52 protein-coding genes (2 of these 52 running past the window's edge) are annotated in these 57,671 nt (G+C 38.1%); 31 read left to right on the plus strand and 21 right to left on the minus strand.

Annotated features, from left to right (window positions below):
- Window positions 1–176 carry the 5' portion of a hypothetical protein gene (locus FY048_RS01085; protein ID WP_446090289.1) on the minus strand. The gene continues 25 nt to the left of window position 1, outside the view, so 176 of the gene's 201 nt are visible here — the first part of the coding sequence; its start codon is at window positions 174–176; its stop codon lies off the left edge, out of view.
- 90 nt (window positions 177–266) lie between these two features.
- On the opposite strand from FY048_RS01085, the gene FY048_RS01090 reads away from it, so the two are divergent.
- Both FY048_RS01090 and FY048_RS01095 read left to right on the plus strand, forming a co-directional pair.
- The gene (locus tag FY048_RS01090) at window positions 267–914 is read left to right on the plus strand and encodes a hypothetical protein (protein WP_446089819.1); all 648 of its coding nucleotides are present in this window, start codon (window positions 267–269) and stop codon (window positions 912–914) included.
- Window positions 915–1,508: 594 nt separating this feature from the next.
- Window positions 1,509–2,093, plus strand: coding sequence for a TetR/AcrR family transcriptional regulator (locus FY048_RS01095; protein ID WP_446090275.1), 585 nt, complete (start codon window positions 1,509–1,511; stop codon window positions 2,091–2,093).
- A 29-nt stretch (window positions 2,094–2,122) separates the two neighbouring features.
- On the opposite strand, the gene FY048_RS01100 is transcribed toward FY048_RS01095, so the two are convergent.
- On the minus strand, window positions 2,123–2,248 hold the full coding sequence (locus FY048_RS01100; protein ID WP_446089820.1) for a hypothetical protein: 126 nt from the start codon (window positions 2,246–2,248) through the stop codon (window positions 2,123–2,125).
- Window positions 2,245–3,423 carry a YbfB/YjiJ family MFS transporter gene (locus FY048_RS01105; RefSeq protein ID WP_446089821.1) on the minus strand — a complete coding sequence of 393 codons (1,179 nt, stop codon included), beginning with the start codon at window positions 3,421–3,423 and terminating at the stop codon, window positions 2,245–2,247. The genes FY048_RS01100 and FY048_RS01105 overlap by 4 nt, the downstream gene beginning before the upstream one ends.
- Window positions 3,424–3,519: 96 nt before the next feature.
- Between FY048_RS01105 and FY048_RS01110 the strand changes: the two genes are divergently transcribed.
- From FY048_RS01110 to FY048_RS01125, 4 genes are all read left to right on the plus strand, one after another.
- Window positions 3,520–4,401, plus strand: coding sequence for a LysR family transcriptional regulator (locus tag FY048_RS01110; protein WP_446089822.1), 882 nt, complete (start codon window positions 3,520–3,522; stop codon window positions 4,399–4,401).
- 208 nt (window positions 4,402–4,609) lie between these two features.
- Window positions 4,610–6,001, plus strand: coding sequence for an L-cystine transporter (locus tag FY048_RS01115; protein ID WP_446089823.1), 1,392 nt, complete (start codon window positions 4,610–4,612; stop codon window positions 5,999–6,001).
- 148 nt (window positions 6,002–6,149) lie between these two features.
- Entirely contained in the window at window positions 6,150–6,965 is an 816-nt protein-coding gene (locus FY048_RS01120; protein ID WP_446089824.1) for a PhzF family phenazine biosynthesis protein, read from the plus strand.
- Window positions 6,966–7,087: 122 nt separating this feature from the next.
- Window positions 7,088–9,850, plus strand: coding sequence for a M16 family metallopeptidase (locus FY048_RS01125; protein ID WP_446089825.1), 2,763 nt, complete (start codon window positions 7,088–7,090; stop codon window positions 9,848–9,850).
- A 61-nt stretch (window positions 9,851–9,911) separates the two neighbouring features.
- On the opposite strand, the gene FY048_RS01130 is transcribed toward FY048_RS01125, so the two are convergent.
- The gene (locus FY048_RS01130; RefSeq protein WP_336167333.1) at window positions 9,912–10,295 is read right to left on the minus strand and encodes a DUF3144 domain-containing protein; all 384 of its coding nucleotides are present in this window, start codon (window positions 10,293–10,295) and stop codon (window positions 9,912–9,914) included.
- 103 nt (window positions 10,296–10,398) lie between these two features.
- Here FY048_RS01130 and FY048_RS01135 point away from each other — a divergent pair, with 103 nt between their 5' ends.
- Window positions 10,399–11,031 carry a hypothetical protein gene (locus FY048_RS01135; protein ID WP_016137423.1) on the plus strand — a complete coding sequence of 211 codons (633 nt, stop codon included), beginning with the start codon at window positions 10,399–10,401 and terminating at the stop codon, window positions 11,029–11,031.
- 34 nt (window positions 11,032–11,065) lie between these two features.
- Here FY048_RS01135 and FY048_RS01140 read toward each other — a convergent pair whose 3' ends face one another.
- Window positions 11,066–12,529: a CYTH and CHAD domain-containing protein gene (locus tag FY048_RS01140; RefSeq protein ID WP_446089826.1), complete on the minus strand. Its 1,464-nt coding sequence runs from the start codon at window positions 12,527–12,529 to the stop codon at window positions 11,066–11,068.
- A gap of 165 nt (window positions 12,530–12,694) precedes the next feature.
- On the opposite strand from FY048_RS01140, the gene FY048_RS01145 reads away from it, so the two are divergent.
- The 6 genes from FY048_RS01145 (at window position 12,695) to rapA (ending at window position 19,664) form a co-directional block, all read left to right on the plus strand.
- Window positions 12,695–13,078, plus strand: a complete 384-nt coding sequence (locus tag FY048_RS01145; RefSeq protein WP_111854442.1) for a DUF962 domain-containing protein — start codon at window positions 12,695–12,697, stop codon at window positions 13,076–13,078.
- A gap of 115 nt (window positions 13,079–13,193) precedes the next feature.
- Window positions 13,194–13,805 (plus strand): thiamine phosphate synthase, encoded by a 612-nt coding sequence (gene thiE / locus FY048_RS01150; RefSeq protein WP_446089827.1) that lies wholly within the window; start codon window positions 13,194–13,196, stop codon window positions 13,803–13,805.
- A 42-nt stretch (window positions 13,806–13,847) separates the two neighbouring features.
- Complete coding sequence (hemL, locus tag FY048_RS01155; protein WP_446089828.1) at window positions 13,848–15,146, plus strand: glutamate-1-semialdehyde 2,1-aminomutase; 1,299 nt, start codon at window positions 13,848–13,850, stop codon at window positions 15,144–15,146.
- A gap of 60 nt (window positions 15,147–15,206) precedes the next feature.
- Entirely contained in the window at window positions 15,207–15,911 is a 705-nt protein-coding gene (locus FY048_RS01160; protein WP_446089829.1) for an acyl carrier protein, read from the plus strand.
- Window positions 15,912–16,043: 132 nt separating this feature from the next.
- On the plus strand, window positions 16,044–16,682 hold the full coding sequence (locus FY048_RS01165; protein ID WP_446089830.1) for an RluA family pseudouridine synthase: 639 nt from the start codon (window positions 16,044–16,046) through the stop codon (window positions 16,680–16,682).
- Window positions 16,683–16,826: 144 nt separating this feature from the next.
- Window positions 16,827–19,664 carry an RNA polymerase-associated protein RapA gene (gene rapA, locus FY048_RS01170; RefSeq protein ID WP_446089831.1) on the plus strand — a complete coding sequence of 946 codons (2,838 nt, stop codon included), beginning with the start codon at window positions 16,827–16,829 and terminating at the stop codon, window positions 19,662–19,664.
- 57 nt (window positions 19,665–19,721) lie between these two features.
- Here the strand turns inward: rapA and FY048_RS01175 are convergent, their stop codons facing one another.
- The gene (locus tag FY048_RS01175; RefSeq protein ID WP_446089832.1) at window positions 19,722–20,738 is read right to left on the minus strand and encodes an AI-2E family transporter; all 1,017 of its coding nucleotides are present in this window, start codon (window positions 20,736–20,738) and stop codon (window positions 19,722–19,724) included.
- A 166-nt stretch (window positions 20,739–20,904) separates the two neighbouring features.
- Window positions 20,905–21,600 carry an HTH-type transcriptional repressor FabR gene (gene fabR / locus FY048_RS01180; RefSeq protein ID WP_016137431.1) on the minus strand — a complete coding sequence of 232 codons (696 nt, stop codon included), beginning with the start codon at window positions 21,598–21,600 and terminating at the stop codon, window positions 20,905–20,907.
- Between the two features lie 140 nt (window positions 21,601–21,740).
- On the opposite strand from fabR, the gene FY048_RS01185 reads away from it, so the two are divergent.
- Both FY048_RS01185 and FY048_RS01190 read left to right on the plus strand, forming a co-directional pair.
- Window positions 21,741–22,808, plus strand: coding sequence for a ferredoxin reductase (locus FY048_RS01185; RefSeq protein ID WP_446089833.1), 1,068 nt, complete (start codon window positions 21,741–21,743; stop codon window positions 22,806–22,808).
- 12 nt (window positions 22,809–22,820) lie between these two features.
- Window positions 22,821–23,915, plus strand: coding sequence for a fatty acid desaturase family protein (locus tag FY048_RS01190; RefSeq protein WP_446089834.1), 1,095 nt, complete (start codon window positions 22,821–22,823; stop codon window positions 23,913–23,915).
- A gap of 64 nt (window positions 23,916–23,979) precedes the next feature.
- Here FY048_RS01190 and FY048_RS01195 read toward each other — a convergent pair whose 3' ends face one another.
- Window positions 23,980–24,555, minus strand: a complete 576-nt coding sequence (locus FY048_RS01195) for an NAD(P)H-dependent oxidoreductase (protein ID WP_446089835.1) — start codon at window positions 24,553–24,555, stop codon at window positions 23,980–23,982.
- 118 nt (window positions 24,556–24,673) lie between these two features.
- On the opposite strand from FY048_RS01195, the gene FY048_RS01200 reads away from it, so the two are divergent.
- Window positions 24,674–25,573: a LysR family transcriptional regulator gene (locus FY048_RS01200; RefSeq protein ID WP_446089836.1), complete on the plus strand. Its 900-nt coding sequence runs from the start codon at window positions 24,674–24,676 to the stop codon at window positions 25,571–25,573.
- A 43-nt stretch (window positions 25,574–25,616) separates the two neighbouring features.
- Here FY048_RS01200 and FY048_RS01205 read toward each other — a convergent pair whose 3' ends face one another.
- A complete protein-coding gene (locus tag FY048_RS01205) occupies window positions 25,617–26,318 on the minus strand; it encodes an SIMPL domain-containing protein (protein WP_446089837.1) in 702 nt (233 codons plus the stop codon).
- A 466-nt stretch (window positions 26,319–26,784) separates the two neighbouring features.
- Here FY048_RS01205 and FY048_RS01210 point away from each other — a divergent pair, with 466 nt between their 5' ends.
- The 3 genes from FY048_RS01210 to FY048_RS01220 all read left to right on the plus strand — a co-directional run bounded on the left by FY048_RS01210 (window position 26,785) and on the right by FY048_RS01220 (window position 31,412).
- Window positions 26,785–28,158 carry a diaminobutyrate--2-oxoglutarate transaminase gene (locus FY048_RS01210; RefSeq protein WP_446089838.1) on the plus strand — a complete coding sequence of 458 codons (1,374 nt, stop codon included), beginning with the start codon at window positions 26,785–26,787 and terminating at the stop codon, window positions 28,156–28,158.
- 2 nt (window positions 28,159–28,160) lie between these two features.
- Entirely contained in the window at window positions 28,161–29,693 is a 1,533-nt protein-coding gene (locus FY048_RS01215; protein ID WP_045125811.1) for a pyridoxal phosphate-dependent decarboxylase family protein, read from the plus strand.
- Window positions 29,694–29,981: 288 nt separating this feature from the next.
- Entirely contained in the window at window positions 29,982–31,412 is a 1,431-nt protein-coding gene (locus FY048_RS01220; RefSeq protein ID WP_446089839.1) for an aldehyde dehydrogenase family protein, read from the plus strand.
- A 70-nt stretch (window positions 31,413–31,482) separates the two neighbouring features.
- On the opposite strand, the gene FY048_RS01225 is transcribed toward FY048_RS01220, so the two are convergent.
- Complete coding sequence (locus FY048_RS01225) at window positions 31,483–31,968, minus strand: Lrp/AsnC family transcriptional regulator (RefSeq protein WP_017387914.1); 486 nt, start codon at window positions 31,966–31,968, stop codon at window positions 31,483–31,485.
- 134 nt (window positions 31,969–32,102) lie between these two features.
- On the opposite strand from FY048_RS01225, the gene FY048_RS01230 reads away from it, so the two are divergent.
- The 9 genes from FY048_RS01230 to blp2 all read left to right on the plus strand — a co-directional run bounded on the left by FY048_RS01230 (window position 32,103) and on the right by blp2 (window position 44,952).
- Window positions 32,103–33,824, plus strand: coding sequence for an alpha-keto acid decarboxylase family protein (locus tag FY048_RS01230; RefSeq protein WP_446089840.1), 1,722 nt, complete (start codon window positions 32,103–32,105; stop codon window positions 33,822–33,824).
- A 141-nt stretch (window positions 33,825–33,965) separates the two neighbouring features.
- A complete protein-coding gene (locus tag FY048_RS01235; RefSeq protein WP_004643586.1) occupies window positions 33,966–35,345 on the plus strand; it encodes an amino acid permease in 1,380 nt (459 codons plus the stop codon).
- A gap of 476 nt (window positions 35,346–35,821) precedes the next feature.
- Window positions 35,822–36,853: a substrate-binding domain-containing protein gene (locus FY048_RS01240; RefSeq protein ID WP_004790863.1), complete on the plus strand. Its 1,032-nt coding sequence runs from the start codon at window positions 35,822–35,824 to the stop codon at window positions 36,851–36,853.
- Window positions 36,854–36,953: 100 nt separating this feature from the next.
- The gene (pstC, locus tag FY048_RS01245; RefSeq protein WP_003650448.1) at window positions 36,954–38,333 is read left to right on the plus strand and encodes a phosphate ABC transporter permease subunit PstC; all 1,380 of its coding nucleotides are present in this window, start codon (window positions 36,954–36,956) and stop codon (window positions 38,331–38,333) included.
- Window positions 38,330–39,727 (plus strand): phosphate ABC transporter permease PstA, encoded by a 1,398-nt coding sequence (gene pstA, locus FY048_RS01250; RefSeq protein ID WP_198079634.1) that lies wholly within the window; start codon window positions 38,330–38,332, stop codon window positions 39,725–39,727. The genes pstC and pstA overlap by 4 nt, the downstream gene beginning before the upstream one ends.
- Window positions 39,728–39,740: 13 nt before the next feature.
- The gene (gene pstB, locus FY048_RS01255) at window positions 39,741–40,643 is read left to right on the plus strand and encodes a phosphate ABC transporter ATP-binding protein PstB (protein ID WP_003650451.1); all 903 of its coding nucleotides are present in this window, start codon (window positions 39,741–39,743) and stop codon (window positions 40,641–40,643) included.
- Window positions 40,644–40,792: 149 nt separating this feature from the next.
- The gene (gene sohB / locus FY048_RS01260) at window positions 40,793–41,755 is read left to right on the plus strand and encodes a protease SohB (RefSeq protein ID WP_348949064.1); all 963 of its coding nucleotides are present in this window, start codon (window positions 40,793–40,795) and stop codon (window positions 41,753–41,755) included.
- Between the two features lie 140 nt (window positions 41,756–41,895).
- Window positions 41,896–42,513: a cytochrome b/b6 domain-containing protein gene (locus tag FY048_RS01265; protein ID WP_446089841.1), complete on the plus strand. Its 618-nt coding sequence runs from the start codon at window positions 41,896–41,898 to the stop codon at window positions 42,511–42,513.
- A gap of 246 nt (window positions 42,514–42,759) precedes the next feature.
- Window positions 42,760–44,952 carry an Ig-like repeat protein Blp2 gene (gene blp2, locus FY048_RS01270; protein WP_446089842.1) on the plus strand — a complete coding sequence of 731 codons (2,193 nt, stop codon included), beginning with the start codon at window positions 42,760–42,762 and terminating at the stop codon, window positions 44,950–44,952.
- Window positions 44,953–44,991: 39 nt separating this feature from the next.
- On the opposite strand, the gene FY048_RS01275 is transcribed toward blp2, so the two are convergent.
- The 10 genes from FY048_RS01275 to FY048_RS01320 form a co-directional block, all read right to left on the minus strand.
- The gene (locus FY048_RS01275) at window positions 44,992–45,630 is read right to left on the minus strand and encodes a DUF2238 domain-containing protein (protein ID WP_446089843.1); all 639 of its coding nucleotides are present in this window, start codon (window positions 45,628–45,630) and stop codon (window positions 44,992–44,994) included.
- Between the two features lie 82 nt (window positions 45,631–45,712).
- A complete protein-coding gene (purB, locus tag FY048_RS01280) occupies window positions 45,713–47,101 on the minus strand; it encodes an adenylosuccinate lyase (RefSeq protein WP_042898047.1) in 1,389 nt (462 codons plus the stop codon).
- 55 nt (window positions 47,102–47,156) lie between these two features.
- A complete protein-coding gene (gene hflD / locus FY048_RS01285; protein ID WP_004643577.1) occupies window positions 47,157–47,888 on the minus strand; it encodes a high frequency lysogenization protein HflD in 732 nt (243 codons plus the stop codon).
- A 13-nt stretch (window positions 47,889–47,901) separates the two neighbouring features.
- Entirely contained in the window at window positions 47,902–49,035 is a 1,134-nt protein-coding gene (mnmA, locus tag FY048_RS01290) for a tRNA 2-thiouridine(34) synthase MnmA (RefSeq protein ID WP_005307300.1), read from the minus strand.
- A gap of 4 nt (window positions 49,036–49,039) precedes the next feature.
- Window positions 49,040–49,528 carry an NUDIX hydrolase gene (locus FY048_RS01295; RefSeq protein ID WP_151821808.1) on the minus strand — a complete coding sequence of 163 codons (489 nt, stop codon included), beginning with the start codon at window positions 49,526–49,528 and terminating at the stop codon, window positions 49,040–49,042.
- Window positions 49,529–49,607: 79 nt separating this feature from the next.
- Window positions 49,608–50,366, minus strand: a complete 759-nt coding sequence (locus FY048_RS01300; RefSeq protein ID WP_446089844.1) for a DUF4262 domain-containing protein — start codon at window positions 50,364–50,366, stop codon at window positions 49,608–49,610.
- A gap of 71 nt (window positions 50,367–50,437) precedes the next feature.
- On the minus strand, window positions 50,438–50,980 hold the full coding sequence (locus FY048_RS01305; protein ID WP_446089845.1) for a gamma carbonic anhydrase family protein: 543 nt from the start codon (window positions 50,978–50,980) through the stop codon (window positions 50,438–50,440).
- A gap of 90 nt (window positions 50,981–51,070) precedes the next feature.
- A complete protein-coding gene (gene dacC, locus FY048_RS01310; RefSeq protein WP_446089846.1) occupies window positions 51,071–52,219 on the minus strand; it encodes a D-alanyl-D-alanine carboxypeptidase PBP5/6 in 1,149 nt (382 codons plus the stop codon).
- Window positions 52,220–52,345: 126 nt separating this feature from the next.
- Window positions 52,346–52,768 carry an MCR_0457 family protein gene (locus tag FY048_RS01315; protein ID WP_446089847.1) on the minus strand — a complete coding sequence of 141 codons (423 nt, stop codon included), beginning with the start codon at window positions 52,766–52,768 and terminating at the stop codon, window positions 52,346–52,348.
- Between the two features lie 148 nt (window positions 52,769–52,916).
- Window positions 52,917–53,288 (minus strand): MCR_0457 family protein, encoded by a 372-nt coding sequence (locus FY048_RS01320; RefSeq protein WP_016137456.1) that lies wholly within the window; start codon window positions 53,286–53,288, stop codon window positions 52,917–52,919.
- A 101-nt stretch (window positions 53,289–53,389) separates the two neighbouring features.
- On the opposite strand from FY048_RS01320, the gene surE reads away from it, so the two are divergent.
- The 3 genes from surE (at window position 53,390) to FY048_RS01335 (ending at window position 56,130) form a co-directional block, all read left to right on the plus strand.
- Window positions 53,390–54,160 carry a 5'/3'-nucleotidase SurE gene (surE, locus tag FY048_RS01325; protein WP_446089848.1) on the plus strand — a complete coding sequence of 257 codons (771 nt, stop codon included), beginning with the start codon at window positions 53,390–53,392 and terminating at the stop codon, window positions 54,158–54,160.
- Between the two features lie 111 nt (window positions 54,161–54,271).
- Window positions 54,272–55,099, plus strand: coding sequence for a peptidoglycan DD-metalloendopeptidase family protein (locus FY048_RS01330; RefSeq protein ID WP_016137458.1), 828 nt, complete (start codon window positions 54,272–54,274; stop codon window positions 55,097–55,099).
- Window positions 55,100–55,200: 101 nt separating this feature from the next.
- The gene (locus FY048_RS01335) at window positions 55,201–56,130 is read left to right on the plus strand and encodes a LysR family transcriptional regulator (protein WP_446089849.1); all 930 of its coding nucleotides are present in this window, start codon (window positions 55,201–55,203) and stop codon (window positions 56,128–56,130) included.
- Window positions 56,131–56,182: 52 nt separating this feature from the next.
- Here the strand turns inward: FY048_RS01335 and FY048_RS01340 are convergent, their stop codons facing one another.
- Window positions 56,183–57,671 carry the 3' portion of a Lon protease family protein gene (locus tag FY048_RS01340; RefSeq protein ID WP_446089850.1) on the minus strand. The gene runs 1,130 nt beyond the window's last position, so 1,489 of the gene's 2,619 nt are visible here — the last part of the coding sequence; the start codon falls outside the window, past its right edge — the gene reads right to left on this strand; its stop codon occupies window positions 56,183–56,185.

Genomic DNA, 57,671 nt, shown 5'->3' on the forward strand with positions numbered 1-57,671 from the left:
TCTTTTGCTGCTTTCATAAGACATTCAACACAAATAGGTTGGGGAAGGGCAATCTGAGGCATTTGTACTTGAACACCTGGCTTAAAAAGGTGCTGACCTGCTTTAACTTCAAACTTGGAAGGAGTTATAACGGTAATACCGTTTTTATTGATAATAATCTGGGAACCACCAGCCATGATTTACCTATTTATTTTACTAAAAAGATTTAAAATTAACTTATAATGAAAATAATTATATTATCTAATTGTATTTTATTTTACTAAATTATGACTTTTATTGTTGCAATTCAATTAAACGATAGCATTATCGTAGCTTCTGATAATAAGAAAATTACACTTAACCACGAAGGTTATTTAAATATATCTACAGAAAATATTTCAAAAATATTTCCTTGGAAAAATGGAATAATCACAGGTACTGGTGAGTATTATGTCATTGGCCGCACTGTCAGTATTTTCAATAATTTAGATGGTCTATTACCTCAATACCTACCTGATTGTTTAGATATTTCGAGAAGATTAAGAGAGTGTGAGATTGGTAAAGATTATTTCCAAGTTGCTAACACTAAACTTATGTATTCAACATATACCGAGACAGGTGCACAGCTTTATCGTGTTGAAGCTTTTAATCCTGATGATAAATATCAAGTCACGGCGGCTGAACCCATGGATGTAACAATATGGTTATTTAATCCATCTATAGAAACGATTGCTGTTAATTTACAAGAATTATATGAAGATTTAAAAGATAGATCATTTTTTAAAAATAATAATGAATGGATTAATTATTATATCGAACAACTTACACCAATTTTTAAAAAGCAAAGTCAGCAGGATTGGTTAATGAGTCAAAGCTTTGATATATTTTTTCAAACGAAAAATGGTTTTATTTATGACCAAATACCAAACATATAGATTGTTAAGTATTTATTTACTGTCAAATTTTTTTTACATTTAAAATGTATAGTTTATTGACAGTCGTTTAACCAAATATTATTCTTGCAATCCTGACACACATTGTCAGGCAGTCTTGACGGTCTGCTTATTAAGTCCCGCATCAGAGCTTTCTTCATCTGAGGAATTGTTTTGTGTGGTGTGCCACCCGTTCCCTCCCGTAGCGGTAGGACGGGAGAGGGACACCTTCGGGTGTGCTAGTTTGACTTAATACTAGTCCGTCAACCTTCTTCCGTTCTGCCACCATAATTTATATCTTGGCGGAATCCAGTTGTGAGTATTGGAGGTTGTCATGTTCTTAAATTTTTCTTTCTTGGTCGTCTTGACTAAAATACCTATTCCTCTGCACATTTATTATTTTCTTTAAAGTTTTAATCTTTTATAGGTTTTAATTTTTTAGAAGAATACGTTTAAAAATTATATTTAGTATTTATATTCGAGATATGTTTGATAATATAATTTTGAAGGTGTTTTGTGCGCCTTTATTTTACACGCTGTATATATTTTAAAAATTATATCTTGAACTTTAAAATAACAATGATTGGAATAATAATGATGCTTGATTTAAAAGTGGGTGGGAAGGCTAGAAAACTGCTTGAGACCTCTAGTTGTTTGTTTAGTCAATATGGTTTTTCTAATGTTGGTGTAGACACTATAGTTAGAGAATCAAAAATAGCTAAAATGACTTTATATCAATATTTTGAATCTAAAGAAAAATTGGTTGAAATATGTTTGGTGTTACATAAAAATCAATTAATGGAGAGAATAGAGTTTATTATAAATCAGACAGGTAATTTAAGTATTTTTGATAAACTTAAGGAAATTTTTTATTTACATGTCGATTTTGAAGGTCTATATCTTTTAATTTTTAAAGCAATTGTGGAGATTAAATCAGCCTATCCAGTTGCTTATGAGGTTGTGAAGAAATATAGGACTTGGCTTGTAAATACGATTTATCAACTCATGTCTGAACATAAAAAAACGGTGACTCATCAAGATGCTCATTTGTTTTTATTTATTATTGATGGTGCGATGACTCAGTTGTTAAGTCCTAATCATATTGATGATAGAGAGAGTTTGTTTGATTATTATTTGTTGACAGTCTTTGCACTCTATAATAAAAGCTTAAACATTAAATAAACTAAAAAGCCCTCGGTTGAGGGCTTTTTTTATTGCAAAAATTCAGGGTGCTTAGAGGTCTTCGTGATGCCGACTTTCTTTTGATAACTCTGATCTAGGGCCTGAATAAAAAGAACAAAGGCAATTAAAAATAGCGGGAAGAACAGAGATTTCATGATTCGGTTTCTCCGAGAGTTGAGATATAAGTAGGACGTACAGGAAGTAAAAGGCAAACTGCAAAGAGTAGAACGATTCCACCCAGAAGAAAGAGATGTGCATAAGACCAATGCAAATGATGCAAAGTACTAATGACGACACCACCTAAAAGCTGAGTGCTAGCAAACCCAATCGTGGCCAGACTCCATAGCTTTTGATAACGTTGCTCATAAATTTGTAAGAGGCTATAAGAGCTAATAAACACCGTTGCGGGAGTAAGTAATCCTGTAAGAAGGGAAGATAAAGCGAGTAAAGAAGTGGTCTGGGAAAAGAAAGGTAAAACAACAGCTAGACAGTAAATGGCATATAACCATTTAATGGTGTGTAAATATCCTATTATTCTGCTTAAGCAATAAGCGACAAATGCACCAATGCAGCTTCCTGCACCATAGAGAACCCAAAATAAATTCCTTTGCTCTAATGAAAAATGCAAAGTTCCAGATAAATAATCCATCCAGAATAGAGAGTGAGGAATATAAGCAAAGGCACTGCACATATAGGCAATAATAATGACAAGACCTAAACGTGATTTTTGTGAGGCTTGCAGGTTGGTAGAATGCGGCTTAATCACCTGAGCTGTATTACGACTTAATAATTGATAAAGCAGTACGCTTCCTAATATGGAGATACCCGTAAAAATATCCCAAACATAATGCACAGGTATATTTTTAAGTACAGGGATAATAATGGTGGCAGATAACACACCCACGCCAATCCCGCTAAATCCTAAGAAATTAACTTTCAATCTTTGCGTGGTGGGAATGTATTTCATGGCAAAGCTTGGGGCTAAAATCATAAGTAAGCCGCCAGCAATACCAGAAATGGTGCGCCAGAAAATGAACCACACCAGAGGCATATCCATGAATGAACAGCATAGTAGGCTGAGGCTACCCGCTATAGTCGAAAGTACGATCATGGATGGAATGTACTTTTCTTTAATACTCAATAACGCCAATAAGGCACCGATGAGATAACCCAGCAAATTTGCGCTGCCTAAGTAACTGGCAAAATCATGGGTCCAGTGGTACTGCTCGATCATGATGGGCATGAGCGCGGTATAGGAAAATCTAAAAACACCAATTCCCAAACAAGTTGCCAAAAAGACAAGTAAGCTCATTCGATAAAACGTAGACATGAGAAGACGCTCAATTTTTTTATTATTAAAAGCGAGTTTTATAATCTTTAAAAATGATTTAATATGATATTAGTTATCTTGTTTTGAGATAGTGGTATGTTGCTTAAGTCTCTAGAGTTTTTTTTAGCGGTTGCAGAGAGTGGAAGTTTTTCATTGGCTGCACAAAAAATGTATACGGTTCAATCGAATATCACGAGCCATATAAAAAAACTTGAAGAAGAGTTAGGGGTGATTTTATTCAATCGTAATAACCCTGTGACTTTAACGAATGCTGGACAACAGCTACATAGTTATGCTGTTCAAATGACTGCATTACATCAGAAAGCCAAGAATGCCTTTCAAGAGGGTGGAATTGATCCTGCTGAAAAAATTCGGCTTGGCAGCATGGAAACAACTGCGGCAATACGTTTGCCACAGTTACTTAATCAATGTATGCAGCAATATCCAAATTTGCCGATTGAGCTCCAAACTCATCCAACGGGATATTTGATTAATGCAGTGCAGCAAGGTGAGCTTGATTGCGCCTTTGTTGCCTCGAAATATGTGATTCCTGGGTTATATAGTTTTCCGGTATGGCAAGAACAATTGGTTTTGGTCTGTTCGAAACAGCAAACCGAGTTTCCTGACATTGCTACGCTTGCAAAGACCAGATTTATTGCATTTCGACAAGGTTGTTCCTATCGACATGCCATAGAACTTTTCTTGAATGACTTTAGTATTCCGCCTTCGCAAATTATGGAAATGGGAAGCCTTGACGGAATCGTGAGTTGTGTAGAGTTGGGTGTTGGTTTTGCTTTATTACCTAAGTCTTATCTGGCAAAAGTTGCAGATAAAGTGTCAGTCAATTGTTTTGACTTAAATACGGAATCAGCTTTTTTTACTACATATTTAGTTGCTCAGTTACCTGAAACATGGGGCAGTAATTTAAAGCAATTTATTTGTTTTATTGAGCAACAATTTGAATTAAAGGTTGCTTAAGTAGAGGCTGATTTTTATACATAAATATCTCACTTAATTTATAAATTAAAAGTGATATATATGTATTTAAAAGTCATTTTATATTCTCACGCAAGTTTGTAATCATCTTGATGCTATAAAATTGTTGAAAAGGGTAGTTTATATAGGCCGGCTATGGTCAAATATGCCCCCTTAAAAGATGACACAAGCAATAATTTGGAGTTTGGGAATGAATATACCCTTAATCATCAATATTGTGGTTTTTGTCGGGTTAATATTTTTACTCGCCCAAACACGTAAAACAGACTGGAGCTTGTCGAAAAAAGTTCTGGCTGGCTTAGTTCTAGGTGTAGTGTTTGGTTTAGGACTACATTTGATTTATGGCGGTGGCCATCCGATTCTTGCTGAATCTATTAGCTGGTTTAATATCGTTGGAAACGGCTATGTAAAACTTTTACAAATGGTCGTTATGCCTTTGGTATTTGTGTCTATTTTGGGAGCGGTTGCAAAATTACACCAAGCCTCATCTTTAGGCAAAATCAGTTTTTATACAATCGGTACTTTACTCTTTACAACGCTAATCGCTGCACTGGTAGGGGTATTTGTTACTAACCTATTTGGCTTAACTGCCAAAGGTTTAGTGCAAGGTGCTGCTGAAACTGCACGGTTAACTGCCATTAATACAGATTATGTAGGCAAAGTTACCGATTTAAGTGTACCGCAATTTATTCTTTCCTTTATTCCAAGTAATCCATTTGCTGAATTAACTGGTGCCAACCCAACTTCAATTATTAGTGTGGTTATTTTTGCGGTCTTTTTAGGGATAGCAGCGCTCAACCTCATGAAAGATGATGTAGAAAAAGGTCAGCGTATTTTAACTGCAATCCAGACTTTACAGTCTTGGGTCATGAAGTTAGTTCGTTTAGTGATGACGCTTACACCTTATGGTGTTTTTGCGCTTATGACTAAAGTGGTGGCAAGTTCGAATGTCGCAGATATCTTAAACCTAGGCGGTTTCTTGGTGGCATCTTATGTAGGTTTAGCCATCATGTTTGTCGTGCATGCCATTATTTTGACTCTGACAGGTGTTTCACCAGTTAAGTTTTTCAAAAAAGTTGCTCCTGTTCTGACTTTCGCATTTACCAGCCGTTCAAGCGCTGCCAGTATTCCACTGAGCATTGAAGCACAAACTCGCCGTTTGGGAATTCCTGAATCTATTGCCAGTTTCTCTGCTTCTTTCGGTGCGACCATTGGTCAAAATGGTTGTGCGGGTTTATATCCAGCAATGTTGGCCGTGATGGTTGCGCCAACTATGGGAATTAACACGCTAGACCCAATGTGGATTGCATCGTTAGTGGGTATTGTGACTTTAAGTTCAATTGGGGTTGCAGGAGTAGGTGGTGGTGCGACTTTCGCTGCGCTGATTGTTCTTCCAGCTATGGGCTTACCTGTGACTTTGGTTGCACTTCTTATTTCAATCGAACCACTCATTGATATGGGGCGTACTGCGTTAAACGTAAATGGTTCAATGACTGCGGGTGTAGTTACCAGCCAATTTATGGGTCAGACCGATAAAGAAATATTAAACAGTGAAGATGAAGTTGAACTAACTCATCACTAATAAGCTGTAAGAGACGACCCAATCTAATTAGGTTGGGTCGTTTTTTTATGGGTAAATGATGGCTGTGATGCTAATTTAAAAAAAACTGTATCTGTTTTTCTTTTAAATAATTTTCGAAAATAAACCTATTACAAAAGAGAGCACTATCATGAAAATGTATCAAGTCGATGCTTTTACAAAAGAGTTATTTCGTGGCAATCCTGCGGCTGTGATTGTTGAAAAAGAATGGCTAGATGTAGATTTAATGCAAAAGATAGCATTTGAAAATAACCTGTCTGAAACTGCTTTTGTAAAAATTATAGACTCTGAAAACTATGAAATTCGTTGGTTTACGCCAGCGGTTGAAGCAGATTTTTGTGGTCATGCCACCCTTGCTAGTGCTTTTGTATTATTTAAAGATTTTACTGACAAAAAGATTATTAATTTTCATGTACGAAATTTAGGGCTTTTTATCGTTCATCAAGATGATGATGGCAAAATCAGAATGAATTTTCCAATTCGTAAAGCTCAACAAGTTGAAGATTATCCGGCTGTTTTACGTCAAGCATTAACCAAACCATTTAAAGCGGTTTATCAAAACGTTCAAGCCTACATTGTCGAATATGAGTCAGTTCAAGATGTATTAGACGAACAACCTGACATGAATTTGCTCAAAACCCTAGGTAAACGGACTGCAATTACAACTACGGGAATGGAGGTTGCAATAACCTCAAAAGCAGACCAGCAATACGATTGTGTATCGCGTTATTTTGCAGCTGTCGCGGGCATTGATGAAGATCCTGTTACAGGTTCAATTCATACCGCAATAGCGCCGTTATGGGCAGAAAAGCTGGGCAAAAATAATATTTTGGCTTATCAGGCTTCTAGTCGTGGAGGTGTCTTATATTGCAATATTCTCTCTGAAGAGCGTATTGAAATTTCAGGATATGGGAAGCTTTATATGCAAGCTGAAATTTTTCTTTAAAATATAAGGCCGTTTAAATAAACGGCTTTTTTTTCAAATCTTTACTATTAATGTCAGCTTAAATTTCCTACTATAGTGCCACAACTATTGATTTTTTATTATTCAAATTAATTGGTATTTATATGTTTATGCAGTTTAAACAACTGACTCTCTCCCTATGTATTCTTGGTTTAAGTGCTGCGTCTTTTGCACAAACCACACTAGTAAAAAGCAAGCAAAATATTGAGGAATATAAATTAGATAATGGTTTTCGGATTGTACTTGCACCGAATGACAAAGAAAATAAAATCTTTATTAATACCATCTATTTAACAGGGTCATTAAATGACCCTCAAGGTAAAAGCGGTTTAGCTCATTTGCTTGAACACTTGGCTTTTAAGGGGACAAAAAATGTTAAAGGGGAAGAATTCCAGCGTCGTCTAGATCAATATACATTGATGACGAACGCCAGCACCGATTATTACTCGACCAAATATACCAATATCGTTCGTCCCGAAAAGACTGCACTCAATGAAGTGTTATATCTTGAATCGGAACGTATGGATAAGTTAGTTCTACAAGAAAAATTTGTTCCTTCTGAAATTGAAATCGTAAAACGCGAACGTGAAGTCCGTATGGATCAGCCTTTTGCTGTACTGATGGATCAAATGTGGAAGTCAGCTTATGGCAATCAATATTTAGGTCGTTTACCGATTGGCGATTTACCTGAGCTTAAATCGATTAAAATGCCTGAACTAGACCGATTTTATCGTAGTTGGTATGCACCCAATAATGCAGTCATGGTGATTTCAGGTAAGTTTGATAAAACAGATGTTTTAAAAACAGTTGATCAATATTTTAGTCCAATCGCGGCGCGTAATGTTCCGAAGCCTGTACAGATTCCTGTACTAGACTCCACAAAAATAAAAAATCGTCAGTTCGTGGTGAAAAAGGGAAGTGATCTCGCTAAATTCCATATCTATATGAATGGTAAAAATACCAAAATTCAGCCGACACTCGCTTTAGCGCCTTTGTTATATACCATGCAGCCAAGTGGTCACCTATACCAGAACATGGTTGAAACAGGCATTACTACAAATGTTGATGCGAGCACGTGGTTAGACCAAGATTTTAATGTGGTGTTTCTGGGTGCCATTTATGCACCAAGTAATGACCCTAAAAAAGTTGAAAGCTCTTTGCTAGCGGGTATTGAAAAGGGTAAACCTTTTACTGAAGTTGAATTAAATCGTGTTAAGAGTTTAATGAAAACCCAAGGTGATTTAATCACTAAAGATGCCGTAGCACTTGGTTCACGTTTGAGTGATTACACGGTCGCTGGTGGGCAATGGGATCAATATTTTAAAGATTTAGATTCAGTAGAAAACGTTAAGTTAGACCAAGTGAATCAAACTTTAAAACAATTCCTTGTGGCTGAGCATCGTATTGACGGTGATATTTTACCAACACCTGAAGATCAGAAAAAAGCTCAACAGCTAAATGCAAAAGAAGCAGCTAAAACTCTAGATCAGGTAGAAGCAAAGGCAGAGCCTTTAAAAGATCCAAAGGTGTATCAACAAGAAGTCTCGGAGTTTTTAAAAATTTCTAAGCAATATGTTGAAAGTAATGAGAAAAAGATTATCCGTGGAAAGCTGAAAAATGGAATGAAGTACGCTTTATTCCCAGTTGAAACACGTGATGATCGTACTTATGCCACGATTACGATGGACTTTGGAACAGAAAAATCTTTATTTAATAAAGGGACGGTCGTTGATTTAACCTCATACTTATTGCTTCGTGGTTCTGATAAATACAGTTTGCAAGATATTGCTGATAAATCGATTGATGCGGGCGGTGCGGCTTATGCAAGTGCTGACGGCAATGGCATGACCATTAACATTCAGTCTAAATCAGAAAAATTTGATGAGTTTTTCGAGTTTGTTCTTGATGTGATGAAAAATCCGAAATTTGAGCAATCTCAATTTGATTTAATTAAATCGCAAAGTTTATCAAGCCTTGATCGTCCTTATACCGAGCCAGATGTCGTAGCTGGTTTAACACTTTCACGTTTGCTTGAAGAATATCAACCTGGTGATTTACGTTATCACTTTGAACCTGAACTGGCAAAACAGCAATTGAAAAACGCAACTCAAGAGCAAGTGAAAGAGTTGTATGAGCATTTCTTTGCAATGAACCATGCTCAAATTGCCATTACGGGTAAAATTGATGCGAAAAAAATGCAGAAATTACTTAATCAGGAATTTGGTCGTTGGAATGGTAAACAACCTTATCAAAAAATCTTGATTAATCATGTTGATTTCCCAGCACAGCAAGTTCATGTTTTGTCTGAGCAGCGCGAATTTGGTAGCTACCAGAGTGTGCTTTCTATTCCAGTCGGGAAAAACCATCCAGATGCATCTGCATTAATTTTACTTAACTATATTTTAGGTGAGTCTCAAATTTCATCACGTTTGGCTCAAGAGCTTCGTGAGAAAAATGCGCTAGTCTATGGTTTTGGAAGTGGGCTGCAACTTGACCGTGATACGAATGTAGGGGCCTTAAGCATTAGTGCAAATTATACTTCGGGTCGCTCAGCACAAGTGTCTGCATCAATACATAAAGTGTTGAATGACTTGTTGAAAAATGGTGTGACTGAGCAAGAGCTTGCAGCAGCTAAAGCAGATATCATGAAGAAACGCGTTACGGCATTAGAAGATGAACGTAATATTCATGGAATGTTAAATCTACAGCTTGAAACAGATAAAACATTACAAGACCGTGTTCGACATGATCAGAACTTGACTAAACTGACTGTTGCAGACGTAAATGCAGTAATTAAAAAGTATATTAAACCTGAACATTTAGTTGAAGTGATGGCTGATCAATATGGTCAGGCAGCAAAAAAATAAAGTTTTATCGCAAATAAAAAGCCACTAAATTGTGGCTTTTTATTTGGATGTTTAAATCATCTTAATGATCATGTTTATGCGCATGAAAATCTTCATTTTTACGGAAACGTAAATAATTTTCGAACTGTTCACAGTACTCATCAAAATTATCTTCAAGCATCATTTGAAATTGTTGCACAAGATAAGACATAACTTGATCTTTAGCAGCGCGCATTTCCTCGCCATCTTTAAAATTATTTGCTGCTACCCATGTGTTAAAACGGGCACTAGCAAACAACATTGCTGCACTTACTTGACCACGCAGCTCGGCTGGATCTGGTTTTTCACCTTTTGGCGGGCGACAAAAATCATTGGCTTGTTTAATGAATTCATCCGCACGCTCAAAGAAAACGGCATTTAAAGCTTCTTCTTCAGTAACATCTGTTGCATTGATCTTTTGAGACATGACTTATTCCCGCAAAAATAGAGCTGCTTATTATAGGCAAACCCTTGCGGAAACAAAACCTTTCACTTAGTCTGTAAATAGCCTAAGTAAAGGGGAATCTAATATGCAAGATGCAATTGCTATTCAAACTTTAAAAACAGATATTGCTTTATTACGCCAGCATGTTTTCCCACCTCAATATTTAGAGCATGTCGAAGGGTTGCCGATTTATTATGGCTTGCAAGAAGAAGTCGAAAATTATTATCATCAATGGCAAGGTCTAATTGAAAGAGCACAAGAACTTTTTCAGCCATTTATGGAAGATGAATTACCAGATGCCATTCATTTGCCAAGTCATTTAAATTTACCGTTATTCTTTTTTCATGTAGACCGAATTCGGATTAATAAAACACGCGCAAAAGAATCTAAAACTTTCCGTGGTGTGGCGAGTCTTATTGAAAAATGCGGGCAGTTCGAAACTGATCAGATTTTTACGATGCAAGAATGGTTGCAGAGTGACGATACCGCGGCTTTAGTTGCTCACCGTGAGTTCATCGACTTAAGGACTTATGTATTCCAGCACGGGCAAAGTGAATATACCCGTTCACGGTTTTATACCAATGGTATTGTGTTAGGGGTTGAACCGCATTTTAAATTGGTCGATGCCCGTGATAAGCCAAGAAAGCAACGTAGTGATAGCTATAACGACCCGTTAGCAGATAACGGCGTGTGGAAAGTATTTGGTAAGTACAGATAAAAGTCGCTGCACGTTTACAGCGACTTTTTATAAATTACCAGAAAGTTTCAGCATCACTAAAAGTTTGTAAAGCTTTTGCTGAGCGCTTTTGTAGGTGAGGTTGTTTGGCTTTTACCCAGCCTAATGCAAACCAGAAAGATGAGTCATTTTCGACAACCTTATTGAAAATACCTTCCGCAATAAATAAGTCATTATATTGACCTAAGGTGTTTTGTACAGGTTGTAGCTGTTTTAAATATTGCTGTACTTTTTTGTCAGGATAAAGGCTTGAAATAAACTCAACACAATAACGTAACTGCTTAGCTATCTTTCGTATTTTGTGCTGTTCAGTAACTTCAAGCTCAGTGAAATGTTCAGCATTGCTAATCACTTTATGATGTAGCTTATCTAAACTCTTTTTAATATGTTTTTTTAACCCAGCTGTTTTGTTCTTTGAATCTTCTTCTGAATACGCAAATGCTAATAAATCGAGTAATAGCTTAATCGTATCCGCAGAGGTAAAGAGTGTAGAGAGTTCTTTTGAAGGCTGCGCTGAAACGGGTAGTAAAAGTTCTGGTGACCCATGTTGTTGAATGATTGGTAACACTTCTGTACGAATAGCATCTTCATCACGAGTGTCTCCAAGCTTACGGAAAAGCTCGGCAATTTGTTCTTCCCAAACAGGATTTAGCTCGCTAGACCAACTAGAGAAATGTTTTAGTGCACTACGTAAACGACGTAAACTTACACGTGCCTGATGAATATGCTCAGCTTCGGCAACTCCATCGGCAATTGCAGCCATATTTGGTAAAAATTGTCCTAAACAGTTTTCGATAATTTTTTTGAGGGCTTGTTCGGCAGTAGTATCTTTATTTAACGTGAGAGCTTTGGCATGAACAGCGGGTGAGACTGCTTGTCCTAGTGCTAATAAATTACCACGCTCGGCTTTGCTTCTTACATCGAGCCATAATTCATAACGATCAATCCATTGATGTGCAAACTGAATTAGTGTTTTAACTGCACCTTGTTTAAGCTCAAATTCGACTTCACAAATTACACTTTGTGCATCCGCTGTTTTTACGACACCATCATCTAAGCAAACTTCAATAGCCGTATTATCTGCTTCAAACACGTGATAGGTACGCTGTACATCAGTCTCAAACTGCAAACTTAATTTTTCAGCTTGTGTTCCTAAAGCAGCATTAATTAAATCAGTTACAACTTTATTATCTTGATATAACTCTAGGTTTAAGTCAGGTTCTTGGTCACACGCACCTAAATGAATTTCTTCTTCCACACGGTGTAGATGGCTTTGACCTGCGGCTTTAAATGTTTGTACCCATTGATCATCTTCTTTACGTAAACGTAAGGCCATGCCATTTTTTGCGAGTAATCGATCTGGGGTGTCGTAATACTTTGCCTGTAAGTGAATATTTTTTGCTTTATGTTTTTTTAAGTATTGCTGAACAGTTTTTTTCTTCGATTCAGGTAACTGAAACTTTAGTTCGACTTCGACCATAATATATCTCCCTGAATCAGGTATTTAAACTATCTTGAATAAGTATAATAGCTTAGTACTAAAAGTAATGGTTTTGATAGAGAAAGTTACAATCAAACATATGACGCTTGGCTTTTATTTGGGTGTACAATCAGGTGACGTTTTGATCAAATAAAAATCAGGAAGATGATCGTGAATGCACCAGTAAACTTTAGCCATGAAGCTCAGCCAGAGTTTGAATTGCCAATTAAAAACTATCAGGAATTTTATCGTTTTTATTTAACTGAACACCGCAACATCATGAGCAGACGCTTACATGTGGTGGGTAGCAGTATTGGCATATACTTTTTTTCAAAAGCAATTCGTAAGAAACAAGCCAAATATGTGCTCTATGGTTTGGTAGCGGGTTACGCAAATGCATGGGTTGGACATTTTGTGTTTGAAAAAAATAAGCCTGCTAGTTTTAAACAACCTTTCTATAGCTTTATTTCTGATTGGCGAATGTTGTCTGATGTTGCACGTGGTCGTTTAAGTTTGACTGATCGCAAGCATGACAAAATACCAAGTTAATTTTACTTTCTAATCTAAATATACCGATTGGTACTGGTAAGCCTAGATCAATCGGTACTTATGATGTCCTATAAATCCGTTATACTAGCCAAGTTTTTTAAAGCAAGAGTAGAGTATGCGCGGTTTATACCTCATTACCAATGATGACCCAATCCAATTATTATTAGAAAAACTAGATGCCGCGCTCGCAACTCGTCAGGTCGCAATTTTACAATACCGCCGTAAGAAAGTAGAAAAAGCCGACCAACCCGCAGAAGTTGAACAGATCAAACTTTTATGTGAAAAATATCAGGTTCCTTTTGTCATTAATGACGACTTAAAACTGGCTGCTCAGTTTAGTTTAGGTGTGCATTTAGGGCAAAGTGATGGTGAAATTACCGATGCAAAATCACAGTTACCACAAAATGTGATTATCGGTCGTACTTGCCTGAACTCATTAGAGCTTGCACAAAAAGCAATTGCAGATGGCGCGACTTATATTGCATTTGGTGCAGTCTATGCGACCTCTACAAAACCGGAAGCAGGTAATGTGGGTATCGAAGTGATTAAGCAAGCAGCAGCCAAATATGATGTACCAATTTGTGCGATTGGTGGTTTAACTGTTGAAAACTCAAAACCTGTGATTGAGGCTGGGGCTGACCTCTGTGCAGTCATTAGTGATATATTAGGCCGATCAACTGCTGAAATTCCTGCCCGTGTACAGGCCTGGGCACAATTATTTTCTTAAGCTTTCAAAATTATTTTTTAGATATTTAAGACGAGCATTTCCATGAGTTTATCTCCAAAGCAAGAACAGTTATTTAAACAAGCCAGCAAACACATTCCAGGTGGTGTGAACTCTCCGGTACGTGCCTTTAATGGCGTTGGAGGAACACCTGTTTTCATCGAGAAAGCAAAAGGTGCTTATTTATGGGACGTAGATGGTAAGCGTTATGTTGACTATGTTGGTTCTTGGGGACCAATGATTTTGGGTCATGCTCATCCAGAAATTATTAAAGCAGTACAAACAGCCGCAGAAGATGGTTTAAGTTTTGGTGCGCCAACCGTACACGAAACAACATTGGCAGATATTATCTGTGAAATCATGCCATCAATTGAAATGGTACGTATGACGAACTCTGGTACAGAAGCAACCATGACTGCTATTCGTTTAGCGCGTGGTTACACTGGCCGTGACAAAATTGTGAAGTTTGAAGGTTGCTACCATGGTCACTCAGACTCACTTTTAGTAAAAGCAGGTTCAGGCTTACTTACTTTAGGTGAGGGTGAACCGACTTCAAAAGGTGTTCCTGTTGATTTCGCTAAACATACATTAACGCTGCCTTATAACGATATTGCAGCATTAAAAGAATGTTTTGCTAAATTTGGTCATGAAATTGCTGGTGTCATTATTGAGCCTGTCGCAGGTAACATGAACATGGTGAAACCAATTGACGGTTTCCTACAAGCCATTCGTGATGTATGTGATGAATATAAATCTGTATTTATTATTGATGAAGTGATGACGGGTTTCCGTGTTGCTTTAGGCGGCGCTCAATCGGTTTATAACGTTAAGCCAGACTTAACGACTTTAGGTAAAATTATTGGTGCAGGCTTACCCGTTGGTGCATTTGGCGGTAAACGTGAAATCATGGAATGTATCGCTCCTTTAGGTGGTGTATACCAAGCAGGTACATTATCTGGAAATCCACTCGCTATGCGTGCGGGTATCGAGATGTTCAAACATTTACGTCAACCAGACTTTTACAGCAATTTATCTGCTCAACTTGAAAAGTTACTTGCGGGTTTACAAGCCGCAGCTGATGAAGCGGGTATTTCATTTAAAACTCAGCAAGCTGGCGCAATGTTTGGTCTTTACTTTACCGATCAAGAAGACATTACAAGCTTTGACTCTATGTTGGCGTGTGATATTGAAGCTTTCAAAAAGTTCTTCCATGGCATGTTAAAGCGTGGGGTAAACTTGGCACCTTCAGCATTTGAAGCAGGCTTTATTTCATCTGCTCACTCTGATGAAGATATCGAATATACGATTCAGGCTGCCAAAGAAACTTTTGCTGAAATGAAATAAGCAAAAAAGCCCGTGTTAAACGGGCTTTTTAATTTGAGCTATTTTTATTTGTAGAGAACAATGTTTTATCCTTTACCTCGAAAAATCCAATTAGCAGCAAATACTTCAAATTGGTCAATTGAGTCTACACAAAGTATTTTGCTCATGGTTGGGCTAAATGAACTTGAAAATGCACCAGACTGGGCGCACCAGCCATTAGCCGATCATTTAGAATTGCTAAGTAAAAGAGCACAGGCACTCGAAATTCCAGTTATTTTTATTGATGCATCTCAGCTTCAACAAACCATGTTACAGCTAGGTCAACGGCTGTCGTCAAATGCTAAAGCCCAAGTAATGATGGCAGGCAATTTGTCACCTCTTTTTAAACAGGTCATGCAGCTTGTTTTATCTATTACCGATTATGTAGCTATTGTAAATGATGCGATCTTGGCGGCTAATCTAGAGCAGCACATCCAATGGGTTGAAAAGATCAGTTTTGACCATATAAAACACTTAAATACGCAGAGCTTAATGCGCTTATGGTCTTTAAGTGCGCCGTCTGAATATATCTTGTCAGATAAAGGAATTTTATTGGCAATTGCTGAACAGGTAGGGCGACACCCCATGGAGATTCACCCTGAAATTGATTTAAGAAACTATGGATTAGATCAGTCTGCCGTAAATTATCTGGTTGACCTGTGGCGTGCGAACGGTGCCACCCTAAGTGCTGAAGAGCTGATCCAAATACCGACATTGCAGCATATTATGCAGTTATTGAAGCCTTGACCGACTATAGAGCCGAAGTGCTCCATAATATTTGCAAATTATGCTGTTAATTTACCCGAACGGCATTGTAATTCGGACGTAAGCTTTTTATTATTGCCCGCTTGTTTTTCATCTTACCTTGGGAATAGAACTTTGAGTGATTTTCTAAGTGAACATCTGATCTATCGTGATGATGATTTTATGGTGATTCATAAACCTTCGGACATCTTGAGTGTTCCTGGTAAAGGTGATTTACATGATAGCGTTTTGACAAGGTTGGTTGCGATTGAACCTAAAACTTTGCTCATTCATCGTCTAGATCGAGACACTTCAGGTATTTTGGTATTTGGTTTATCTAAACGTGGTCAAAGTGCGATTGCGCGTCAATTTCAAGATCGACAGACTTCAAAAATATATGAAGCACTTGTCGCAGGTCATTTAGAGGATGAGGGGACTGTAGATATTCCTGTTATCTATGATCCAAGCCGACCACCTTTACATATTGTTGACGCTTCTCACAACAAACCTGCTTTAACACATTGGCAGGCAATAGAACATTTTCAGATTCAGGGGCAACCTGTAACTCGTGTGAAATTAACACCAATTACAGGTCGATCCCATCAACTCCGTGTACACATGCAATATCTTGGGCATCCAATTGTAGGTGACACGCTGTATGCAACACCAGAGCAGCAACTTGTGCCGCGTTTGTGTTTGCATGCCAAACAGTTAAGTTTTAATCATCCTGTCACAGCAGAAACATTAACTTTTGACTGTCCTGTACCGTTTTAATGTAAAAAATTTAATGCGTGATTTTTTGTAGCAAAGTCATTTAATTGGTTTTTGCTTCAAAATTTTGCTTTAAAGACTACATAAAAAGATGCAAAAATAAGCTAATTTGCATCGTACAATATGTAGTGCGAACTTGAGAGAAAGGTGGAAAAATTGCAGCAGTATGCTATTGGTCAACGTTGGCTATCAGACACAGAAACTGAACTCGGTTTAGGTGTGCTTATTGATGTAGATGAAAGATCTGTCAGCATTTTATTCCCCAAAAGTGATGAGACACGTGTGTATGCACGTAATAATGCTCCACTATCTCGTATCATCTTTAACACAAATGATGAAGTTCAAGATCAAGAAGGCAAGAAGTGGATTGTTGAGTCTGTTGAAGACCGACATGGCGTTTTGCGTTACAACGTTGTTCGTACCTCAGAAAATGGTGAACAAGATCGTAAAGCGCTGAATGAAACACGTATTGGTGCGCAAATTCAGTTGTCGAAACCTTTAGATCGTTTGCTTGCAAGTCAGGTTGACTATAAAGAGTGGTATGACCTGCGTATTGAAGCGATGCTTATGCAAGCACAAATGCAGAATAGCCCTTTACGTGGCATGGTTGGGGCACGTGTTGGTTTAATTCCACATCAGCTTTATATCGCACATGAAGTTGGTAAACGTTTTGCACCTCGTGTTTTACTTGCCGATGAAGTGGGCTTGGGTAAAACAATTGAAGCTGGCTTAATTATCCACCAACAGCTTAAAACTGGTCGCTCAGAACGAATTCTTATTTTAGTCCCTGATTCTCTACAGTATCAGTGGATGATTGAAATGCGCCGTCGTTTTAACTTGCAATTCTCTCTGTTTGATTTAACACGTACCGCATCTATTAAAGAACATGATCCAGAACTTAACCCGTTCTTGACTGAGCAATGCATTATTGCCAGCGTTGATTTGATGGTTGACCATGATGATTTACGTGAGCAAGCAATAGAAGCTGGCTTCGATTTGCTCGTGGTCGATGAAGCACATCATTTGATGTGGAGCGAAGAAGAAGGCGGTAATGACCGTTACGATTTAATTGAAGAGCTAGCTGAAAATACGGCTGGGGTGTTATTGCTTACTGCAACACCTGAACAGCTTGGTGTGGAAAGTCATTTCGCACGTTTACGTTTACTTGATCCGCAGCGTTTTAGCAGTTTAGAGCGCTTCTTAGATGAAGAAACTCAGTATCAGCAGACTGCAAAAATTGCTGAAGTACTCATGTCTGATCAGCCTTTAGCTCCTGAGCATTTATCTGCTTTAGAAGGTTTGTTAGGTCACAGTATTGAAGACCAGCCGGACCAACGCTTTAGAGCCATTCATGAATTATTAGACCGTCATGGTACGGGTCGTATTTTATTTCGTAATACGCGTGAAGCAATTCAAGGCTTCCCAGGGCGTGATTGTCAGCCAGCACCATTACCAGCACCAGAAGATTGGTCAAAAGATGGAAAAATGCGTGAGCAAATGTGGCCTGAAGAAGCACACCTTGATGGTTCATGGATGCAAAATGACCCACGCGTGCTATGGGTAATGGAAATTCTGCGCAGAGATCTTAAGCATAAAAAAGTGCTTTTAATTGCGCGTAGTGGACCCGTTGTTGAAGCTTTAGAAAATGTATTGCGTTTGCATGCAGGCATTCGTACTGCAATGTTCCATGAAGGCATGAGCTTACTTGAACGTGACCAAGCGGCTGCCTATTTTGCTGAAGAAAGCTATGGTGCACAAATTCTACTGTGTTCGGAAATTGGTTCTGAAGGCCGTAATTTTCAATTCGCCAGTGATCTAATTTTATTTGATCTACCAGCTAATCCAGATGTTTTAGAGCAACGTATTGGGCGTCTAGACCGTATTGGTCAAGAAAACCGTATTCAGATTCATGTGCCATATCTTGTGGGAACAGCTCAAGAGCGTATGTTCCGTTGGTACAATGAAGCACTTAATATTTTCAGCAATATTTCACCAACAGCGCAAACGCTGCAAGAAAACTTTATTGTTGAATTGAAAGATTGCTTACTTGCAGACCAAGGTCAAACATTTGAAGATTTGCTTGAAGAAGTGAATGTTCAACGTCAAGCTTTAGAAGCTGAACTTCAAGCGGGTCGAGATCGTTTACTTGAATATAACTCATGTCGTCCTATTGTGGCGCAAGAGATTGTTCAGGCTTTAGAAGATTATGATGACAATACAACGCTACCAATGTTTGTGAAGCGTTTCATGTCATCAACCAATATCGACTTTGATGAGCAAAGTAACGGTACTGTGATTATTCGTCCAACAGACCAAATGCAAGTGCAAGGTTTGGCGCTAGACGAAGAAGGCATGACAGCTACTTTCTATCGTGATCAGGCTCAGCTTCGTGAAGATGCTCAATATTTAACTTTAGAGCATCCATTCATTGAAAGTGTAATGGAAATGATACGTACGCAATCATTTGGTAGTACCAATGTTGCTGTACTTAAATCTAATGCATTAAAGCAGGGGTCAGTATTAATTGAAGTGTGGTTTAAAGTCGATGTAGTTGCGCCTAAGGCGTTGAATCTACCATCTAGCTTACCTAAGCAGTTAATTCGTGTCCTATTAAGCGAAACTGGTCAAGATTTGTCTGAAAAAATTGATCCAGCAATTTTGAAACCATATTTACATCACTTAGATGGCAATAGCTGTCGCCAGGTGGTTAAAGCTCGCCGTGATATCATTGAAGAACGTTATAAACAAGCGTTGGATATTGCAAAAGTTGATTTGCCACAGCTTCAGCAGCAAGCAAAAGAGCATTATGGTAATAAATGGCAATATGAAATTGACCGTTTAACTTATTTAAAACAGTTCAACCCAAGTATTCGTCAAGATGAAATTGACCGTTTACAAAAGCTGCAAAAAGAAGGTTTGAGCTTGCTTGAAGGTTTAACTGTTACACCAGAAGCGATTCAAGTATTAGTTGTGGTTAAACCATAATTAACTTCAAATAAAAAAAGCGCCTAGAGGGCGCTTTTTTTATAGATCTATTTTGAATTAGATGAGACCAGCATCTTTTAATTCTAATTTTAAATATGCATAGAAAATTGGAGCTGCGATTAAACCACCTAAGCCAAAAATTGACTCAAATACCAGCATTGCTAATAAAATCTCCCATGCATTTGCATTAATTTTATGCCCAATAATTTTAGCATTAATAAAATATTCGAGTTTATGAACCAGAATGAGATAGAGCAACGCTGCACCTGCGAGTCCAAGGGAAACCGTAAGAGCGGCAATGAACGTTAATGTATTGGAAATAAGATTACCTAAAATTGGAATCAGTCCAAACATGAAGGTCAAAATAGTAAGAGTTTTGGCAAAAGGAAGGTGGACTCCCCAAAGCGGTAATAAAATAAATGCAAATAAAATAAAGAGCAGCGTATTAATTGCTGAAATTTTTATTTGTGCAAAAACGACATTTTTAAATGAAATTGATAATTTCTGAATACGTTGGATTAGAAGAGATTTAAAAACAGGTTGCGGAGTACGGCGGTGAAAACCATGTATAGCGACCAAAATACCGATAATGAGGCCCATAACCATCGTCACGAAGTTATGCAAAATATCGGAACTGGTATTTTTTAATATGGTCACGTTATCTTTCATAAACGCGAAAATTTCATCTTTTAATTCTGTCACGCTATCGGGAATATAACCCGGAAGATATTTGCTGACTTCAGCTTGTAAATGCAGCAGGGTTTGATCAACTTTGCTGTTGATGTTGTGGATGCCTACACCTTTTAAATCGTGAACAACAAAGCTAATTAAACTTGTAAAGAAAAATGCAATGAGTGAAATTGTAATAATACTTAATAAAATACTAATAAAAATGCGGGCTCTTTGACCATCAATATAACGTTCTACAACCGAGCTTAAGCTAATAATAATTTCATAAATAAGAAAGCCTGCAAAAAAACTTGCTAATAGATGTAATGGGATAACCGAAAGCAAAAAGATGCCCATAAGAATGTAGCTTGCAATCAGACTTTGACGATTATTCAAATTTTGCATGTTGATCCCTGAGATCGTTGGGAATATAGAAAAAAGAGCCAATGGAATAATTATTTATACTCTTGCAAGCTATTCGCTTCAATCGGTGAATTATATTTTTATTGGAAAATAGAGGAGTTAGATGTAAAAATGGCCTGTTCATTAACAAGCCATTCATTAGATCATTTTAACGAATTTCTGCTTTATCCAAATGCCGAGCACCCTCTAAAATCATTCGAATCATAATCATCGTTTGCTCAGCCACTTCCGCACGTTGATGAATTGGAAGATCAATCACTTTGGCGCCCATATGAAACACAAGTTGTGTAATTGCTTTTGCAACCAGTTCAGGGTGATATAGGTGATTGTTGTTTAAGTGCTCTAGACGAATTAAATCTTCTTGCAACTCTTGCTGGAAAAAGTTTAATTGACGATCAACCGCAGCTTTATAAGAGGTAGAACCTGTAAAGCCTTCACGTAGTAATAAACTTAAATTACCTTCATCGGCATCGAGCTGCTGAAGAAAAATATCAACAGAACTGCGAATAATACTTTCTTGTAAGGACGCACGTAGGCGAGCCTGACGGATAATTTTACGTAAAACAATACCTGCACGGTCAATTAAAGAAATTGCTAACTCATCAATATCTTTAAAGTGTCTATAGAAACTATTTGGCGCAATACCAGCTTCTCGTGCTACTTCACGTAAACTTAATGAAGCAATACTTTTTTGTGGGCCAATCAGATTCAGAGCAGCCTGAAAAAGTTCTTCTTTAGTAATTGTCGCTTTTCTTCCCACAGAACGCGTAGCTGTTTTAATTTCAATGACATCTTGTTGTAGAGGTGTGTCATTCAGGTTCTGAGAAAGTGAAGATTGGGTCATGCTGTTCAATATATTTGTAAACTCTTAGGATTATAGCCTTAGAAGCTGAACTTGTGAAATTGTAATTAAAAGTACGGGTGTATATACAAATATATATACATGTGTATAATAATTAAAAAAGAGCGACAGAGCCTCCAGCTATGCAAGCAATCGAAAAGAGAAATTCTCTATTCAATTCATTGACACAAACCATTTTTGATAAAGAAATGGCTAACTTCTGGCTACAAAAAGTTAATCCTTTATGGTCTGTAAAACATGGGCTTGTTCAAATTGTAAAAAAAGAATTTGTCGCTCATGACATGGTAAGTCTTACACTAAAATGTAACCGTTTAGTGAAAATAGGGGTTGCTGGTCAGCATCATCCTGTCATTGTTGAAATTGCTGGTCGTCGTTATGAACGTACTTATAGCTTGACGCAAATTGACGAACAACATTTACGTTTAACGATTAAAAAAGTAGCCGATGGTATCGTCAGTAACTGGTTTATGACTGAAAGCCAAATTGGTGATGTTTTTGAGCTTGGTCAGCCTTATGGCGATATGCAACAAAATATCAAAACACCAAAATTAATTATGCTGGCTGCGGGTAGTGGTATTACCCCAATGTTGAGCTTAATCACTGCAATTAAACAAAGTCAGCAGTTAGATAAAGTTCAAGTACAGCTTTTATATTGGGTAAAACAACGCTCAGATGCAGCTTTTATTGAATACTTTGAAAAAGTTGCTCAGCAATTCCCAAATTTTAGTTATCAGGTTTTCTATACACAAGAAACACCAAATGATGAACGTTTAAATGCAGAGCATTTAGCATTAGTAGACGATTTGGAAAATAGCACTATATATGCGTGTGGACCTTCTGGTTTCGTTTCAACAGTGGAACAGCTTTTTGAAAAAGCACCGACTGTCTTAACAGAAGCTTTTAGCTTAACGCGTGATAGTACGGCTGAAGTTGGTTATGTAAATGTCACATTAACCCAGTCTAATAAGGTTATTGCAATTCCAAAAGGCGAATCAATTTTGGTGAGTCTGGAACATGAAGGCCTCAAGCCAACACACGGCTGCCGTATGGGAATTTGTAATAAGTGCGTTTGTAGTAAAGCTCAAGGTTCTACACGTAATTTACTCAATGGTAGTGAAAATACCGAACCAAGCCAATTACTCAAAATTTGTGTGAACTCAGCACAATCTGATCTAGTTATTGATCTTTAAGAGAGAACTTTTATGAATATGCCAGTGAAAGTCGAATATTTTAAAAATCCTAAAAATCGTGATTTGACGCCAGCAGAACTTGACGCATTTGCAAAAGAGCTTGATCAGATCAAACAAGAAGTATTGGATGATTTGGGTGAGAAAGACGCTAAATATATCCGCCGTGTCTATGCAGCAGTTCGCTACAGTGGCTTTTTAGGCCGAGCATGTTTGTTTGCAGGTTGGTTCCCCCCAGCATGGATTTTAGGAACAGGTCTATTAGGCTTTTCTAAAATTATGGAAAACATGGAACTTGGCCATAACGTTATGCATGGCCAATACGACTGGATGAACGATCCTAAATTCAATGGTCAAACTTACGAATGGGATACCGTCGGTACTTCTGATAACTGGCGTCAAACTCATAACTATAAACATCACACATATACCAACATTAAAGGTATCGATGATGACATTGGTTATGGTTTACTTCGCTTATTCCCAGAGCAACGCTGGAAACCAGGTTTCTTGTTTCAACCAGTTTATAGCATTCCATTTTGCTTATTGTTCCAATGGGGCGTAGCTATTCAGAACCTTGAAATTGGTCGCGTTCTTTATAAGCGTAAGAGCATGGCTAAATTCGTGGAAGAATTAAAACCTGTTAATAAAAAGATTGGTACCCAGCTTTTCAAAGATTACGTTTTTTTCCCATTAATTGCAGGGCCGGCAGCATTACCTGTATTTACTGGAAATCTGGTTGCGAATGGTCTTCGTAATATCTGGACGTTTACGATTATTTTCTGTGGTCACTTTACTAAAGATGCAGAAGTATTTCCAAAGTCTGTTTTACAGGATGAAAGCCGTGGTCACTGGTACATGCGCCAGATTCGTGGTTCGTCAAACTTAAAAGGTTCAGAAGCATTACATATTTTGAGCGGACATTTAAGCCATCAGATCGAGCATCATTTATATCCTGATGTTCCTGCGCGCCGTTATCGCCAAATGGCTCCAAAAGTTGAAGCTGTATGTAAAAAATATGGCCTGAACTATAACAACGCAAGTTTGACTAAACAGTTTGGTCAGGTTGTTGGTCGTATCTTGAAATATGCCTTACCATTTAAAAAATAAGATATTACTTTAACCTCGAAACGCACTACTGATTTTTCAGGAGTGCGTTTTTTTATGGTTAACACTAGCATGAAGAAGTAAGAGGAGCATTATTGAATATACCCCATTGTTCAAACTGCTTTAAAGATAATGAAATTTCTTTTTCAATATCATTTTCATCTAATTGATTTGCATTAAAAACAACATGAGGTGTGTGCCAGATTAATCCGCATCGGCATGCAGTAGCTTTCAAAGGTGCCATCAGCTCATCTAGGGTGAAGCCATTTTGTCCTTGTTTTTGATATGCCGAATTCAAATTGCCAACCGTAACATGTAGGTAAAGTGATTTACCTTCAATATTCTGACCTTCCTGCTCATAAAAAAGATAAAACATCCGCGTTAAAACCGCATCCATCCAAGTTTTGAAAATAGGAGGAACTGAATACCAATAGATAGGGAACTGGAAAATGATGTGTGAAGCAGAGATTAGACGTTGGGCTTCAATTGCGCCGTCTTTCATTATATCTAGAGATCCGTTATATAACTCTTGAATATCGACAATATCGATTTGATTTCGACGCTTTAATGCTTCAACCAAAGCACGATTAACCTTGGACTGATTTAAAGCGGAATGAAAGACCAGTAAAAGTGGCTTATTCATAGTATGTCTCCTTAATTTCTATGATGATTAATCACATGCATAAACAATATTCACATCATAAAAAAAGCAGACCTATAATAAAATTGACTAAATTAATTGAGCAGATGAAAGAATTTTGATGAACAAACAGACTTCTTGGGATGATCAGAAATTCTTTTTAGTGGTTTTAGAAGAGGGGAGTTTCTCGGCAGCCGCTCGTAAATTATGCGTTACCCAACCTACTGTTCGAACACGTATAGAACAGCTTGAAAATCAGTTGGGAACTGTTTTGTTTAGCCGTTCTGTTCATGGCTTGAAACCGACAGAGCATGCTCTAGCTCTTGAACTGCCAGTTCGGGCTATGCAACGTGCTTCTGACCATTTTATGCGTACAGCAAGTGCCCCTCTAAATCTAATTGCAGGCAGTGTACGAGTGAGTGTATCGGAGTTCCTAGGCACGCTTGTTCTGCCTCAAATGCTCTCAAAATTCCGTTCACTTTACCCGGAAGTTAATATCGAAATATCTTTAAACAATGCTTCTGCCAACTTACTAGAGCAAGAAGTTGATCTGGCAATCAGGATGTATCCTCCTGTTCAGGAAGCGCTTGTAGCAAAAAAGGTTGGTGAGGTGCCATTGGGTCTATATGCACATCGAGATTATATACAGCGTAAAGGTTCCCCCATCTGTCTAGCAGATTTAAGTCAGCATGATCTGATAGGACCCGACCGTAATCTTCTTGAAAGAGAAATGATGAGGGTTTTTCTACCTGAAATAAAAAATGAACAATTCAAAATACGCACCGATAGTCATCCTGCTCAGTTCTCAGCAGTTAAAGCTGCTTTGGGAGTAGGTTTTATTCAGTGCCCTATAGCAAATCAATGCCCAGAGCTTGTTCAACTGCTTCCAGACCTAGAGATTCATCGATATGATCTATGGTTGGTCATTCATGAAGACTTTAGACAAATTCCAAAAATCAGAGCGCTTTTTGATTATTTGGCTAAAGCGTTTGCAGAGTATTTGGATGGGGAAGTTAGTTAATAAAAAGCCCAAGCAGTCAGGTGCTTGGGCCAGAAAAGGTAATTTATTTAAATTGAATTGAACCGTTTGCATTCACAGTAATTTTAGACTCACCAGCTGCCATGTCCTGAGCTGGAGCCGCCTCAGCAGCAGCAAACTTAGCCATGCTGGCACGCATTACAGGCTGAGGGAAATAGTTGCTAGTATTTAAGTTTAAGTTAACGAGCGTGTATTGGCTTTTATTCCAGGCTTGAGTCAACATTTGAGCACGTTGTTGAAAGTTTTTAGACGCTTCGACCATCAAATCATTTTCAACTTTTTTACGTTGCTCATCTGAAACTGTAAAATTAATTGATTGAGTTTGGAAGCTTTGTTGCAATTCATTGACTAACTGGCTTGCAGCTTTAAAGTCTTTACTTTCAAGACGAATTTCAGCGCGGCCACGCCATTCTTTTAGCTTATTACTGTCGTTATCGTAAATTGGGTAAGTGCTTTGAGCGCCAGTTTCCACTTTTACTTGCGGATATTTACGAGAAACAGCAAGTGCCTGATTCATCAATTGATTAATCTGATTTGAAAGTTCAGCTGGTTGCTTGTTACTTTTTTCAATATATAAAGTTGCGTGCATTTCATCATTAGAAACTTGACGAGAAGCTTCAGCTTGTACATTCACAATATTATAGTTCAAAGCATTATCATCCTGAGCGAAAACCAAAGGGCTAAGGAGAGAACCTAAAAGAAGGGTTGAAACAGCTAAAGTACGCATAATTTTTTCCTTTAAAAATTAATATAAATTTAATTTTTTTCATTAAGAAATGTTAAACATAAGTTATGCATAACTTTTGCAGATTTTGTGGCGTATTTGTAATATTTAGATCAGTTTTTTTAAATTTTGGTAAATATAAATTCTTTTAAAAATAAATACTTAAAATTAAAGTGTGTCAATGTAACTTAAAAAATCAAAGTAATATAAAAAAAGAATATTTTCTTTAGGTTGTCACATAGTATGATGATAATTCATCTTAACTATTGGGATGATACATTTTTTCAATAAGATTAGATGAGTAAAGTACATAAAAGACGTTTTTTTTCTTGTAAAATTAGGTATCATCGCGCTCCTAGTTACAAGATATAAAATAAGTGTCTTTACTAGTTCTATAAAGCACCGAGTCAAAGGACCAAAAGTCACCAGACTTATTTCTTTCTACCCCTATCAGAGATGGTAATCCGATATGAGCGTTACTTCCGTTAACCCTGCCACTAATGCTACTAACGAATATTATTTGACTCGCCAAAGTCAAATGGAATCAAATGTTCGTAGCTATCCACGTAAATTACCGTTAGCGATAGCGAAAGCACAAGGATGCTGGGTTACTGATGTTGAAGGTACAGAGTACCTTGATTGTTTAGCTGGGGCAGGTACATTGGCTTTAGGTCATAATCATCCTGCGGTGATTCAAAGTATTCAAGATACGTTGGCAAGTGGTTTGCCATTGCATACTTTAGACTTAACCACACCTTTAAAAGATGCATTCACTGAAGCATTGTTAGCATATTTACCTGGTGGTAAAGAAGAATATTGCTTGCAGTTCTGTGGTCCTGCTGGTGCAGACGCAACTGAAGCAGCAATTAAACTTGCTAAGACTTACACTGGCCGTAGTTCAGTGATCAGTTTCTCTGGCGGTTACCATGGTATGACCCATGGTGCACTTGCTATGACTGGTAACTTAAGTGCAAAAAATGCAGTTAACGGTTTAATGCCAGGCGTACAATTCATGCCATATCCGCATGAATATCGCTGCCCACTTGGTTTGGGTGGTGAAGCTGGTGTTGACGCTTTAACTTACTTCTTTGAAAACTTTATCGAAGATGTTGAAAGCGGTGTAACAAAACCGGCTGCTGTTATTCTTGAAGCGATTCAAGGTGAAGGCGGCGTAGTTACAGCTCCAGTAAAATGGTTGCAAAAAATCCGTGAAGTGACTGAAAAGCACAACATCGTTTTAATCTTAGACGAAGTTCAAGCTGGCTTTGCACGTTCAGGCAAAATGTTTGCATTTGAACATGCAGGTATTGAACCTGATGTTGTTGTCATGTCTAAAGCCGTAGGTGGTGGTTTACCACTTGCAGTATTAGGTATTAAACGTAAATTTGATGCTTGGCAACCTGCAGGTCACACCGGTACTTTCCGTGGTAACCAACTTGCTATGGGTACAGGTCTTGTTGTATTAAAAACGATTACTGAACAAAATCTTGCTCAAAATGCGCAAGAACGTGGCGATTATCTACAAGCTGAATTTAAAAAATTAGCTCAAGAATTCCCATGTATCGGTAACGTACGTGGTAGCGGTTTAATGATCGGTGTTGAGATTGTTGACGAGCGTAAGCAAGCTGATCGTATTGGTTCGCTTCCTGCGGATTCACAATTAGCTGCTGCAATTCAAACTGCTTGCTTCAACAATAAATTATTGCTTGAAAAAGGCGGTCGTAACGGCACTGTAATTCGTTTACTTTGTCCGCTTATCATCACTCAAGAAGAGTGTGTTGAAGTAATTGCTCGCTTTAAGAAAGCAATTGCAGAAGCATTGGTTGCAGTACGAGGCGCATAAATATGGTGGATTTTGCAGAACATCGTAAAGCGTTACTCTGCAATGATGCACAATCCATTGCTGACTATGAGTCAGCAATGGGCGAAGCGGTAAAAGCCGTTTCAGCATGGTTGCAAAATGAAAAGATGTACACAGGCGGTAGCATTAAAGAATTGCGTTCAGCGATTTCTTTCCAGCCTTCAAAAGAAGGTATGGGTGTACAAGAATCACTTCAACGTATGATTGAGCTTTTCTTAAATAAAAGCTTAAAAGTACATCATCCGCACTCATTAGCACATTTACATTGTCCAACGATGGTAATGAGCCAGATTGCGGAAGTATTGATCAATGCAACTAACCAGTCTATGGACTCATGGGATCAAAGCCCAGCCGGTTCATTAATGGAAGTTCAGCTCATTGATTGGTTACGCCAAAAAGTAGGTTATGGTTCTGGTCAGGCGGGTGTTTTCACTTCTGGCGGTACTCAATCTAACTTAATGGGTGTATTGCTTGCGCGTGACTGGTGCATTTCGAAAAACTGGAAAGACGAAAACGGTAATCCGTGGTCTGTACAGCGCGATGGTATTCCAGCTGAAGCAATGAAAAACGTCAAAGTCATTTGTTCTGAAAATGCGCATTTCTCTGTGCAAAAGAACATGGCAATGATGGGCATGGGCTTCCAGTCAGTTGTTACTGTTCCTGTGAATGAAAATGCACAGATGGATGTAGATGCTCTCGAAAAAACGATGGCGCATTTGCAATCAGAAGGCAAAGTAGTTGCTTGTGTCGTTGCGACAGCTGGTACTACCGATGCTGGTGCAATTGATCCATTGAAGAAAATCCGTGAAATTACCAATAAATATGGTTCATGGATGCATATCGATGCGGCATGGGGTGGTGCATTAATTCTGTCAACAGACTATCGTGCAATGCTTGATGGTATTGAGTTGTCTGACTCGATTACCCTCGACTTCCATAAGCACTATTTCCAAAGCATTAGCTGTGGCGCATTCTTGTTAAAAGACGAAGCGAACTATCGCTTTATGCACTACGAAGCTGAATATTTGAACTCTGCTTATGACGAAGAACATGGTGTACCAAACCTTGTTTCTAAGTCATTACAAACGACTCGTCGTTTTGATGCATTGAAATTGTGGATGACAATCGAATCACTTGGTGAAGACCTATATGGTTCAATGATTGATCATGGTGTAAAACTTACTCGTGAAGTTGCAGATTACATCAAGGCAACGACAGGCTTAGAGCTTTTAGTTGAACCACAGTTTGCTTCGGTATTGTTCCGTGTTGTACCACAAGGCTATCCAGCTGAGTTGATCGATAGCTTAAACCAAAACGTAGCAGATGAATTGTTTGCTCGTGGTGAAGCAAATATCGGTGTAACAAAAGTTGGTAATGTACAGTCATTGAAAATGACAACATTAAGCCCTGTTGTAACATTCGAAAACGTTAAAAACCTTTTAGGTCAAGTATTGGCTGAAGCTGACCGCATTAAAGATGCGATTGCTTCTGGTAACTATGTACCACCAATCGACTAATTGAGTTGATAACAAAAAAAGCCCGGTTTATTGCCGGGCTTTTTTATTACATATTATTTTTATTAAAAGCGTGTATCAAAAGAGTTATATATGCACAAACCATGCATATTTTTAAAAAACAAAAATAATTATGCATGATTTATGGGGAGCAAATTTCTTATTGTATTGGTATGTTCCCGATATTTTTGGTCGCATTGATATATCTATATCGTACTTACTTTAAATAATCCTGCTTTAACTGAAAATAAAGTAAGTGGCTGTAATTACAATTAAGACAAGGAAGAAGAAATGCAACAAGCGAATATGCTCAATGAATTTAAACTCATTATTGGCGGTCAACTTTGTTCAGGTGAACAAGGTGAACTAGAAATTATTAACCCTGCTACTGGCTTAACGGCTGCCCATTGTGCAAAAGCATCGGTTGAGCAAGTGAATCAAGCAGTGAGTGCGGCTAAACAGGCATCTAAAGCATGGCAAATGGCGTCACACGATGAACGTAAATCAATTTTAAGCAAGATAGCTGACGGTATTGAGAAGCATGCAGAAATGCTCGCAGAGCTGGTTGTGCTTGAACAGGGTAAGCCATTGGCACTCGCGCAAATGGAAGTGCAGGGCGCAATTGGCTGGACTCGTTATGCAGCTGCTATGGATTTACCTGTTGAAATTATCGAAGACAGTGAAGCCAAGCGTATTGAACGTCATCGTCAACCATTAGGTGTAGTGGCTTCAATTACCCCTTGGAACTGGCCACTCATGATTGCGGTCTGGCATATCATGCCTGCATTACGCGCTGGTAACGTTGTCATTAGCAAACCTTCTGAATACACACCACTATCAACTTTGCGTTTATGTGAAATCATTCAGCAAGAAGTTCCGGCTGGTGTTATTTCAATTGTGGTGGGTGCTGGCGAGATTGGTGAAGCACTATCTTCCCATCCTGATGTACAAAAAGTTGTGTTTACGGGTTCAACAAGAACTGGGCAGCACATCATGACGGGTGCAGCTCAACAACTAAAACATTTAACTTTAGAGCTGGGTGGTAATGATGCGGGTATTGTATTACCTGATGCAAATATAGATGAAATTGCAGCTAAGATTTTCAATACTGCATTTTTAAATGCGGGTCAAACGTGTGCTGCGTTAAAACGTTTATATGTACATGAAAGTCAATACGATGCTTTATCCCAAAAATTAGCTGACATTGCCAATGCTCAGATTGTTGGCGATGGAATGGAGCCTTCTACAACATTTGGTCCAGTACAAAACCAAATGCAATATAATAAGGTGAAAGCTCTTATTGCAGAAGCAATTGAACAAGGTGCAAAAGCACTTTCTGGTCAACAGCAATTACCAGAGCAGGGCTACTTTATTGCGCCTACTATTTTGACTGAAGTTTCTGAATCTTGCCGTGTGGTCCAAGAAGAGCAATTTGGTCCAGTGTTACCTATCTTAAAATATACAGATATCAACGATGCAATTGCTCGCGCCAATGATAGTGAATTTGGTTTAGGTGGATCCATTTGGTCTTCTGACATTAAAGCTGCTCAGGTTTACGCTACTCAGCTTCAATGCGGTACTGTTTGGGTCAATACACATGCCGAGGTTCTCCCTCATGCACCTTTTGGTGGCTGGAAAATGTCAGGCTTAGGTGCTGAGTTTGGTTTGGAAGGCTTGCTTGAAAACACGATTGGGCAAACACTACATATTAGTAAAGTCTAAATATTAATTTTAAGGCGGATGATAGATCCGCCTTTTTATTCTAAATTATTTTATTAAAAGCCTAACTTGCTTAAGTCGTGTGATGGTAGCCGTGACTTTTAGGTTTGATCAAAAAATGATTCTGTTCTTTGATTTTTTTAAGAACAATGTAAGACTTTATGTGGCCAATAAAATTATAAGAAAGCAATCTTTCAGTCACAAATTGAGAAAGCTGTTCTAAATTCTCTGCAACTACTTTTAAAATAAAATCAGCATCGCCACTAATTGAAAATGCATCTTGAATGTTATCTTCAGCTTCAATTAATTCTTGAAAAGCCTGCTGAGATTTTGCCTCGTGTGTTCTTAAATTAATGTGAATCATCGCTGTGACTTCCAGTCCTAGCGCTTGTTGCTGGATGCGGGCGGTGTAACCTAAAATTATGCCTTTTTGCTCAAGTAGCTGTCTTCTTCTAGAACATTGGGAAGCAGATAAACCAATTAAATCTCCAACTTCCTGATTGGTGAGCCGTCCATTCTTTTGTAATGCCTGAATGATTTGCCAGTCGAACTTATCCATTGCATAAAATCCTTTTATGATACACAAATCATGTATTTTTATTAAAATGCGTTTTCATTATGCACGAAATCTAAAAGGTAGATGAAATATTATTTTTCTATGGAATAAAAATTGGTCTCAAAGGATATAGAGCAATGTTCATAGAAATCGGTGACTTTTTAAATCTTCGTCTAAAACAAATGGGTATCCAGCATCTCTTTGGTGTACCTGGTGATTTTAACCTCTCATATCTCGAACAAGTTGAAGCAGATCCAGAACTCGAATTTATTGGAAATTGTAATGAATTAAATGCTGCCTATGCAGCAGATGGTTATGCACGAATTAACGGTTTTTCTGCCTTGGCAACCACATATGGGGTAGGTGACTTAAGTGCCATTAATGGCATTGCTGGTGCCTATGCAGAAAATGTGCCTCTTATTCATATTTCTGGTATTCCTCCTTTACATGCAGTTCAAAAAGGTACTTTGATCCACCATACGTTGGTTGATGGTAACTACGACAATATTATGAACTGCATGAAAGAGTTCACAGTTGCTCAAACACGTTTAACTCCGGCAAATGCAGCCTTTGAAATTGACCGTGTATTACGTCAGTGTTTTCTTGATCGCCGCCCTGTACACATTCAATTACCTGGAGATATTACTCACGTTAAAATTGAAGTGTCTGAGCGTCCGCTCAACCTAAGTTATCCAGCTGTTGAACCTGAATTATTGCAAACTGTGGTGAGCAAACTCTGTGACATTATTGCGAATGCGCAAAGCCCAGCACTTCTTATTGATAATGAAGCTTCAGTTTTTGGTGTAACTTCACTTTTAAATGATTTATCTCAAAAATGCTCAATTCCATTTGCTGGTATGAATACTGCAAAAAATATTATGGATGAGGGTTCACCGCGTTACATCGGTACTTATGTGGGTGGGGCAAGCCAGCCACATGTTAAAAATATCATTGAACAATCTGACTGCCTAATTGGTATTGGCGCACGTTTTACAGACGTAGGTTCAGCTGTATTTACTCATCAAATTGCAACTAAGAACTATATTGAAATTAAATCTTATGGTCTGAATATTTTTGGTCAGGATTTTCCAGGCATTGAGATTGGACAATTACTTGTTGAGTTAAATAAAAAAGTTGCACCGCGTAAAGCAACTAAACCTGTTCTTGAAAAACAACCTCAAAAAGCCTTTGAAGCCCCAGCACAACAAAAGCTAAGCCAAGATGTACTTTGGAACTATATTGCAGGTTTTTTAAAAGAAGACGATGTGATTATTGGAGAGGTTGGAACTTCAAACTCAGCTTTATCTGGTTTAAAACTTCCTGCTACAGCTAAATATATTGCTCAGCCACTTTGGGGTTCAATCGGTTATACCTTACCGGCTTTACTTGGTAGTTTGCTAGCTGCTCCTGAACGCCGTCAAATTCTATTTATTGGCGATGGCTCATTCCAGCTTACGGTACAAGAGCTCTCTACAATTATTCGTCACGGTTTAAAACCCATTATTTTCTTGCTGAACAATGGCGGTTACACCATTGAGCGATTAATCATGGGCGAAAACGCTGCCTATAACGATGTACAAAACTGGAAATATACTGAAATTCCAGCCGTATTTAACGGTAAAAAAGGCCATACCACCTATGTGGTTGAAACTGCTGGACAGCTAAAGAGTGTTTTAGACAATGTTCATCAGAATGATCAATTAACGTTTATTGAATTAAAACTACCAGCAATGGATGCGCCGGTGAGTTTGAAAAAATTTGCTTCTGTGATTGCTCGTTTTGATTACGGTGATCGCGGTTACGAAATTTTAAAGGAGCGTTCCCAGCCTATTAAATGTAAGGATGCAAGCTCGTTTTAAATAGAAGACAGGACAAGTCTTCTCAAAAATTAAATGGACTCATATTAAAGCAAACTTATGTCCGAAGGTCGGTTTCTGGCCTTCGGATATGGTGCTGAATAAAGGTGTACAGGAAGTGACACCAACATTGGAGATAATGTTATGGATGCAAACAATAAGCACGAGTTAAAACAAGGCTTATCCAATCGGCATATTCAACTCATCGCACTCGGAGGGGCGATCGGAACAGGGTTATTCTTAGGTCTTTCTCAAACGATTAAACTGGCAGGTCCTTCAATTTTATTGGGATATGCAATTGCTGGAATTATCGCTTTCTTAATTATGCGTCATTTAGGTGAAATGGTTGTTGAAGAACCAGTAAGCGGTTCATTCAGTTATTTTGCCAATAAGTACTGGGGCAAAATGGCTGGTTTTATGTCTGGCTGGAACTACTGGGTGTTGTATGTACTGGTAAGCATGGCTGAACTCAGTGCAATTGGAACCTTCATTCAGTTTTGGTGGCCTGAAATTCCCACTTGGCTGACTGCCTTATTTTTCTTTATTTTAATTAACGGCATTAACTTGGTAAATGTCCGCTTTTTTGGGGAATCCGAATTCTTATTTTCCTGCATTAAGATTGTTGCAATTTTAAGCATGATTGGTTTTGGTACCTATCTCTTATTTACAGGTTCTGCTGGTCCGCAAGCAGGTATTGCAAATTTATGGCAACACGGTGGTTTCTTTCCGCACGGAATTCACGGTTTTGTCATGGCTTTGGCTGTCATTATGTTTGCATTTGGTGGCTTAGAATTAATTGGTATTGCTGCGGCTGAAACTAAAAAACCTGAAACGACTATTCCAAAAGCAGTCAACCAGATTGTTTACCGTATTTTAATTTTCTATATCGGTGCGATTGGGATCTTACTGTGCCTTTACCCTTGGAATATGGTTGCAGAAGGCGGTAGCCCATTTGTAATGATTTTCCAGTCATTAAATAGTAATGGTGTTGCGAACGTTTTAAACTTTGTGGTCTTGATTGCTGCCATTTCAGTTTATAACAGTTGTATTTATTGTAATAGCCGCATGTTGCATGGTTTAGCAGAGCAGGGTAATGCCCCAGCTATCTTGAAGAAAGTAAACAGTCGAGGCATTCCAGTTCCAGCAGCAGTAGTATCTGCATCAATCACAGCAATATGTGTGGTTGTGAACTATCTGATTCCAGGTCAAGCTTTTCAGCTCTTTATGATGCTTGTTGTGGCTGCACTTGTCATTAACTGGCTCATGATTTCAGTGACTCATTTGAAATTCACTAAAGCAATGAAATTGCAAAAACGTCAAACCAAATTCCAAAGCATTCTTAGCCCATGGAGTAATTATTTAACCATTAGCTTTGTATGCTTTATTCTTATTATTATGGCAATGACGCCAGATATGAGACTTGCTGTTATTTTAGGTCCAATTTGGTTGGCTGTTTTAGCGCTTACGTATTTCTTAAAATATCGTAAAAAAATGGTTGCGATGCCAGAAGTACAATCGAGTTGATCGTTTAAATTGACAATGATATTGCGGTTACCTGACTTAGAGTAGGTAACCCTTTATCTTTTGTCATATTATTTTCATGTTACAAAGAAATTATTATTTTTAGAAATATTTTAATAAAAACGTCCTTAATCAAAAAATATTTTAATCATTAAACTAAAGATAACTAAATTATCGTTTTTTAATACATTTATAACATCTTTGTTTTTTATATTTTATAAATACAAAAATCTTATATTTTTAACGAGTGTAATAATACAGACTAATATACAAGGTAAAATACCCACTAGGATTGAATTAAATATTTGATAATAGATAAAAAATAATAATGTGACAATTAACAATATCGAAATCATTAAAGCGTCATCATACTGTAACTTAATTGTCATATTTTCTATTCACAATGCAGCTATCGAAGAGCGTACAAGCACTCAACAAAAAGTGACGTACAACCTATTGCATTAATGAGAGAGAACAGAATGCGCTTAAATCCACGTCAAATCGCAATTGCGTTAGCAGTAACTGGGGCAGCTGTAACAACGACTGCAAATGCAGCTCGTGATACGATTCAAATTGCTGGTTCTTCAACTGTATTACCATTTGCCAGCGTTGTAGCTGAAGAGTTTGGTAATACTTTTCCTCAATTTAAAACTCCTGTAGTTGGTTCTGGCGGTTCTTCTGCTGGTTTAAAACAATTCTGTCAAGGCGTTGGCGATAACACAATCGACGTTGCAAACGCTTCTCGTAAAATTAAAAGCACTGAAATTGAAGCTTGTAACAAAGCTGGTGTAAAACAAATTCAAGAAATCAAAATTGGTTACGACGGTATCGTATTTGCGTCTAACTCACACAAAGCAGCTTATAAATTAAAACCTTACCATGTGTTTGCTGCTTTAGCTGCACAGTTACCTTCAAAAGGTAAATTGGTTCCAAACCCATATACAAACTGGAACCAGATTGATAAATCTCTTCCAAATGAGCCAATTACACTTGTAATTCCTGCATCTAACCACGGTACTCGTGAAGTTTTCCAAGAGAAAATGGTTGATGCTGGTTGCGAATCTTATGAATACTTCAAGAATCTAGATAAAGATGCTCAGAAGAAAGCATGTTCTACTTTCCGTAAAGATGGTCGTGTAATTGAAATTGCTGGTGACTACACAGAAACATTGGCTCGCTTAAAGACTTCTCCAAGTGCAGTAGGTGTGTTTGGTTTAAGTTTCTATGATATGAACCGTGACAAGTTACGTGTAGCGACAGTAAACAATGTTGTTCCTTCTGAGAAAACTGTATTGAACGGTACATACCCTGTATCTCGTCCATTGTTCTTCTACGTGAAAGGCGAACATTTAAAATCAGTTAAAGGCTTACCGCAATATGTAGAATATTTCGTAAGCAAGAAAGCAACAGGTAAAGGTTCTAAAGCTGAGCGTGATGGCTTAATCGCAATGTCTGATGCTGAACGTGCAAAAGTTTTGGCTGACTTTAAAGCAGGTAAAACTGTTAAATAAGTTAGTTTGAATGAGGGCTGGTGATCTTGAGAGTTCATCAGCCTTTTTGTCTAACTTGTTTTTTCCAAATTATGACAATTGAGAAAACAGTGGAGAGTACATGAATCTGCTACTTATCGGTGTGTTGTTGGCCCTTGTGGCAATCGCATATCAACTTGGGCTAAGAAAGAGCCGTAGCCTAGCAGGTAAGGGAAGCAACTCGGCGACGTTACATTCTCGTCCTGGTTATTATGGTGCACTGGTTGGACTTTGGTGCGGTATCCCTGCTTTTTTAATTCTGATCATTTGGAGCTTGGTTGAACCAAGTATTTTAAACCATATTATTTTTAATAATATTCCTGCGTCTATAAGTGCTTCACTTGATGAGGCTGGCAGAAGTGTATTAGTTGACCGTGTTCAAGCCATTGCTTCAGGTTTTGGGGTAAGTGACAAACCGGCAGCCTATGAATTAGCGGCTGCTCAACAGTTCGCAAAATTTCAAACCATTGGCTCTTTTGCCAAATTCGCTGTTGTCGTTTGTGCAGCTTTATTGGGGTTAGTTTGGGCAAAGAAAAAAATTAATCAACAATATCGTGCGCGTAACCAAGTTGAACGTGCCATTAATGTTGCTTTGATTTTATGTTCTGGCGTTGCGATTTTAACAACCATCGGTATTGTGATGTCGATGTTTGGCGAAGCAATGCACTTCTTCCGTTTTGTAAGCCCACTTGATTTCTTCTTTGGGACAGAGTGGAACCCAGGCTTTAGTACTTCAGGTAATGTTGAAGGTAGTTATGGTTTACTGCCATTACTTTGGGGCACACTCATGGTCAGCGGCATCGCCTTATTGGTTGCTGTACCTGTAGGACTCATGATTGCTATTTATTTAGCTGAATATGCTTCGCCATGGTTACGTTCATGGGCAAAACCAACAATTGAAGTTTTAGCGGGTATTCCAACAATTGTTTATGGTGTTTTTGCCATGATGGTTATTGGACCATTTTTCAAGACAGCTGGTGCTTATGTGGGTCTTGAAATTAACGCGACCAGTGCTTTAACTGCTGGTTTCGTGATGGGGATTATGATTATCCCGTTTGTTTCTTCTTTATCAGACGACATTATTACCCAAGTACCTCGTGCATTACGTGACGGTTCTTTAGGACTTGGAGCAACTAAGTCTGAAACAATTCGTCAAGTCGTTTTACCCGCTGCGTTACCAGGTATTACGGGCGCCTTTTTATTAGCTGTCTCTCGTGCCGTAGGGGAAACCATGATCGTGGTTTTGGCCGCAGGGAATAGTCCACTTTTACATGCAAATCCATTTGAAGCTGTTTCGACAGTGACCGTTACGATCGTAAAACAGTTAACAGGTGATACTGACTTTGCCAGCCCACAAGCTTTGGTTGCATTCGCGTTAGGTCTAACACTCTTTGTGATTACCTTATGTTTAAACATTGTTGCACTGTACATTGTGCGTAAATACCGTGAGCAATACGAATGAGTACATCAAATACATCGTCTCCTATGGATCAGAACGTATTTGATCCAAAAGTTGCTGCTGAATTAAGTGAACGACGTAAACAAGTCATCGAAAAATCTTTGGCTAAACGTCATCGTAAAGAAAAAGCTTTTCGTTATGCTGGGTTCTCGGCAGTCGTAATTGGACTTGCATTCGTTGCACTATTGTTTAGCAGTATTTTGGCAAAAGGTTTACCTGCTTTTTGGCAAACGAGTATGAATGTTCCAATTTACTTTGATCCGAAAGTGATTGATGCAGGTCCGGTGCCTGTTCGTGGGCAGGGGGAAACACCTGCACATTATCAAGAGCGTTATATCGACTGGCAAACCAAAATGGGTATGGTCGATTGGGATGGCATTATTGTAAATGGAATGATTGCCAAAGACCCTGCACTTGCTAGCCAGCGTGATTACTTAAGTAGTCTTTATGCAAGTTCAGAGGCTTATCGTTTACGTGATATGGTTTTTGCGAACCCATCACTCATTGGTAAGAAAGAAAATCTTAATTTCTTGGGCGATGCCAATGTCGATGTCTGGTTAAAAGGTAATATTGATCGTTCATTACCAGATGATCAGCAACAGCTTGATCCGGAAGTGCGTAAACTTGCAGATGAGCTAAAAGCAAAAGGTGTTCTTGAAAATACGTTCAATTTGAACTTGTTTAAGAATCCAGACTCGCGTAGTTCACCAGCAATTAGTGGTCTTGCAGGTGCATTCATGGGGTCATTATTCATGATGCTGATTGTGATCATTATTGCAATTCCAATTGGCGTTGCCAGCGCAATCTATCTTGAAGAATTTGCTCCAAAGAATTTTATTACAGACATTATTGAAGTCAACATCAATAACCTTGCTGCTGTTCCTTCAATTGTGTTTGGTTTACTCGGTGCAGCAATTTTTATTGGCTGGATGCATTTGCCTTTATCTGCTCCGTTAGTGGGTGGTTTAGTTCTCAGTTTAATGACATTACCAACAGTCATTATTACTACTCGTGCTTCATTAAAAGCAGTACCACCTTCTATTCGACAAGCTGCACTTGGTTTGGGAGCTTCTAAATTTCAGACCATTTTCCACCACGTTTTACCATTAGCTTTGCCAGGCATTATGACCGGCGCAATTATTGGCGTTGCTCACGCACTTGGTGAAACAGCACCTTTACTTTTAATCGGAATGAGTGCATTCGTTGCAAGTATTCCAACAACCCCATTTGATCAAGCAACAGCGTTACCTGTCCAAGTTTACTTATGGCAAGGTAATGAGTTGCGTAACTTCTTCGAAGGCCGTACTGCCGCTGCGATTATCGTACTCCTTGCATTAATGATTGGTTTAAACAGTCTTGCAATTTGGTTACGTAAAAAGTTCGAAGTGCGTTGGTAATAGAGGATAAATCATGAATACTATTGATATTACGAATTCCTTAGAAAAGGATAAGTTAGTGAACACTGAACAATCTCAATTTACAGATAAATCGCAAAATCATGGCACTTCGTATGTTTCGCATTTTGAACCACATACTTCAAAAAAGCAGAACTCAACCGAAATCAAAATTAGTGCACAAGATGCCCATGTTTATTATGGTGATTTTGAAGCGATTAAGGGTATTGACCTCGATATTTACCAAAACGAAGTTATTGCTTTTATTGGACCGTCAGGTTGTGGTAAATCTACCTTTCTTCGTACGATAAACCGTATGAATGACACCATTGATGGTTGTCGTGTAACAGGTAAGATTACACTTGATAACCACAATATTTATGACCCAAACCTTGATGTCGTATTATTGCGTGCTCAGGTAGGTATGGTGTTCCAGAAGCCAAATCCATTCCCTAAAACTATTTTTGATAACGTAGCTTATGGTCCTAAACTTCATGGTCTAGCACGTGATAAATATGATCTTGAAGAAATTGTTGAAAATAGTTTGCGTAAAGCGGGTTTATGGGACGAAGTGAAAGATCGTTTGAATCAACCGGGTACTGGTTTGTCAGGTGGTCAGCAGCAACGTTTATGTATTGCACGTACGATTGCAGTAAGTCCAGAAGTCATTTTAATGGATGAGCCATGTTCTGCGCTTGACCCAATTGCTACAGCAAAAATTGAAGAATTGATTTCTGAATTGTCGAATCAATATACAATTGTAATTGTGACTCACTCTATGCAACAAGCAGCACGTGTTTCAGATCGTACTGCCTATTTCCATTTAGGTGATTTGATCGAAGTCAACTCAACTGAAAAAGTCTTTACTCAACCTGACCATCAGTTGACGGAAGCCTATATTACTGGACGCTTCGGTTAATTAGTAATTGATATAAGAAAAAGAGCCATGTGCTCTTTTTTTTTATTTTATAAATGAAAATGACTCTATTTTGCAAAATCGCTATTGAATTTTAATCAAAAGGACCACATCTTAAGGCTATAAAAGATAACTTATGAGCTTAGAATTTTATGTTATTCCATTTGCCTAAACTCCCTGCAGAAATACGTGTTAGTCATTTAAATGCACGTGTAAATGAACAGAGAAAAAAAATTGCACAAACTACTGCAAGCCGTTTAGAACTTTTACAATTGGCTCAACAACTTGCTAAAGAAGCTAAAATCCGCCGTAAAAATAATCAGAAAATCTTTGTGTTGGATTTTAAAGGTGATATTCAAGCTTCAGCAGTTGAAAACATACGAGAAGAAATTACTCTCATTTTAGCAACTGCTAAAGCAGGGCGTGACCGCGTTGTAGTTCGCCTTGAAAGCCCCGGCGGCATGGTACATGGTTATGGTCTAGCAGCAGCTCAATTGGTGCGCTTACGCGATGCAGGGTTCCATCTGACTATCTGTGTAGACAAAGTAGCAGCGAGTGGCGGCTATATGATGGCATGTATCGCAAATGAAATTATTACTGCTCCATTTGCTATTGTGGGTTCAATTGGTGTTGTTGCTCAAGTTCCAAATTTTAATCGCCTTTTAAAAGAACATAATGTTGATTTTGAGCTTTATACAGCAGGGCAATATAAGCGTACTGTGACTATGTTTGGCGAAAATACCCCAGAAGGTAAAGCAAAGTTTGAAGAAGAGCTTCAACAGACTCATGTGTTATTTAAGCACTTTGTAGAAAAGTATCGACCACAGCTTAATGTTGATAAAGTCGCTACAGGTGAACATTGGTATGGTGAAGATGCGCTTAATCTTAACCTTGTTGATAAATTACAAACATCTGATGAGTATCTATTAGCTTTATTAGCACAGCATGATGTCTATGTGATTAACACTCGTAGAAAAGCGACCTTAGGTGAAAAGTTGGGTTTGCAAGCGGCACAAATGGCAGATAGTTTGATTCCAGCTGTAATGAATAAAGTGGTAGATAGCTTGGCGAAAGCTAATTCAACTTTAGTTCAACTACGCGATAGTAGATTTTAATTAAGCTAAATTTTTTGAAATAGAGAGTACCTGCATGGGTGCTCTTTTTTTTATGTGAGTGATGAAAGAAATTTGATTAATATTTGTTTAAGTTTCAATTGTAAAAGTTATAGTTAACTTTTCACTTTTGAGCTTCTGTGATGTCAAAAACATGGTCACACATTGATATTCTAATACGCATTTTACATATAATTATTATGCTTGGCTTTATTGGTGCTTATTTTACAGGAGATAATGAAGATCTACACCAAGTCCACATGATGTTTGGTTACATACTTCTGATTAGTATTACCGCGCGAGTGATCTGGCATTTTGTAAGCCCACGTATTTCAAGTACCACACCGTTTGGTATTAAAAAGCGAAGTAACATAGCAATAAATGCGATTAAAAAATCTTTGAGTCATGCAAATTTAAAGAATATTTTTTCTAAAAATTCAATTCATTCAATCAGTGTTGCACTTTTTCAAGTTTCAATTGTACTTATTTTTCTCGTGATTCCCATTGTGGTAGGACTAGGGTATGCGACTGAGCATGTTAATTTTTCTTTGAAAGACTTACATGAATTTTTTGCAAACTTGTTTTTAGCTTTGGTTTTGTTACATGTTTCAACTCTTATTCTAAATAGCATTTTCGCAAAACGTTTTCAGGGCTGGAGCATGCTAAAAATCACCTTATCAGATACGAAAATAACTAAATTGGCTGCATTATTTCTTTTGATTGTGATAGGCACTTTTAGCTTCTTTTACTTACGAATGTAAATGATGGCCTTAATATATGAGAAATTTAGTAAATATTCGAACAGGGCGATATTTAAGGTTGATATGAATTTTATGGGGGAGTAGATATTTTAATTAAAAGTCAAAAATAATTATTGATAAACATACTTTTTGAATTGTGATAAACACATGGTTTTGATATTTTAAACAGCAATAAAATAGCTTTTAGATGAATCATTTAAAAAGTTAGACATTTAAAAATATAACTGAAATTCAGGATAGGAAATAATGACAAGAATAATTGTGGCATCCAAAGAGGGTTTGGACGTTCTGCAAGATGGTCAGCTCAATAAAGTGGTTTTAAACCAACCTACTATTATTCAAATTGGTGTAAGTCAAAAAGATATTGCATCAATGGAAAAGCAAGGTGGAAGTCTTATCATCCATTTAAAAAATGGAGAAACTCTTGTTTTAGAAAATTTCTTTAATGAAGCAACAAATACAACAGACCATTCACTTGTTTTTCCGACTGAACATGGAAAATTTGTTGAAGCACAATTCGATGCACAAGGTAAGGTTATAGATTATACAGGTCTAAACCATGTCACAGATTTAGCCTATACAAGCACTAGTCAACCAGCTTCATCAATGGCAGTTGATGATTCTCCAACCTTTTCGATGGGCAATGTCCTTAAAGCAGGCTTAGCAGTTTTAGCTGCTGAAGGTTTATACCTTTGGGCTTTTGATAAAGATGACAAAGATGATTCACCTGTTGATGTCCCAAACACTGCGAAACCAACAGAAGTAAAGCTTGCAGATGATGCTGTTACAGTGACTGGTAAGGCAGAGGCTAATGCAAAAATCTACATTAGAGACTTGAATGGAAATACGATTGCTTCTAGTACTGCCGATGCAAATGGTAATTTTACGATTAAGCTCGATAAGCCTTTGACAGATGGAAATAAATTAAATGTTTTAGCTCAAAATGGGGGAGGTAAAGAGTCTAGTGCTTATTCTATTACAGGTCCAAAAGATACTATTGCTCCAGATGCTCCACAAGCCCAGTTAAGTGAAGATGGCTCGATCTTGGATGGTAAGGCTGAACCCGATGCAAAGGTTTTCATTTATGATGCTAATGGCAAATTGATAGATACTGTAAAAGCAAATTCAGATGGGAAATTTTCTTACAAATTTACTCCGCCATTGACGAGTGATGCGGGTGGTAAAGTTGTAGCTGTAGATAAAGCGGGAAATGAATCTGAGCCAACTAAAATCATTGCTGGAAAGGACACTTTCGCTCCAGATGTTCCTTTAGTTGAAGTGAATAAAGAAGGAACAGTAGTTGAAGGAATAGCTGAGGCGAACGCAAAAGTTCAGATAAAAGATGCTGATGGTAAGGTAATTGGAGCTGGTACGGCAAATGCGCAGGGTGAATTTCAAATTACGCTTTCTTCTGCCTTAAAAGAATCGCAAAAGGCGACAATCACTGTTGAAGATGCAGCGGGTAATACCTCTAAGCCTTTAGAAATTAAATCTGGCTACGACACTATTGCACCGGATAAACCTACAGCTCAAATTAATGCAGATGGAACAACGGTAACGGGAACTGCCGAAGCTAATGCAAAAATAGAAATTAAAAACTCAGCAGAAAAGGTTATTGGTACTGGTACAGCAGATGCGAATGGTAAATTTACAATTACGATTTCTCCTGCTTTAACTGATAATAAGACTGCGGAAGTTACCGCAATAGATGGCGCAGGTAATAGTTCTGGAGCATTTGAGGTAACAGGTACAAAGGATACAACACCTCCTGATAAACCTACATTTAATAGCGTGTATAATGATAATGGGACTACTTTAAAACAAATTACTCCTAACTCAGAAACTGATGATGCAACTCCAAAAATTACTGTCAAAGTTGAACCCAATGCAACCTTAACTATCTATGATAATGGGGTCGTAATTTCGGTTCTTAAAGTTGGTCAGGTAGGTGCCAATAATCTATGGTCATTTACACTTGATAAAGATTTAGCTGTTGGGAAACATACAATTACTTTAATTCAAACAGATGCAGCAGGTCTTCCCAGTGAAGAGAGTGGATCATTTACCTTTTATGTGGTCGCACCAAAAGTGGCGAGTACGAGTGAAATTGTCAGTAGTGATATAAATGATGTTGTCCCTTCTGTAGCGGATAGTGTCGGATTAAATACATTAAAGCTAGTGGAAAACACAACCAATGAAACGACTGGTCAGCAGCAAAAATCTGTGTCATTAGATGATTTATTAAAAAGCTCTTCACCTGATGCTTCTGACCCGATCGCAAAAATTTTATCTGCAACAGAGTCTAAACCAGTGGTGAATGAGCAGATTGACGTAAATAATACAGTGAGTGATGCCACAACTAATCTAGAACAGCTTCTACCAAATACGGCTTCTTCAGCTTTATCAAATCTGTTGGATCAAACTTATCCGGTAGTCTAAAAAAACCTTAAAAAAGCGCTCATTGAGCGCTTTTTTTATTTATGAATGATTTATTTTAGGTGCTTTTATAAGAGCCGCAAGTCCATACAGAATTGCACCAATTGTTGCTAATAGCATATCTTTATGGGCATCCCACATATCGCCTTGTTGGCCATTATAATTCTCAGCTTGCTCTGGTGATAAACCAATGGCAATCGCCCATTCAATGAGTTCATAAAAAACACTAGATGCCATGACGAACTGGACCACAAGTAAAAACAGAGTGAAAGGCCGCGCTGTCGGTAACCAAACCTGAAAAACTCGATAAATAAGAGGGTAGAGTAAAACACCATAGGCAAGATGAACTAAACGATCATACATGTTGCGGGACCATCCCATGTATTGATCTAGATTAAAATGGAATATGTGTTGAATCCAGTCATTGTACGGAACATATGAATACAGGTAGTGTGCACCGATAATATGGATAAGCAAAAAACCTAAATAGAAAGTAAAACTTAAAAAATCGAGACCAATCTTTTTAAAAATAATAAATAAGAGAACTAACATAAAAACTGTACCCACCTGATGAAGTAAATAAGCTTCAAATTCAAGGGGCTGGATGCCAGACAATATGATAGCAATAAAAATAATGCCAAGAGCAATATAGTGTTTAAGTTTGAATTGTTTTTCGATCATTTTAGAAATATAACTTTATTGTGCTTTATATCAGTGTAATAAAAAAGCGAAGCCGAAGCTCCGCTTTTTATGAAATTTTTAATTAGATTTTGCTAATTAAATCGTTAATTTGTTTAGCTTGTTCAGCTGCATTACCTGTGTAAGTTGCAGGAGTAAGTTCAGCTAAACGTGCACGCTCTTCGCTTGGTACTTGAGAAAGTTCATCACCATTTACGAAGTTAACCATCATGTCGCGAGTCATTGCTTGACCACGAGTTAATGCTTTTAACTTTTCATATGGCTTTTCAACGTTATAACGACGCATAACAGTTTGAATTGGCTCTGCTAAAACTTCTTGAGCTTGATCAAGATCTTCAAGTAAGCGGTTTGCATTGAGCTCAAGTTTACCAACACCTTTTAAACACGCATCAAAAGCAATTAAACTTTGCGCAAAACCAACACCCATATTACGAAGTACAGTAGAGTCAGTTAAGTCACGCTGCCAGCGAGAAATTGGTAATTTTTCGCCTAAGTGCGCTAATACAGCATTCGCAATACCTAAGTTACCTTCAGAGTTTTCAAAGTCAATTGGGTTAACTTTGTGTGGCATAGTTGAAGAACCAACTTCACCATCTTTCAATCTTTGTTTGAAGTAACCTAAAGAAATGTAGCCCCATACGTCACGGTTAAAGTCGATTAAAATCGTGTTAAAGCGACGTAACGCATCAAACAACTCTGCCATGTAGTCATGTGGTTCGATTTGTGTCGTGTACGGGTTGAATGCTAAACCTAAAGATTCAACAAAAGCTTGAGCATGTGCAGCCCAGTCAACATCTGGGTAAGCAGAAAGGTGAGCATTGTAGTTACCTACAGCGCCATTGATTTTGCCTAGTAGCTCAACATTTTCAAATTGTTTAATTTGGCGAGCTAAACGGTATGCAACGTTCGCCATTTCTTTACCCAAAGTTGTTGGGCTTGCAGTTTGACCATGCGTGCGTGACAACATTGGTTGTTCAGCGTGAGTCGTTGCCAAAGCAGAAATCGCATTTAAAATTTGCTTCATGCTTGATACTAAAACTTCGCGACCGTTTTTAAGCATTAATGCATGAGACAAGTTGTTGATGTCTTCTGAAGTACATGCAAAGTGAATGAACTCACCAGCATTTTGTAATTCAGTAATACCTGCAATTTTCTCTTTTAAGAAATACTCAACAGCTTTTACATCATGGTTAGTTGTGCGCTCAATTTCTTTAATGCGGTTAGCATCTTCTTCAGAAAAGTTGCTAACAATTGCATCTAGAGCTGCATTTGTTTCATTTGAGAAAGGAGCAACTTCAACAATTTCTGGACGGTTAGAAAGCGCTTGTAACCAACGCACTTCTACAGTGACACGAGCATGAATTAAACCAAACTCAGAAAGAAAAGGGCGTAGCGCATCACATTTGCTGGCATAACGTCCATCTAATGGTGATAGTGCGGTTAAAGCGTTCATAACGATTCCTTAATGTTGGAATAAACATAAAACAAAAAATAATCTCTTTACAGCCTTAGATGACTTGGTACTGTAAACGAGCAAGTGCCTGAATATCCTGTAGCAATTTACGTTTGCTAAAAATCATGTTCCACGAACTACCACCGAGTTGTCGCCATAAATGGGCCATTTGCAAGCCAGTAAACAGACAAGCACGGATGCGGTTAGTATGGTTGGTATCTTTAAATGCTTCTGCATTACCACGAACGAGAATGCGAGGGTTAATCTGCCCAGCAGTATCAACATAAGTTTGAGCCAAATTGGCTAAAATGCTTGGGTGTAAGTAGTTATTATCAAAAAAAGAAAGCTGTTTTAAAATCTTTTGCTGAGCTTTTTCAATGATTGCGACGTATTCAGGGTTGCTATAGACCTTCTTTTCTAATTGCAAAAGGGACATCGCATATGACATTGGAAGCTTGGCAGTGCCCATCTTCGGAAGGCGAGATTTGGGCATATTTGTAAAAGGTTGAGTAATACAATTTTCGAGGGTTTTAAGCCCCAAAGAAATATCTGCCAACTGATTAAAAAAATCTAATGTTTGAACACCATTGTTGACTGTAGGGCGAATATTTAAACTCGCTTTGATTAACAGCTCAAAATAGAAGTTACCACTTTCACCAATACTCTGCTGACCCGTTAAAGCTGTCATGTGCGTGAGCTGGGTAGCCTGAAATACCCCAGCCAAGGCAAGGGCACGGTTTTGGCGAACATTCAAGGCTTGTGATTGTTGAAATGGTAACTCCACCATGTCATTCATTCCCTTAAATAAAATTTGGTGTAGGGGCATTTGTATGGTGAATGACACCCCCGCCTAAGCAAACTTCATCTGAATAAAATACAACGCTTTGACCCGGTGTAACAGCACGCTGAGGTTCATCAAACTCAACTCGTACACCGTGTTCACTATTTTCATCAATAAAAACTGTACATGCCTGATCAGGTTGGCGATAGCGTGTTTTAGCTGTACAGCGTAAACCTTCAACAGGAATATTCTGTTCACCTGCTACCCAGTCAATTGACTCACTCCAAAGCTGTGTACTTTGCATGAGAGGGTGTTCATGTCCCTGACCAATAACGAGGCGGTTATTGGCAATATCTTTATGTAGTACGAACCATGCACCTTCAGCTGCACCTTTCAAACCACCTAGACCAATTCCGCCACGTTGACCGAGCGTATAGTACATCAGACCGTGATGTTCACCAACTTCTTTACCTGTATCAAGTACAATTTTTCCAGGTTGAGCGGGCAAATATTGTTTAAGGAAGTCATTAAATCGACGTTCGCCAATAAAACAGATTCCTGTAGAGTCTTTTTTCTTGGCTGTAGCAAGATCAAGTTCTTCAGCAATTCTGCGGACTTCTGGTTTTTCGATCTCACCTACTGGAAATAGGGTCTTGTTAATTTCTTTACCATGAACAGCATGCAAGAAATAAGTTTGGTCTTTGTTATTGTCTACACCACGTAATAATGGTGCGTATGCTTCGCCTTTCGAGTTGTAAGCAGTTTCACCACGGCGAGCATAATGACCAGTCGCGATAAAGTCTGCACCTAAAGTCATGGCATGATCTAAAAATGCACGGAACTTAATTTCTTTATTACATAAAATATCTGGGTTTGGGGTGCGTCCAGCTGCATATTCAGCTAAGAAAAGTTCAAATACGCGGTCCCAATATTCCATAGCAAAGTTTGCTGTATGGAGTTTAATACCGATTTTATCTGCTACTGCTTGAGCATCGGCTAAATCTTCCATTGCTGTACAGTATTCCGTGCCGTCGTCTTCCTCCCAGTTCTTCATGAAAAGACCTTCAACTTGATATCCTTGTTGAAGTAAAAGTGCTGCAGAAACAGAAGAGTCTACACCACCAGACATACCGACGATGACACGTTGTTGCATAGGACTAGGCATCCAAATGAGAGGTTAATGAGGGAGAGAAAGGGTGCTCATAAATAAGCGATAAAGGATAATGGTGACCTTTTATGGCATCTTCAACTGCTTTGAGTACGAGTGGACTACGGGCACGAGCAGATTCTTTGAGCTCATCTGGTGTCATCCACACAGCAGCTACAATACCTGTATCGAGTTGAGGATTATTTTCAACTTGAGTCACATGTGCTAGAAAACAGAAGCGGTAATAGGTACGATCCGGAAACATGGGTGGGGTATACGTATAAATACCAAGCAAGGCATCAATTTCAACATGATGACCTGTTTCTTCAAGTGTTTCTCGAATGGCTGCTTGCGTTAATGACTCACCGCATTCCACATGACCAGCAGGTTGGTTAAATACTGTGTGTACAAAACCTTCGCTATGTTCTTCAACAAAAAGATAGCGTCCATCTTTTTCGACGACTGTAGCAACAGTGACATGAGGAGTCCATGCGGCCATAAAAAAGCACCATGATTTAAAAGACGTATGATACGAAATTTAGGGGTTTTTGGCTACGATAAGATTTTTATAAATCTTTTTACTCATCAAGATTTCTTCTTTTCCATGAATTATCAATACAATCTCTTTCAGCAGTTTGGCCATAATCAAGATCAAAAACTTCATTTAAGCTTGAATCTCTTAATATCATTTGTTCTAAGGCAACGAGACGAATATCTTCTGGTTCCTGATTGCCCGTTAGAAATTGCCAATCCCCATCATTATCATGAATAACTCTTAAAATAGGTTGATTGAAATCTAGCCATTGTCTAGTAGTGAAAATACCTAAATTTCTAGCCTCTCTAAATTTAAAATCAGCATTTCGATCTAGTAAGGGCTGATCATAAACTAACTCATCCGCATATCCCTCTTCCCAAGGAAATTTGTTATTGCGATCAGTCCAGACTAATTGTAAGGCTGAGAAATTATTGTGTTGGTAATAATTTAGCGCTCCACCAAAATAATCGTCAATATTCCTGAAATCTACAGGTAAAAATTGGGCACGACTTTCTTTAAAAATTTTGTCATCATAATCTTGATAGGAGGTAAATTTTTCTCCATTTTTAATTAGGTTTGCTAAATCATTAATAATGAGATGAGCTAGATCTGTAGGTAATCCAAAACAAATAATTTCAGGATGCTGATAACTCTCATATAAACCCACACTGTAACTAAAAGAAGGTAAATAGTCCGTTCCACTAATTCCCATCACTTGTAATCCATATTCTTCAATATTAATTTTGATTTGGTTTATTAGCTCATGTTCAGTAGGACAATTATGGGTGTTGTCTAAATTCATTATTTATTTCTCAAAGGTTTCTTATTCTTGTAAGTGCAATATACAATCAATTAAATTAAAAAATAGCAAAGTTAGACTTCACTATTTTTATGATTATTTTGTACTTTTACATAATGTCTTGCCGAATAAGGAAGAAAAGCTAATTCTTTTTCGGTCAGTGGTCGCACTTGTTGCACTGGGCTTCCCACATACAAATAACCACTTTTTAAGACTTTGCGCGGTGGAACCAAACTTCCAGCACCAATCATCACATCATCTTCAATAATCACGTCATCTAAAACAACAGTATTGATTCCGATTAAAACTCGGTTGCCAATAGTACAGCCATGCAAAGTCACATGATGTCCAACTGTCACATCTTCACCAATAATAAGAGGTGAGCCATTAGGTTTTGCATCATTTTTATGGCTAACGTGCAACATACAATGGTCTTGTACATTACTGTTTTTACCAATTTGAATACTATTTACGTCACCGCGAATAACGGCAAAAGGCCAGACAGAAACATTTTCGGCTAAGCTGACTTCACCAACTACAACGGCCATGTCATCGACATAACATGTTGTATCAACTTGAGGACGGTGTTCAAGATAAGGACGTATGTTCTTTGTCATGAGTAGTATCAAAATAAAATTTAGAAGGATTATAAAATAAAAAAGCACTCAGGCTAAATAGCGTGAGTGCTTAATTCAACTATTCAAAAATTAGAATAAGTTGCTGAAGAATTGTTTAACATGGTCGATTAAGCGTGCAAAGAAGCCTGCTTCTTCAACTGGCTTTAATGCAACTAATGGCTTTTCAGCAATTACTTTGCCGTCAAGACTAGCAACAAGTTTGCCCACGACTTGACCTTTTTGAAGTGGTGCATTTAAGTTTGGTTGAACAACTAACTGCGTTTTAATGCCGTTAGCCTTGCCTTTAGGCATAGTCACACTAAAGTTTTCAGCTAGACCAATTTGAACTTCATCTTCTTTACCAAACCATACTTTTGCTTTTGCAAGAACTTGATTGGCTGGTTGAATATTTGCAGTTTCAAAGTTTGCAAAGCCCCAAGACAATAATGTACGTGTTTGGTTGGCACGTTCATTAACGCTATCTGTTCCGAAAATAACGGAAATGAGACGCATCGGACCACGTTTGCTTGAAGTTGTTAAGCAGTAACCCGCTTCATCAGTATGGCCTGTTTTTAAACCATCTACGCTTGGGTCTGTGTAAAGCAAGGCATTACGGTTACCTTGTTTAATGCCGTTAAAAGTAAATTCTTTTTCAGAGTAGATTGGGTAATATCTTGAGCTGTCTTTTATAATATGTTGCGCTAAAACAGCCATATCTTTGGCTGTTGAATAATGGCCTTCTGCCGGTAAACCAGTTGAGTTCATGAACTGGGTATTTACCATACCGATACGTTTTGCTTCCTGATTCATCATGTGAGCAAACGTGCCTTCATTTCCGGCAATATGTTCAGCCATTGCTTTTGATGCATCGTTACCTGACTGGATGATAATACCGCGAAGCATTTCTAGAACAGTCGCTGTACCATTTAAAGGGACATACATACATGATTCAGAGCTACTTCCTTTACACCATGCAGACTCGTTCATACGAACCTGCTCATTTTCAGTCAGTTCACCTTTTAATAATTTTTGTTCAATGATGTAGCTTGTCATCATTTTTGTCATAGAAGCAGGAGCAAGCTTTTCATTTTCATTTTTAGAAGCGAGAATTTGTCCTGTCTCGTAATCCATTAATACATAAGACTTATTATTTAATTCTGGCGGAGCTGATAAGACAGTTGCTGCATAAGAAAAACTTGGTAAGAGGAGGAGTGCAGCAATAGCGCTTTTTCGAGTCATTCTAGGTAATTCCAATATCTTGTATGAAGCAGAAGAACCTAGCATTTTAGGATAAAGCAAAGCCGACTTCTATGGGGGAAGTCGGCTTTTTCAAACAGTATTGTAACTCAAGAGTTTTTTACTAATTTAGTTTTGCGATTGATATGCTTTAACGTCTTGGCAAACTAATGTGTTTTGCTCATCACCAGCAGCTTTTGCATCTTTACGTGCTTCTTTTAAGTATTTTTTGAAGCCTTTGTCTTTGCTACGTTTTTCTAATGCAGAGACAGCATCAGTTTCATTTGGTAGATAATCTTTAACTAAACGTTCATAGCCTTGAGCAAAGTCAGCATCTTTTTTCCCAATAAGACTTGGGCAAATTTCAGAAAGTACTTGAATTGCAGCTAATTCTTCAGGAGTTATAGTTTGCTGTGGAGTTACTTCAACAACATTTTCATTTTCGGTTTTCTTTTCAGTTGTTTTCTTCTTATCAGCAGCAAAACCAACTGTTGCCATGCTCATAAGTAAAACCAAAGAGAGCGATTGAACTAAGCTTTTCTTCATAAACATCGATAACCTGAAATAAAATTTTTAAATATGCGGTTAGCTTAACCAATTTAGATTTTAAAAAAATGGAAAAAATGTATTGTTATGTTGGTTTTCTGCTTAATACCAAGCAGAAAACCTCAATAAATTTCTACGCTAAAAGAGCAAAAACCTATTCTTTATAATTGACGATCTCTTCACAGAGTTCATGTTGCTCATGATGATCCATTTCTTTTGCACTTTGACGTGCTTCATTTAACAAGGTTTTAAACTCTGCATCATTTTGTAGAGTAGTCAAGGTAATTGATTTATCTGAATAGCCGTTTAGATACATCGCAATAATTTTTTGAGTGTTTGACTCAAGTTTTTTATTTGTCCCTACGAAAGCTGGACAAATTTCCTGCAAGACCTGCGTTGCAGCAATATCATCTTTAATTAAGCTATCAGCCTCTTGTGTTGAGATATCCTCATCTGCAAAAACCGCTTGCGTACACAATGTGATACTGATCCCCAATACCTGAAAAAAAGGAGCAAAAGTTTTCATTTTTTCACAATTTTATAATGCTATGGAGGCATAAATATATATAATTCAACAAATAATTCAATTGTGAAAACCTTTAGGTTTATTTGTAGAGAAAGATTTTAGTGAATATTTTAATTGCGAATGATGACGGTGTTTTTGCGCCAGGTATACAGGCTTTAGCTGATGCATTAAAACCACTTGGCCGTGTGGTTGTGGTTGCACCAGAAAGTGAAAGAAGTGGTTTTTCAAGTGCATTGACATTAGATCGACCATTACGCCCAATTCAAATTGCCGAAGATGTATGGGCAGTGAATGGTACACCAGCAGATTGTGTGTATTTATCTATGAATGGTTTGTTTGATTTCGAATTTGATTTGGTCGTAAGTGGAATCAATAGTGGTGCAAACTTAGGTGATGATGTTTTATATTCTGGAACAGTCGGTGCTGCATTTGAAGGTCGTTTAATGAAGCAACCCGCAATTGCTGTTTCTTTGGCTGGCCCTAATGTGCGCGCTTATAACGATAAAGAAGATTATGCTCAGGCTGCACAGTGGGTTCATGATTTTATTGCAAGTGGGCTTCCAGCTTTGCCTCCACGACATATCTTTAATATCAATATTCCTGATGTGCCGCAGTTACAAGGATCACAAATTACTTATCAGGGACGTCGTGCTCAATCTAAGCCTATTACTAGCCATGTCGACCCAAGAGGACGTCAAGTTTACTGGATTGGGTTGGCAGGAGAGGCGGTTACAGATCCAGAGCGTGTTTCAAGCCAGATTCAATCGGATTTCTTTGCGGTGGCAAACGGATATGTCAGTGTTACCCCTATTCAAATGGATGCTACAAATTACGCCGTTTTAGAAGAACTACAGGTCAGTTTGAGTCAATAATCTGCTTCGAATGTTATAACTTTGTGAATAAAGAAAAAGAGGAACGTGTTTCCTCTTACTTTTTTGGTACTCTTAGCCGAAATGATTTGTAGCATTTAGTGAGGGAGATCGATGCATTTAATTGGGCAACAAAGCAAGCTGAATATCCAAAAAGACAAAATAATGAAAATTATGCTGTTATCTGTAGCTGTAGGTTTTACCGTGGCTATGGCTGGATGTGCTTCTAAACCACAAATTAATAATAGTTCTCGCTATGCAATGGCTCCTAACTATTACACAGTTCGTTCAGGTGATACTTTAAGTGGTATTGCAATGCGTTATGGTCTGGACTATATCAGTATTGCTGAAATGAATGATATTCCTGCGCCATATCGTATTTATGTCAATCAATCTTTGCGTTTGAAGAAAGGTTCTTCACCAAGAACAGTGTCTACGCAAGTCATGGCACAGCCTGAACAAATTAAGCGTCAAACCATTGCTCTACCAACAACACAGCCAGTTACTCCAGTAACTCAGCCGTCAACTACTGCACCGTCAACAAATACTACAGTGGCATCGGTTGCACCAAATTCGAGCTTACGTTGGATAAAACCGACTAACGGACCAGTAATTCAAGGGTTTAATTTGGCAAATAATGTCAAAGGAATCCGTTATGGTGGAAATCAGGGTGACCCTATTTATGCCGCAGCCGACGGTCAAGTCGTCTATGCAGCAGATGGCTTAAAAGAATACGGAAATCTGGTTTTAATTAAGCATATTGATGGTTACATCAGTGCGTATGCCCACAATAGCAAGATGTTGGTGAAAAGCGGAGATAATATAACCGCTGGACAAAAAATTGCCGAAATGGGGTCTACTGGAGCATCTCAAGTCATGCTCGAATTCCAGATTCGTTTGGATGGAAAACCGATTAATCCTATAAATCTTTTACCAAAATAGCTAATGCATAAAACTTAGGTTTCCTCGTATAATGTAATTGGTTGCTTTCATTACAACAATAAGCATTTTTTATAAATTTAAAATTAGATTTGAGGAAACCTATGTTAGATCAGCTTCGTGCGATGGGTGTTTTCGCTTGTGTGGTCGAAAAAAGTTCATTTAGTGGTGCTGCACGTGAATTAGGAATTACAACAAGCGCAGTGAGCCAACAGATTCGCTCGCTTGAAAATGAAATGGATGTAACTCTATTACATCGCTCCACTCGTAAACTTAGTTTGACAGAAGCCGGACAGGCTTTTTTTTCAAGCTGTCAAGAGATGTTGGCGGCCGCTGAAAGGGGAAAAATCAGAATTAATGAATTGAGGGATGACTTAATCGGGGATTTGCGTATTGCAACAACTCCTGATTTAGCAGTTCAACATCTCATTCCTGCATTATCTCACTGGATGTCGGCTCATCGCGGTTTATCTGTGCATTTCGAAGTTGGGCATCGCTATATCGATTTGATTGAAGAGCGCATTGATATTGCAGTCCGTATGAGTTCTACTCCGGTAGAAGAGAGTAGCTCTATTATTCCGATGGCATTTGTAGACCAAATTTTGATTGCTTCTCCAAGTTATCTGAATCAGTCTAGTCCAATTGTGCATCCTAATGATTTAAAAGATCATGAGTTGTTGTCGATTAATGTCATGAATGACTCGCGCAATTTTACTTTTCAACATGTAAAAACAGGTGAAACCCTTAATATTGAAATGCAAAGCCGTTTGCAGAGCAATAATTTACAAGTTGCAAAAGCGTTATGTCAGCAAGGACATGGTATTGCACGAATTTTATATCTGGACGCTCAAAAAGAATTAAAAAATGGTTCTTTGATTGAACTCATGCCAGATTGGAAATTACCAACTTTTACATTGTATGCAGAGGTTGCAAAGCATGATCAACAACCAATGAAAATTCAACGTTGTGTTGAAGCACTTAAACAATATTTTAGCCAGTTAGCAGGAGGGCGAGCGATTCAAATCGTCCGTTAATTTTGCAAGTCTAAAAGTAAAAAGGGCCTGTATTTTACAGGCCCTTTTTTTATTACTTCTGTTTTAATGTGGCAACTTCTTCTGCATTTTCTTGTGGCAGATCGTTAGCAGTAAGTTCTTCATGCTTCTTAATTTTTTTCTTATTTTTCTTTTTCTTTTTTGGCTCTTCTTCAATTTCAGCACCATCTTCAATGGCTTGCCAATATTCAAGTTGTTCCATTACTGCTGCATAAATTGAATTTTTGCTGTATTTACCCTTTTTATCGAGTGCACCGACTGGACGAGCCATTAAAATTTCAAGTGCCTGATCAATCGTATCAATCGCATGAATATGGAATTGACCGCTGCGAACAGCATCAATAACATCTTGACGTAACATTAAATGCTGCATGTTTTGACGAGGAATAATGACACCTTGCTTACCTGTGAAACCTTGTAATTTACATGCATCATAAAAGCCTTCAATTTTTGCATTTACGCCACCAATTGGCTGGACTTGTCCTAATTGGTTCATAGAGCCGGTAATAGCCCATGATTGATCAATTGGTATTTGGCTAATTGCAGAAATTAATGCTGAAAGCTCAGCAACAGTGGCACTATCGCCATCGACTTGACCATAGCTCTGTTCAAATGCAAGCGCAGCGGAGAAATGTAAAATCTGTTCGCGACCAAAGTGAGCTTTCAAGAAGCTAGACATCAGCAACACGCCTTTAGCATGAAGTGAACCACCAAGTTCTACACTACGTTCAATATCAAGAATATCACCGCCACCTTGATAAACAGATGCTGTCAAACGTGAAGGCAAACCAAACTCAACATCTGCATAATGAATAACGGAAAGGGCATTGATCTGACCTAAACGGTATCCCGATGTTTCGATTAATTGTGTACCACGTGAAAGATCTTGCCAGTAAAGCTCTCTTAAATAGCCCAAACGGTATTGTCGATGTTGTAGAGCTAAATTGATATGCTGTTCAGTGACGATCTTGTCTTCGGCTTTAAACGCATGGTGGTGCGCTTCTCGAATAAGGTCACCTAAAGTCGACGCATGTAATGATAACGAGCTTTGATCTTCTGCTTGGCGGCTAGAGTCAGTTAATAAAGCTGCTAAAGCGCTACGATCAAATGGTAATAATTTATCAGCTTGGACATAGTCAGCAATCAACTGCATATAAGCTTGTTCATTTGTTTCATTACGTTGCAGAGTATCGGTAAAATCTGCACGAATTTTAAAGACGCTGCCAAGTTCTGGTTCAATCTCTAAAATTTCATAATAAATTTCAGGCTCAGCCATTAAGATCACTTTAATATCGAGCGGAATTGCAGCAGGTTCAATCGAAATGCTGCCAGTTAAAGTCAGCATGTGTTCAAGTGAAGACAATTTAAGCTGCCCAGATTTAAGCGCGCGTTTTAAACCTTGCCAAGCATATGGTTGTTCTAGTAACTGCTCAGCTTCAAGCATTAAAAAGCCGCCATTGGCTTGATGCAATGAACCAGGACGAATCAAGGTAAAATCAGTGATAATTGTGCCGTTATGGGTG

The organism is Acinetobacter sp. 1124_18A (assembly GCF_052824995.1).

Excerpts from the sequence above, each read along its gene's own strand:
- FY048_RS01090 (WP_446089819.1), top strand. The coding sequence starts at position 267 with ATGACTTTTATTGTTGCAATTCAATTAAACGATAGCATTATCGTAGCT.
- FY048_RS01095 (WP_446090275.1), top strand. The coding sequence starts at position 1,509 with ATGCTTGATTTAAAAGTGGGTGGGAAGGCTAGAAAACTGCTTGAGACC.
- FY048_RS01100 (WP_446089820.1), bottom strand. The coding sequence starts at position 2,248 with ATGAAATCTCTGTTCTTCCCGCTATTTTTAATTGCCTTTGTTCTTTTT.
- FY048_RS01105 (WP_446089821.1), bottom strand. The coding sequence starts at position 3,423 with ATGTCTACGTTTTATCGAATGAGCTTACTTGTCTTTTTGGCAACTTGT.
- FY048_RS01110 (WP_446089822.1), top strand. The coding sequence starts at position 3,520 with ATGTTGCTTAAGTCTCTAGAGTTTTTTTTAGCGGTTGCAGAGAGTGGA.
- FY048_RS01115 (WP_446089823.1), top strand. The coding sequence starts at position 4,610 with ATGAATATACCCTTAATCATCAATATTGTGGTTTTTGTCGGGTTAATA.
- FY048_RS01120 (WP_446089824.1), top strand. The coding sequence starts at position 6,150 with ATGAAAATGTATCAAGTCGATGCTTTTACAAAAGAGTTATTTCGTGGC.
- FY048_RS01125 (WP_446089825.1), top strand. The coding sequence starts at position 7,088 with ATGTTTATGCAGTTTAAACAACTGACTCTCTCCCTATGTATTCTTGGT.
- FY048_RS01130 (WP_336167333.1), bottom strand. The coding sequence starts at position 10,295 with ATGTCTCAAAAGATCAATGCAACAGATGTTACTGAAGAAGAAGCTTTA.
- FY048_RS01135 (WP_016137423.1), top strand. The coding sequence starts at position 10,399 with ATGCAAGATGCAATTGCTATTCAAACTTTAAAAACAGATATTGCTTTA.
- FY048_RS01140 (WP_446089826.1), bottom strand. The coding sequence starts at position 12,529 with ATGGTCGAAGTCGAACTAAAGTTTCAGTTACCTGAATCGAAGAAAAAA.
- FY048_RS01145 (WP_111854442.1), top strand. The coding sequence starts at position 12,695 with ATGATCGTGAATGCACCAGTAAACTTTAGCCATGAAGCTCAGCCAGAG.
- thiE (WP_446089827.1), top strand. The coding sequence starts at position 13,194 with ATGCGCGGTTTATACCTCATTACCAATGATGACCCAATCCAATTATTA.
- hemL (WP_446089828.1), top strand. The coding sequence starts at position 13,848 with ATGAGTTTATCTCCAAAGCAAGAACAGTTATTTAAACAAGCCAGCAAA.
- FY048_RS01160 (WP_446089829.1), top strand. The coding sequence starts at position 15,207 with ATGTTTTATCCTTTACCTCGAAAAATCCAATTAGCAGCAAATACTTCA.
- FY048_RS01175 (WP_446089832.1), bottom strand. The coding sequence starts at position 20,738 with ATGCAAAATTTGAATAATCGTCAAAGTCTGATTGCAAGCTACATTCTT.
- fabR (WP_016137431.1), bottom strand. The coding sequence starts at position 21,600 with ATGACCCAATCTTCACTTTCTCAGAACCTGAATGACACACCTCTACAA.
- FY048_RS01185 (WP_446089833.1), top strand. The coding sequence starts at position 21,741 with ATGCAAGCAATCGAAAAGAGAAATTCTCTATTCAATTCATTGACACAA.
- FY048_RS01190 (WP_446089834.1), top strand. The coding sequence starts at position 22,821 with ATGAATATGCCAGTGAAAGTCGAATATTTTAAAAATCCTAAAAATCGT.
- FY048_RS01195 (WP_446089835.1), bottom strand. The coding sequence starts at position 24,555 with ATGAATAAGCCACTTTTACTGGTCTTTCATTCCGCTTTAAATCAGTCC.
- FY048_RS01200 (WP_446089836.1), top strand. The coding sequence starts at position 24,674 with ATGAACAAACAGACTTCTTGGGATGATCAGAAATTCTTTTTAGTGGTT.
- FY048_RS01205 (WP_446089837.1), bottom strand. The coding sequence starts at position 26,318 with ATGCGTACTTTAGCTGTTTCAACCCTTCTTTTAGGTTCTCTCCTTAGC.
- FY048_RS01210 (WP_446089838.1), top strand. The coding sequence starts at position 26,785 with ATGAGCGTTACTTCCGTTAACCCTGCCACTAATGCTACTAACGAATAT.
- FY048_RS01215 (WP_045125811.1), top strand. The coding sequence starts at position 28,161 with ATGGTGGATTTTGCAGAACATCGTAAAGCGTTACTCTGCAATGATGCA.
- FY048_RS01220 (WP_446089839.1), top strand. The coding sequence starts at position 29,982 with ATGCAACAAGCGAATATGCTCAATGAATTTAAACTCATTATTGGCGGT.
- FY048_RS01225 (WP_017387914.1), bottom strand. The coding sequence starts at position 31,968 with ATGGATAAGTTCGACTGGCAAATCATTCAGGCATTACAAAAGAATGGA.
- FY048_RS01230 (WP_446089840.1), top strand. The coding sequence starts at position 32,103 with ATGTTCATAGAAATCGGTGACTTTTTAAATCTTCGTCTAAAACAAATG.
- FY048_RS01235 (WP_004643586.1), top strand. The coding sequence starts at position 33,966 with ATGGATGCAAACAATAAGCACGAGTTAAAACAAGGCTTATCCAATCGG.
- FY048_RS01240 (WP_004790863.1), top strand. The coding sequence starts at position 35,822 with ATGCGCTTAAATCCACGTCAAATCGCAATTGCGTTAGCAGTAACTGGG.
- pstC (WP_003650448.1), top strand. The coding sequence starts at position 36,954 with ATGAATCTGCTACTTATCGGTGTGTTGTTGGCCCTTGTGGCAATCGCA.
- pstA (WP_198079634.1), top strand. The coding sequence starts at position 38,330 with ATGAGTACATCAAATACATCGTCTCCTATGGATCAGAACGTATTTGAT.
- pstB (WP_003650451.1), top strand. The coding sequence starts at position 39,741 with ATGAATACTATTGATATTACGAATTCCTTAGAAAAGGATAAGTTAGTG.
- sohB (WP_348949064.1), top strand. The coding sequence starts at position 40,793 with ATGTTATTCCATTTGCCTAAACTCCCTGCAGAAATACGTGTTAGTCAT.
- FY048_RS01265 (WP_446089841.1), top strand. The coding sequence starts at position 41,896 with ATGTCAAAAACATGGTCACACATTGATATTCTAATACGCATTTTACAT.
- blp2 (WP_446089842.1), top strand. The coding sequence starts at position 42,760 with ATGACAAGAATAATTGTGGCATCCAAAGAGGGTTTGGACGTTCTGCAA.
- FY048_RS01275 (WP_446089843.1), bottom strand. The coding sequence starts at position 45,630 with ATGATCGAAAAACAATTCAAACTTAAACACTATATTGCTCTTGGCATT.
- purB (WP_042898047.1), bottom strand. The coding sequence starts at position 47,101 with ATGAACGCTTTAACCGCACTATCACCATTAGATGGACGTTATGCCAGC.
- hflD (WP_004643577.1), bottom strand. The coding sequence starts at position 47,888 with ATGGTGGAGTTACCATTTCAACAATCACAAGCCTTGAATGTTCGCCAA.
- mnmA (WP_005307300.1), bottom strand. The coding sequence starts at position 49,035 with ATGCAACAACGTGTCATCGTCGGTATGTCTGGTGGTGTAGACTCTTCT.
- FY048_RS01295 (WP_151821808.1), bottom strand. The coding sequence starts at position 49,528 with ATGGCCGCATGGACTCCTCATGTCACTGTTGCTACAGTCGTCGAAAAA.
- FY048_RS01300 (WP_446089844.1), bottom strand. The coding sequence starts at position 50,366 with ATGAATTTAGACAACACCCATAATTGTCCTACTGAACATGAGCTAATA.
- FY048_RS01305 (WP_446089845.1), bottom strand. The coding sequence starts at position 50,980 with ATGACAAAGAACATACGTCCTTATCTTGAACACCGTCCTCAAGTTGAT.
- dacC (WP_446089846.1), bottom strand. The coding sequence starts at position 52,219 with ATGACTCGAAAAAGCGCTATTGCTGCACTCCTCCTCTTACCAAGTTTT.
- FY048_RS01315 (WP_446089847.1), bottom strand. The coding sequence starts at position 52,768 with ATGTTTATGAAGAAAAGCTTAGTTCAATCGCTCTCTTTGGTTTTACTT.
- FY048_RS01320 (WP_016137456.1), bottom strand. The coding sequence starts at position 53,288 with ATGAAAACTTTTGCTCCTTTTTTTCAGGTATTGGGGATCAGTATCACA.
- FY048_RS01330 (WP_016137458.1), top strand. The coding sequence starts at position 54,272 with ATGCATTTAATTGGGCAACAAAGCAAGCTGAATATCCAAAAAGACAAA.
- FY048_RS01335 (WP_446089849.1), top strand. The coding sequence starts at position 55,201 with ATGTTAGATCAGCTTCGTGCGATGGGTGTTTTCGCTTGTGTGGTCGAA.